Origin of the sequence: Rahnella victoriana (assembly GCF_004330295.1) — a bacterium.
In the GTDB taxonomy this organism is placed as follows: Bacteria; Pseudomonadota; Gammaproteobacteria; order Enterobacterales; family Enterobacteriaceae; genus Rahnella; species Rahnella victoriana.
Window position 1 is genome coordinate 1 of the sequence record NZ_SJOJ01000033.1, and the last position, 57,671, is coordinate 57,671.

55 protein-coding genes (1 of these 55 running past the window's edge) are annotated in these 57,671 nt (G+C 54.1%); 33 read left to right on the forward strand and 22 right to left on the reverse strand.

Translation table 11 applies throughout. The features are described 5' to 3' along the window. The 11 genes from fliP to fliF all read right to left on the reverse strand — a co-directional run. A partial coding sequence (fliP, locus tag EYY67_RS21615) for a flagellar type III secretion system pore protein FliP (protein ID WP_242675627.1) occupies positions 1-758 on the reverse strand: 758 nt, incomplete at its 3' end. Further along, the gene (gene fliO / locus EYY67_RS21620) at positions 755-1,192 is read right to left on the reverse strand and encodes a flagellar biosynthetic protein FliO (RefSeq protein WP_095922243.1); all 438 of its coding nucleotides are present in this window, start codon (positions 1,190-1,192) and stop codon (positions 755-757) included. The genes fliP and fliO, both read right to left, overlap by 4 nt. Further along, entirely contained in the window at positions 1,192-1,608 is a 417-nt protein-coding gene (fliN, locus tag EYY67_RS21625) for a flagellar motor switch protein FliN (protein WP_095922242.1), read from the reverse strand. Before fliN ends, fliO begins: the two co-directional genes overlap by 1 nt. Next, positions 1,601-2,617: a flagellar motor switch protein FliM gene (gene fliM, locus EYY67_RS21630; RefSeq protein ID WP_095922241.1), complete on the reverse strand. Its 1,017-nt coding sequence runs from the start codon at positions 2,615-2,617 to the stop codon at positions 1,601-1,603. Before fliM ends, fliN begins: the two co-directional genes overlap by 8 nt. Before the next feature lie 7 nt (positions 2,618-2,624). Beyond that, entirely contained in the window at positions 2,625-3,125 is a 501-nt protein-coding gene (fliL, locus tag EYY67_RS21635; RefSeq protein ID WP_095922240.1) for a flagellar basal body-associated protein FliL, read from the reverse strand. 220 nt (positions 3,126-3,345) lie between these two features. After that, the gene (locus EYY67_RS21640) at positions 3,346-4,749 is read right to left on the reverse strand and encodes a flagellar hook-length control protein FliK (RefSeq protein ID WP_131694369.1); all 1,404 of its coding nucleotides are present in this window, start codon (positions 4,747-4,749) and stop codon (positions 3,346-3,348) included. Continuing rightward, complete coding sequence (gene fliJ, locus EYY67_RS21645; protein ID WP_095922238.1) at positions 4,746-5,192, reverse strand: flagellar export protein FliJ; 447 nt, start codon at positions 5,190-5,192, stop codon at positions 4,746-4,748. The genes EYY67_RS21640 and fliJ overlap by 4 nt, the downstream gene beginning before the upstream one ends. Before the next feature lie 18 nt (positions 5,193-5,210). Beyond that, positions 5,211-6,575 (reverse strand): flagellar protein export ATPase FliI, encoded by a 1,365-nt coding sequence (gene fliI / locus EYY67_RS21650; protein WP_095922237.1) that lies wholly within the window; start codon positions 6,573-6,575, stop codon positions 5,211-5,213. Continuing rightward, positions 6,575-7,336, reverse strand: a complete 762-nt coding sequence (fliH, locus tag EYY67_RS21655; RefSeq protein WP_119825005.1) for a flagellar assembly protein FliH — start codon at positions 7,334-7,336, stop codon at positions 6,575-6,577. Before fliH ends, fliI begins: the two co-directional genes overlap by 1 nt. Continuing rightward, positions 7,329-8,321 (reverse strand): flagellar motor switch protein FliG, encoded by a 993-nt coding sequence (fliG, locus tag EYY67_RS21660; protein WP_095922235.1) that lies wholly within the window; start codon positions 8,319-8,321, stop codon positions 7,329-7,331. The genes fliH and fliG overlap by 8 nt, the downstream gene beginning before the upstream one ends. Next, positions 8,318-10,036: a flagellar basal-body MS-ring/collar protein FliF gene (fliF, locus tag EYY67_RS21665; protein WP_095922234.1), complete on the reverse strand. Its 1,719-nt coding sequence runs from the start codon at positions 10,034-10,036 to the stop codon at positions 8,318-8,320. Before fliF ends, fliG begins: the two co-directional genes overlap by 4 nt. A gap of 283 nt (positions 10,037-10,319) precedes the next feature. Here fliF and fliE point away from each other — a divergent pair, with 283 nt between their 5' ends. From fliE to EYY67_RS21680, 3 genes are all read left to right on the forward strand, one after another. Next, the gene (fliE, locus tag EYY67_RS21670) at positions 10,320-10,634 is read left to right on the forward strand and encodes a flagellar hook-basal body complex protein FliE (protein ID WP_095922233.1); all 315 of its coding nucleotides are present in this window, start codon (positions 10,320-10,322) and stop codon (positions 10,632-10,634) included. 122 nt (positions 10,635-10,756) lie between these two features. Further along, positions 10,757-11,662, forward strand: coding sequence for a bestrophin family protein (locus EYY67_RS21675; protein ID WP_095922232.1), 906 nt, complete (start codon positions 10,757-10,759; stop codon positions 11,660-11,662). A 145-nt stretch (positions 11,663-11,807) separates the two neighbouring features. Then, a complete protein-coding gene (locus EYY67_RS21680; protein ID WP_095922231.1) occupies positions 11,808-12,047 on the forward strand; it encodes a hypothetical protein in 240 nt (79 codons plus the stop codon). 82 nt (positions 12,048-12,129) lie between these two features. Here the strand turns inward: EYY67_RS21680 and EYY67_RS21685 are convergent, their stop codons facing one another. After that, positions 12,130-12,594, reverse strand: coding sequence for a GNAT family N-acetyltransferase (locus EYY67_RS21685; RefSeq protein ID WP_095922230.1), 465 nt, complete (start codon positions 12,592-12,594; stop codon positions 12,130-12,132). Positions 12,595-12,924: 330 nt separating this feature from the next. Here EYY67_RS21685 and EYY67_RS24550 point away from each other — a divergent pair, with 330 nt between their 5' ends. Then, positions 12,925-13,098, forward strand: a complete 174-nt coding sequence (locus EYY67_RS24550; protein WP_162928640.1) for a hypothetical protein — start codon at positions 12,925-12,927, stop codon at positions 13,096-13,098. Between the two features lie 73 nt (positions 13,099-13,171). Here the strand turns inward: EYY67_RS24550 and EYY67_RS21690 are convergent, their stop codons facing one another. Beyond that, the gene (locus tag EYY67_RS21690) at positions 13,172-13,372 is read right to left on the reverse strand and encodes a DUF7736 domain-containing protein (protein WP_095922229.1); all 201 of its coding nucleotides are present in this window, start codon (positions 13,370-13,372) and stop codon (positions 13,172-13,174) included. 130 nt (positions 13,373-13,502) lie between these two features. Here EYY67_RS21690 and EYY67_RS21695 point away from each other — a divergent pair, with 130 nt between their 5' ends. After that, positions 13,503-13,772 (forward strand): hypothetical protein, encoded by a 270-nt coding sequence (locus EYY67_RS21695; RefSeq protein WP_095922228.1) that lies wholly within the window; start codon positions 13,503-13,505, stop codon positions 13,770-13,772. A 73-nt stretch (positions 13,773-13,845) separates the two neighbouring features. Here EYY67_RS21695 and EYY67_RS21700 read toward each other — a convergent pair whose 3' ends face one another. Both EYY67_RS21700 and EYY67_RS21705 read right to left on the reverse strand, forming a co-directional pair. Further along, a complete protein-coding gene (locus EYY67_RS21700; RefSeq protein ID WP_095922227.1) occupies positions 13,846-14,121 on the reverse strand; it encodes a hypothetical protein in 276 nt (91 codons plus the stop codon). Between the two features lie 237 nt (positions 14,122-14,358). Continuing rightward, the gene (locus tag EYY67_RS21705; protein WP_095922226.1) at positions 14,359-14,814 is read right to left on the reverse strand and encodes a DUF4186 domain-containing protein; all 456 of its coding nucleotides are present in this window, start codon (positions 14,812-14,814) and stop codon (positions 14,359-14,361) included. 129 nt (positions 14,815-14,943) lie between these two features. Between EYY67_RS21705 and EYY67_RS21710 the strand changes: the two genes are divergently transcribed. Both EYY67_RS21710 and EYY67_RS21715 read left to right on the forward strand, forming a co-directional pair. Next, complete coding sequence (locus tag EYY67_RS21710; RefSeq protein WP_095922225.1) at positions 14,944-15,198, forward strand: hypothetical protein; 255 nt, start codon at positions 14,944-14,946, stop codon at positions 15,196-15,198. Positions 15,199-15,269: 71 nt separating this feature from the next. Beyond that, positions 15,270-15,428 (forward strand): YqaE/Pmp3 family membrane protein, encoded by a 159-nt coding sequence (locus EYY67_RS21715; protein ID WP_015690040.1) that lies wholly within the window; start codon positions 15,270-15,272, stop codon positions 15,426-15,428. A gap of 65 nt (positions 15,429-15,493) precedes the next feature. Here EYY67_RS21715 and EYY67_RS21720 read toward each other — a convergent pair whose 3' ends face one another. From EYY67_RS21720 to fliD, 5 genes are all read right to left on the reverse strand, one after another. Further along, the gene (locus EYY67_RS21720) at positions 15,494-15,670 is read right to left on the reverse strand and encodes a GhoT/OrtT family toxin (RefSeq protein WP_095922224.1); all 177 of its coding nucleotides are present in this window, start codon (positions 15,668-15,670) and stop codon (positions 15,494-15,496) included. A gap of 119 nt (positions 15,671-15,789) precedes the next feature. Beyond that, positions 15,790-16,470, reverse strand: a complete 681-nt coding sequence (locus EYY67_RS21725) for a helix-turn-helix transcriptional regulator (RefSeq protein ID WP_229921048.1) — start codon at positions 16,468-16,470, stop codon at positions 15,790-15,792. A gap of 392 nt (positions 16,471-16,862) precedes the next feature. Next, the gene (gene fliT / locus EYY67_RS21730) at positions 16,863-17,225 is read right to left on the reverse strand and encodes a flagella biosynthesis regulatory protein FliT (RefSeq protein ID WP_095922223.1); all 363 of its coding nucleotides are present in this window, start codon (positions 17,223-17,225) and stop codon (positions 16,863-16,865) included. After that, complete coding sequence (fliS, locus tag EYY67_RS21735) at positions 17,200-17,637, reverse strand: flagellar export chaperone FliS (protein WP_131694371.1); 438 nt, start codon at positions 17,635-17,637, stop codon at positions 17,200-17,202. Before fliS ends, fliT begins: the two co-directional genes overlap by 26 nt. Before the next feature lie 13 nt (positions 17,638-17,650). After that, on the reverse strand, positions 17,651-19,078 hold the full coding sequence (gene fliD, locus EYY67_RS21740; protein ID WP_131694372.1) for a flagellar filament capping protein FliD: 1,428 nt from the start codon (positions 19,076-19,078) through the stop codon (positions 17,651-17,653). Between the two features lie 253 nt (positions 19,079-19,331). Between fliD and EYY67_RS21745 the strand changes: the two genes are divergently transcribed. The 7 genes from EYY67_RS21745 (at position 19,332) to tcyN (ending at position 26,142) form a co-directional block, all read left to right on the forward strand. Then, positions 19,332-20,834, forward strand: coding sequence for a flagellin N-terminal helical domain-containing protein (locus EYY67_RS21745; RefSeq protein WP_131694373.1), 1,503 nt, complete (start codon positions 19,332-19,334; stop codon positions 20,832-20,834). Positions 20,835-21,141: 307 nt separating this feature from the next. Then, positions 21,142-21,864 carry an RNA polymerase sigma factor FliA gene (locus EYY67_RS21750; RefSeq protein WP_095922219.1) on the forward strand — a complete coding sequence of 241 codons (723 nt, stop codon included), beginning with the start codon at positions 21,142-21,144 and terminating at the stop codon, positions 21,862-21,864. A gap of 54 nt (positions 21,865-21,918) precedes the next feature. Next, a complete protein-coding gene (gene fliZ / locus EYY67_RS21755; protein ID WP_095922218.1) occupies positions 21,919-22,425 on the forward strand; it encodes a flagella biosynthesis regulatory protein FliZ in 507 nt (168 codons plus the stop codon). 187 nt (positions 22,426-22,612) lie between these two features. Next, on the forward strand, positions 22,613-23,623 hold the full coding sequence (locus EYY67_RS21760) for a D-cysteine desulfhydrase (protein ID WP_131694374.1): 1,011 nt from the start codon (positions 22,613-22,615) through the stop codon (positions 23,621-23,623). Between the two features lie 135 nt (positions 23,624-23,758). After that, on the forward strand, positions 23,759-24,559 hold the full coding sequence (tcyJ, locus tag EYY67_RS21765) for a cystine ABC transporter substrate-binding protein (RefSeq protein ID WP_095922216.1): 801 nt from the start codon (positions 23,759-23,761) through the stop codon (positions 24,557-24,559). A 165-nt stretch (positions 24,560-24,724) separates the two neighbouring features. Next, positions 24,725-25,393 carry a cystine ABC transporter permease gene (gene tcyL, locus EYY67_RS21770; protein ID WP_095922215.1) on the forward strand — a complete coding sequence of 223 codons (669 nt, stop codon included), beginning with the start codon at positions 24,725-24,727 and terminating at the stop codon, positions 25,391-25,393. Then, positions 25,390-26,142: an L-cystine ABC transporter ATP-binding protein TcyN gene (tcyN, locus tag EYY67_RS21775; RefSeq protein ID WP_015697534.1), complete on the forward strand. Its 753-nt coding sequence runs from the start codon at positions 25,390-25,392 to the stop codon at positions 26,140-26,142. The genes tcyL and tcyN overlap by 4 nt, the downstream gene beginning before the upstream one ends. Positions 26,143-26,386: 244 nt before the next feature. Here tcyN and putA read toward each other — a convergent pair whose 3' ends face one another. Beyond that, positions 26,387-30,361, reverse strand: coding sequence for a trifunctional transcriptional regulator/proline dehydrogenase/L-glutamate gamma-semialdehyde dehydrogenase (gene putA / locus EYY67_RS21780; RefSeq protein ID WP_131694375.1), 3,975 nt, complete (start codon positions 30,359-30,361; stop codon positions 26,387-26,389). Positions 30,362-30,877: 516 nt separating this feature from the next. On the opposite strand from putA, the gene putP reads away from it, so the two are divergent. The 7 genes from putP (at position 30,878) to phoH (ending at position 38,847) form a co-directional block, all read left to right on the forward strand. Further along, positions 30,878-32,362, forward strand: a complete 1,485-nt coding sequence (gene putP, locus EYY67_RS21785) for a sodium/proline symporter PutP (protein ID WP_095922212.1) — start codon at positions 30,878-30,880, stop codon at positions 32,360-32,362. A 247-nt stretch (positions 32,363-32,609) separates the two neighbouring features. Continuing rightward, positions 32,610-33,461 carry an iron uptake transporter permease EfeU gene (efeU, locus tag EYY67_RS21790; protein WP_095922211.1) on the forward strand — a complete coding sequence of 284 codons (852 nt, stop codon included), beginning with the start codon at positions 32,610-32,612 and terminating at the stop codon, positions 33,459-33,461. A 44-nt stretch (positions 33,462-33,505) separates the two neighbouring features. Next, a complete protein-coding gene (gene efeO, locus EYY67_RS21795) occupies positions 33,506-34,633 on the forward strand; it encodes an iron uptake system protein EfeO (RefSeq protein WP_095922210.1) in 1,128 nt (375 codons plus the stop codon). A 156-nt stretch (positions 34,634-34,789) separates the two neighbouring features. Beyond that, complete coding sequence (gene efeB / locus EYY67_RS21800; RefSeq protein ID WP_095922209.1) at positions 34,790-36,085, forward strand: iron uptake transporter deferrochelatase/peroxidase subunit; 1,296 nt, start codon at positions 34,790-34,792, stop codon at positions 36,083-36,085. Between the two features lie 167 nt (positions 36,086-36,252). Further along, on the forward strand, positions 36,253-37,398 hold the full coding sequence (locus EYY67_RS21805; RefSeq protein WP_131694376.1) for an N-acetylmuramoyl-L-alanine amidase: 1,146 nt from the start codon (positions 36,253-36,255) through the stop codon (positions 37,396-37,398). Positions 37,399-37,581: 183 nt separating this feature from the next. Then, positions 37,582-37,998: a hypothetical protein gene (locus EYY67_RS21810; protein WP_095922207.1), complete on the forward strand. Its 417-nt coding sequence runs from the start codon at positions 37,582-37,584 to the stop codon at positions 37,996-37,998. Positions 37,999-38,058: 60 nt separating this feature from the next. Next, complete coding sequence (gene phoH / locus EYY67_RS21815; protein WP_095922206.1) at positions 38,059-38,847, forward strand: phosphate starvation-inducible protein PhoH; 789 nt, start codon at positions 38,059-38,061, stop codon at positions 38,845-38,847. Between the two features lie 77 nt (positions 38,848-38,924). Here phoH and chaA read toward each other — a convergent pair whose 3' ends face one another. Then, a complete protein-coding gene (chaA, locus tag EYY67_RS21820) occupies positions 38,925-40,025 on the reverse strand; it encodes a sodium-potassium/proton antiporter ChaA (protein WP_095922205.1) in 1,101 nt (366 codons plus the stop codon). Between the two features lie 471 nt (positions 40,026-40,496). Here chaA and chaB point away from each other — a divergent pair, with 471 nt between their 5' ends. From chaB to EYY67_RS21885, 12 genes are all read left to right on the forward strand, one after another. Continuing rightward, on the forward strand, positions 40,497-40,730 hold the full coding sequence (gene chaB, locus EYY67_RS21825) for a putative cation transport regulator ChaB (protein ID WP_095922204.1): 234 nt from the start codon (positions 40,497-40,499) through the stop codon (positions 40,728-40,730). A 351-nt stretch (positions 40,731-41,081) separates the two neighbouring features. Beyond that, positions 41,082-41,771 carry a gamma-glutamylcyclotransferase gene (locus EYY67_RS21830; RefSeq protein WP_095922203.1) on the forward strand — a complete coding sequence of 230 codons (690 nt, stop codon included), beginning with the start codon at positions 41,082-41,084 and terminating at the stop codon, positions 41,769-41,771. A gap of 265 nt (positions 41,772-42,036) precedes the next feature. Further along, a complete protein-coding gene (locus EYY67_RS21835; protein WP_131694377.1) occupies positions 42,037-44,274 on the forward strand; it encodes a TonB-dependent receptor in 2,238 nt (745 codons plus the stop codon). A 333-nt stretch (positions 44,275-44,607) separates the two neighbouring features. Further along, complete coding sequence (locus tag EYY67_RS21840) at positions 44,608-46,176, forward strand: ABC transporter substrate-binding protein (RefSeq protein WP_119824980.1); 1,569 nt, start codon at positions 44,608-44,610, stop codon at positions 46,174-46,176. Further along, positions 46,176-47,228, forward strand: coding sequence for an ABC transporter permease (locus EYY67_RS21845; protein ID WP_131694378.1), 1,053 nt, complete (start codon positions 46,176-46,178; stop codon positions 47,226-47,228). Before EYY67_RS21840 ends, EYY67_RS21845 begins: the two co-directional genes overlap by 1 nt. Before the next feature lie 5 nt (positions 47,229-47,233). Continuing rightward, positions 47,234-48,112 carry an ABC transporter permease gene (locus tag EYY67_RS21850; RefSeq protein WP_095922199.1) on the forward strand — a complete coding sequence of 293 codons (879 nt, stop codon included), beginning with the start codon at positions 47,234-47,236 and terminating at the stop codon, positions 48,110-48,112. Beyond that, the gene (locus tag EYY67_RS21855; RefSeq protein WP_095922198.1) at positions 48,102-48,971 is read left to right on the forward strand and encodes an ABC transporter ATP-binding protein; all 870 of its coding nucleotides are present in this window, start codon (positions 48,102-48,104) and stop codon (positions 48,969-48,971) included. Before EYY67_RS21850 ends, EYY67_RS21855 begins: the two co-directional genes overlap by 11 nt. Next, the gene (locus EYY67_RS21860; RefSeq protein WP_131694379.1) at positions 48,964-49,641 is read left to right on the forward strand and encodes an ABC transporter ATP-binding protein; all 678 of its coding nucleotides are present in this window, start codon (positions 48,964-48,966) and stop codon (positions 49,639-49,641) included. The genes EYY67_RS21855 and EYY67_RS21860 overlap by 8 nt, the downstream gene beginning before the upstream one ends. Before the next feature lie 137 nt (positions 49,642-49,778). Further along, a complete protein-coding gene (locus EYY67_RS21865; RefSeq protein ID WP_095922196.1) occupies positions 49,779-51,356 on the forward strand; it encodes an ABC transporter substrate-binding protein in 1,578 nt (525 codons plus the stop codon). Between the two features lie 403 nt (positions 51,357-51,759). Continuing rightward, a complete protein-coding gene (locus tag EYY67_RS21875) occupies positions 51,760-52,281 on the forward strand; it encodes a GNAT family N-acetyltransferase (protein ID WP_165497993.1) in 522 nt (173 codons plus the stop codon). A gap of 41 nt (positions 52,282-52,322) precedes the next feature. Next, complete coding sequence (locus EYY67_RS21880) at positions 52,323-54,026, forward strand: chloride channel protein (protein ID WP_095922194.1); 1,704 nt, start codon at positions 52,323-52,325, stop codon at positions 54,024-54,026. A gap of 445 nt (positions 54,027-54,471) precedes the next feature. After that, positions 54,472-57,671, forward strand: the 5' portion of a protein-coding gene (locus tag EYY67_RS21885; protein WP_131694381.1) for a nitrate reductase subunit alpha. The gene runs 565 nt beyond the window's last position; the window shows 3,200 of its 3,765 coding nt (coding positions 1-3,200); its start codon is at positions 54,472-54,474; its stop codon lies off the right edge, out of view.

Here is a 57,671-nt window from a genome sequence, read left to right on the forward strand (position 1 = left end):
TTATTCAGCACGCCGTTGTCTTTGAGAATGCCAATCCAGGCATAGACGCGGATCAGGAACGATGTCCACGACGGCAGTGAGATGGTCGCCGGTGGCACCATCATCATCCCCAGTGCCATCAGGACGCTGGCGACCACCAGGTCGATAATCATGAACGGGATGAATACGGTGAAGCCAATCTGGAACGCGGTTTTCAGCTCGCTGGTGACGTAAGCGGGCAGCAAAATACGCATCGGTACGGCTTCCGGCCCGGCCAGTGGCGGGATGTTGGCCAGCCGCGCATACAGTGCAAGGTCGCTTTCACGGGTCTGACGCAGCATAAACTGGCGTAACGGCTGCGCGCCTTTGTCCATCGCTTCCTGCATGGTGATTTTGTTTTCAGAAAACGGCTGGTAGGCATCGCTGTAAATCTTGTCGAAAACCGGTGCCATCACGAAGAAGGTCAGAAACAGCCCCAGGCCGAGCAGCACCTGGTTTGGCGGCGCGGAAGGCGTTCCCAGCGCGTTTCGCAGCAAACCCAGTACGATAATGATGCGGGTAAAACTGGTACACATCAGCAGCATCGCCGGTAACAGCGTCAGCGTGGTGATAAACACCAGCGTCTGGATCGGCAGTGACCAGTTTTGTGCCCCGTTAGACATCTGCTGGCTGATGATCCCCGGCAGTTGTGCTAACGCCGAAGGGCTGATGAACAGCAGCAGCGGCAGGCAAACGGTAAGGGCGGAGTTGATTACTTTCTTCACGACGGACTGAGTCATGCCTGCTTTCCCGGACGTTTCAACATTTTCTGCATCAGCTGACGGAAATCAGCGGGCGCGTGATTCGGATGGCCTGATTCAGGCGGTTGTTCAGCCGGAGGTGCGCTCAGGGTGTGCAGCGGGGTGATGTTGTGTGCCGTCACGCCCAGCACCAGCCAGGTATTTTCGACTTCCACGATCACCACTTTTTCGCTGCGACCGACCTGAACACTGGCGGACACTTTCAGCAGTTTGTTATGTTTCGATTGCGGTGCGAAACCGGCGCGCTTCACGATCCAGCCGATAAACAGGATCAGCAGCAGAATGCCGCCCAGCACGGTACTGACCTGCGTCAGCACGGAACCGGCAGGCATGGCCTGAGGCGCAGCCTGCGTGGTGGCATGGTTTGCCGGGCCGGAAATGTACGGAGAATCCGTCGCGGCATTCTGGCTCATCAGCGGCTCAGACGACGCATACGTTCGGACGGCGTGATGATGTCAGTGATGCGCACGCCGTATTTATCGGCGACCACCACCACTTCACCCTGAGCAATCAGGTAACCGTTGATCAGGATATCCAGCGGCTCACCGGCCAGACCGTCCAGCGCCACCACGGAACCCTGCGAAAGACGCAGCAGTTCTTTGATGGTCATTTTCGTGCGGCCTAATTCCACGGTCAGTTTCACCGGAATATCGAGGATCATGTCGATATCCTGCAAACTGCCGGTTCCGTCCTGGGCACCCAGCGCGGCGAACACACCGTCGGTGGACGTCTTGGCGCCGCCCGCAGATTGTTGTTCGTTAAACGCATCAGCCCATAAATCGTCAACGTTATCCGATCCGGCGTCAGACGGTTTATTAGTGTCACTCATGGGGCTGTTCCTCATCTAGAGAATTTAAAATTGGGTTGATCAAATGTTCAACGCGCAGGGCGTATTGTTCGTTTAGGGTGCCGTACTGACTGGTCAGTACCGGAACGCCATCGACGTGGGCAATCAGACGATCCGGCTTTTCAATCGGCAGGACATCGCCCGGTTGCAGTTTCAGGATCTGAGACAAACGCAGCGGGATTTCGACGAAATTCGCCACCAGTTCCAGCTCTGACTGCTGAACCTGACTGACCAGGTTTTCGCGCCACTGACTTTCTTCATGACGGGAGTTCTCGACCGGCGGATTGGTCAGTAACTCGCGTAACGGTTCAATCATGCTGAACGGAATACAGATGTTGAAGTCACCGCTCAGCGCACCGATTTCCACGTGGAACGGCGTGGTGACCACGATATCGTTCGGCGAAGAGGTGATGTTGGTGAACTTGATCTGTAATTCCGCACGCACATATTCCACGCTCAGCTTGTAAACGCCGCTCCAGGCATCTTCGTAGGCATCGAGTGCCAGCGTGAGCATGCGTTTAATCACCCGCTGTTCGGTATGGGTAAATTCGCGTCCTTCGACTTTGGTCGGGAAACGGCCATCGCCGCCGAACAGGTTATCCACGGCGATGAAGACCAGGCTCGGTGCGAACACAAACAGCGCCGTACCGCGCAAAGGCTTCAGGTGGATTAGGTTCAGGTTGGTTGGCACCGGCAGGTTACGGGCAAACTCATGGTAAGGCTGGATTTTAATCGGCCCTACGGTGATGTCGGGGCTGCGGCGCAACAGGTTGAACAGCCCCATGCGGAAATGACGGGCAAAACGCTCGTTAATGATTTCAAGCGCCTGCAACCGCTCACGAACAACGCGACGTTGCGTCGTGGGGTCAAAAGGTTTTACACCGTCATCAGACGCGGCGGTCTTTGCAGCAGCGTCAGTGTCGCTTGCACTGTCACTGTCGCCATTGAGCAGCGCGTCGATCTCGGCCTGTGAAAGTATGCTGTCGCCCATAATTTGTTTATCGCAGTATGAAAGCAGTGAAAAGCACGTCGTTGATCACCTGTGGGGGCTGACCTTTGACCAGTGGCGCGTCCAGAACCTGTTTGATGTCCTGCACCAGTTGTTGTTTACCGGCTTCGCTGGCGAGATCCGTCGTTTTCTGACGGGACAGCAGCAACAGCAGACGGCTGCGAACTTCTGGCAGGTATTCTGTCAGCGTAGCCCGGTTTGTTTCATCCGGCAGGCGCAGGGTCAGGCCGATGTACAGCACGCGGTCCGGATCGTTATCCGGCGTTTGCAGGTTAACGGTGAAGGTATCCAGCGCCAGGAAAATCGGCGCGGCAGGCGGTTCATTCTTTTTCACTTCTGCTGTTTGTGTTCCATTTCCGGATTGTTGCTTGTGCAACATCCACCAGGCGTAACCGGCCGCACCACAGGCTCCGATGGCAATGAGTAACAGCAGAATCATCATTAACGGCCGCTTTTTCTTACGCGACGCCGAGAGAGCAGAGTCAGACATGGATGAGGCGATTTCCTGTAAGTATGCGCAGAGTGGCGTGAGGAGCACCCTTCTGCTGAGTCAATTCTGAGAATGATTATCCCGCTTATCCCGTTGTTCAATAGTCAGAATAGGCGGGGTAAATAAGGTCAGCTCTGCCGTTTGAATTAAGGGAGAACTGACCGTCTGCAATTATCTGAAACAATTTAGCCAGCGTTGATGCACATTTGTTCACCCGTGGTCAGGCGAAAATATCCACGCTGTTGTTGCCGCTGACCCGAGAAGCGAGAGAGGCCGGTACCGGCAGGGCGTCACTGGCGGAGACGTTGTTACCGGAATTAAAGGCTGCCCAGCTTGCTGCGCTGCCTTGCTGCGAACCGGACTGTCCGCTTTGCTGCTGCGCCTGTTGCCACTGCGAACTGTCGCTGCCGACGCTGCTCTGACCCAGACTGATGCCGTTATCGGCCAGTGCGGTTTTAAGCTCCGGCATGGCGGCTTCAATCGCGGAACGCACGCCGCTGTGACCGGACACAAAGTGCAGCTGCGCCTGGTTGTTTTCGATTTTCATGCTGATCTGGATGGAACCCAGATCTTCAGGGTGCAGACGCAGCTGAGCGGTCTGTTGTCCCTGACGGTTGAACATTAATACCTGCTGACCGAGCTGTTGCTGCCATTCCGGCGTGCCCAGCTGCGCATTCAGTAACGGCGTTGATGGCGCAGTCACGGCGCTGGTGGTGGTCGGTGTGGTGGACACCGGCGCAGAAGACACGGCGACCGCTGCGGTATTCAGCTGACTGAGTGCCTGTGTGCTGTTATCCAGCGTGCGGCTGTCGGTTTGCTGCAACGCGGCGGCATTCCCCGTCGCGGCACTCATTGATGCCAGCGCACTGCTGAAATCAGGGGTGTCGGTGGCGGCGGCTTTACTGGCGGCGTGCTGCGCGGAATTCGCGGCGGCATTGCCGGAGGCCGCAGCGGCGGCTTTCGGATCGGTATCCGTCACCGCTGCCGTTTTATCATCACCGGTCAGCAACGAGGAGGCCGTCAGTCCGGCCAGCAGTGTGCTTTTCTTATCACTGCCGGTCGCGCCGTCAGAGGTCGTTTGTGTCGCCACGGCAGAGGCAGTCTGGATCTGCTGTGCCGGTTGCTGCTGAGCGGCCAGTTGCGCGAACAACGCCTGGATCGGCAGGGCACTGGTATCGTCAGTTTTGCTGTCTTTGTCTTTATCACTCAGCGCGGTATTTTTTACCGCCGCCGCGTCAGCGCCTTTCAGGCTGCCGTTGGGCAGGATCTGAATGGCGGCGATCATTTTGCTCAGGTCTGAGTCATCGAGCATCAGACTGCCGTCTTTTTCACCGACTTCCACCGCCTGCGTCAGCGTGGCTTTATCCACGGTTTCGCCTTTGGCGGTGATCTGCTGGCCGAGTTTGGCTAATGTGCTGGTCAGTTTCGGATCCAGTTTTGCGCCGAGCTGGGCTTCTAACTGGCTGGCGAAATCTGAGGTCGCGGGAGTGGTGGCCGATGCCGTCGTTGATTCACCGATTGTCGACAGGTCGGTGGCTGACGTGGCAGAAGACGTCGTGCCCGTCGCCGCGCTGGCGGTGGTTTTTGCCGTGGTCACGGCAGCAGGCAAAATGTTCAGATTCATGGTTGTTTCTTCCTGTGTGCGCTGCGCTGGGCGAACTCATCGTTCTGTTTTTGATCAAGCTTGTTTTCCAGAGAACGTTGCTGCTCGCTGGCACGGGTTTGCAGCGTCTGATACGCATTCAGCCGCTGCTGCTTGTCCTGCCACTGGTTGACGGCCGCATTCAGCCGCTGATCCCACTGTTGTAACTGTTTACGGTGCTGGTCAATGGCCACTTCCAGCGTGCCGATAAACTGCTGATAGTTCTGCCAGGTATTGGCTGCAATTCCGTCAGTCATGGTGGAATTGAGTTTTTCCCGGTACTCGCGCTGATAATTGAGCAGCATGGTCAGCTGTTCCTGCGCCTGATGGTGCGACTGCCTGATCTGGCCCAGATGACTGGTGGCCTGATCCAGCGCTTTTTGCGCCAGAGAACAAAGGGTGATCAATGGTGACGAGCTTTCCATTCGACTTTCCTTCAGTTATTAGCCCGGGAGCAACATGTTCAGTTCCAGACAGGCGTCTTCGTAAGTGCTGCGTTCCATGATGTCCTGCTGCAGGAAGTTCTCCATCTGCGGATACAGCTTAATGGCGCGATCCAGCATCGGGTCACTGCCTGCGGCGTAAGCGCCGACGCTCACCAGATCACGGTTGCGCTGGTAGCTGGACAACAGTTGTTTAAATTGACGTACGCGCCCGTACTGCGCGTCGTCGATAAGCGAGGTCATGGCACGGCTGATCGACGCTTCAATATCGATGGCCGGATAATGCCCTGATTCGGCTAACCGGCGGGACAACACCACGTGACCGTCAAGGATGGCGCGGGCGGAGTCAGCAATCGGATCCTGCTGGTCATCGCCTTCGGTCAGCACGGTATAAAACGCGGTGATCGAGCCGCCGCCGCTGATGCCGTTACCCGCGCGTTCAACCAGCGCAGGCAGTTTGGCAAAGACGGAAGGCGGATAGCCTTTGGTGGCCGGTGGCTCACCGATCGCCAGGGCGATTTCACGCTGTGCCATGGCGTAACGGGTCAGGGAATCCATGATCAGCAACACGTGCTGACCGCGATCGCGGAAATCTTCGGCGATACGCGTGGCGTAAGCCGCACCCTGCATACGCAAAAGGGGCGACACGTCAGCCGGTGCCGCGATGACCACGGAACGGGCGCGACCTTCGTCACCTAAAATGTTCTCGATAAAATCTTTCACTTCACGGCCACGTTCGCCAATCAGCCCGACCACGATCACGTCGGCTTTGGTGTAACGCGCCATCATGCCGAGCAGGACGGATTTACCCACGCCGGAACCGGCGAACAGGCCCATACGCTGGCCGCGACCGACGGTGAGCAGGGCGTTAATGGCGCGCACGCCGACATCCAGCACATCGGTGATCGGGGTCCGTTGCAGCGGGTTAAACGGCGGCGTAATAAGCGCGGCGCGGTAACCGGTGTCCGGGGGCGGTAAACCATCGAGCGGTTTGGCGCTGCCGTCGAGCACACGGCCGAGCAACTGCGGGCCGAGCGGCAATTGTTTACCGGCGGTCTGGCCATCGGCGGCGATACGGGCATACACCCGCGCGCCCGGCAAAATCCCTTCCACTTCTTCCAGTGGCATCAGGAACAGGCTCTGGCCGTTGAAACCGACCACTTCACTTTCGACTTCCTGCACTACCGGCCCGTCATGGCGCTCGATGAGACAGGTCGCGCCCAGCGGAAGCTGCAAACCGGTGGCTTCCAGCACCAGACCTGTCGCACGGGTCAGACGGCCGTAACGGCGCACGGACGGCGTGCGCAACATCCGCTTTTCCGCATCATCCAGCGTTTTCAGCAGGCGGCTCAGGCGGGCGGTCATCAGAGATCTCCCGGTGCCGCGAGACGGCACAGCTCATGCCAGCGGGTGGCCAGCGACGCATCCATGTCGCCGTCTTCGGCGCTGACTTTACAACCGCCGCTGTGGATCTGGCTGTCAGCCAGCAGACGCCAGCCGTTCATGCTCAGGCTGGCACCGAGTTGTTGTTCTACACGCTCGAAATCCGCCGGGTTAACGCGCAGTTGCGGTTTGCCTTTGAACATCGGCTCCTGCTGGATCAGCTGTTGGATCTGGTTGAGCAGGGCTGAACCGTCACAAATCGGCGCCTGACCAATAATCTGTTTGGCCGCCGTCAGCGCCATCTGCATCAGACGTGAGGCGATCACGCTGTCCAGCGCGTCCAGCGTTTGCTGGAAATCGGTCACCATGTTCTGCCAGTGTTCTGTCAGTACAGCCTGCTGATGCTGGCCTTCCTGCAAACCCTGTTGCTGACCGGCTTCCAGCCCCTGCTGAAAACCGGCGGCATAACCTTGTTTCTGACCGGCTTCCTGACCCTGCTGGAAACCCTGCTGTTCCGCACGGCGTTGCAGGTTCAGTAATTCATTCTGATCGACCTGAAGTTTGGGCTGCCCGTCGTCCTGCTCTTCCTCACCTTCGGCCAGCAAAGGTTCGTCGGGGGTGGCGAAGACCGGCACCGTCAGATCGCCCGGTCTCCAGGGTTGCCACGGCAGGGCGTTAATACGCTCCGCATGGCGTTCTTCAGCGGTTTTCTTTTCCGGTGCCGGGTGTTCAGAATCAGACATAAGAATCCTCGCCGCCGCCAACCATCATTTCGCCAGACTCTGCCAGACGGCGAACCGTCTGCAGGATTGCTTTTTGTTCGTTCTCGACCAGAGACATACGCATCGGCCCGCGGTTTGCCAGGTCGTCGCGCAGGATATCGGCTGCACGCTGGGACATGTTGCGCAGGAACTTGTCGCGCAGCGGTTGTTCCGCCCCTTTCAATGCCACCAGTAACGATTCGCCTTCGATTTCCTGCAACAGGCGCTGGATACTGCGGTCGTCCACATCCACCAGGTTTTCGAACAGGAACATCTCGTCGATAATTTTTTGGGCCAGTTCGCCGTCGTAACCACGCACCGCTTCGATAACCGCTTCTTCCTGCTGGGTTTTCATCAGGTTGATGATTTCCGCCGCAGTACGAACACCGCCCATCTTCGCGCGCTTGAGGTTCTGACCGTCGAGCAGGTTGTTCAGCACTTCGGTCAGTTCCGCCAGCGCCGCTGGCTGAACACCGCCGAAGGTGGCGATACGCAGCATGACATCGTTGCGCAGACGCTCGTCGAACAGCGCCAGAATATCTGCCGCCTGACCGCGTTTGAGGTGCACCAGGATGGTGGCGATAATCTGCGGATGCTCGTCGCGGATAAGATCGGCCGCCATCTGCGGTTCCATAAAGTTGAGCGTTTCCATCCCGCTGGTGGTTTCGCGAGATTCCAGAATGTCTTCCAGCAGGCTTGACGCACGCTCCTCGCCGAGGGCTTTGGTCAGAACCGCACGCAGATATTCGCTGGTGTTGACGCTCAGTGCGGCGTACTGCTCCGATTCGTCTTCGAACTCGTTCAGCACGTCGGCCAGTTGCTTGTTGGAAATCTGATGGATATTCGCCATCGCGCCACTGATTTGCTGTACCTCGCGCGGGGAGAGGTGCTTGAACACCTCTACTGCGCGGTCTTCACCCAGCGTGATCATCAAAATGGCGCTTTTCTCGGTTCCGGTCATAGTCATGATTGTTCGTTACTCATCCATTGGCGGATAACCAGGGCGACGATACGCGGATCCTTATCGGCCAGCTCCTGAACACGTTGGGTCTGAACTTCAACACTGACGCGCTGTTGTGAACGTTTACGTTTTTCCAGCTCGTCATTGCTGAGTTTGACCGGCTTGCTGCCTTCAGGCTGTGGCATGGACGCAGCGAGGGCGGCAGCGGCGGCGGCATCTTTCTCCGCCTGCTGTTTGCGCAGCATCGGACGAACCATCTTGCGCCACAGCAGCCAGGCCACAATCAGCACCAGTAACCAGCGACCTGCATTGAGTAACTGATCGAAGAACGCCTGTTGTTTCCAGAATGGCAGTTCACCGGAATCTTCAGCCGCGTCGTTGAACGGTGTATTCACCACGTTCAGCGTATCGCCACGTTCCTGTGAGAAGCCCATCGCTTCGCGTACCAGATCATCAATTTTCTTCAACTGCTCATCGGTCAGCGGCTTGGCTTTACCGTCAGTCCCGACCTGATAGTTAACCACCACCGCCGCAGACAGACGCTGTACCGCGCCCGCACTGTGCTGGGTATGGGTGATCGTACGGTCAACTTCATAGTTGGTGGTTTCATCACGGCGGCGGTTGGACGGCACGTTTGAATTCGCGCTGGTGGCGCTGTTCTGTGCGGTGTTACCGGCCTGGTTCTGCGCACCGTTGGCGTTATTCGCATTATTGGCGGCTGGCGGATTGGTCACCGGTGCCGTCGCGGCCGGCGCCGGCTGGTTGCTCAGCGCACCCGGAACACCGCCGACGGCTGAACCGCCAATCTGATCGCTGGTGCTCAGCTGACGGGAACGCACCGCGGCTTTATCCGGCGAACCGTTTGGCTGGTAGTTCTCATCGGTCTGTTCGCGGCTGGCGTAATCAATCTGCGCGGTGATTTGGGCGTGAACGTTCCCGTTACCCACTACCGGTTGCAGAATGGATTCGATACGGCGTTGCAGACGGCCTTCCACTTCGTTGGCGTATTTCAGCTGAGACGCGTTAAGGTCACGGCCATTGTTATCAGACTGGGTCAGCAGATGTCCGCTCTGATCGACCACGGTCACGTTAGCGGGCGGTAAGCCGGATACGCTGCTCGACACCATATAAACGATGGCGTTGATCTGACCGTCATCCAGCGCGCGACCCGGTTGCAGATTCAGGGTCACAGACGCGGAAGGATTTTTCTGTTCGCGGACAAATAAAGAAGGTTTTGGAATGGCTAAATGCACACGGGCGCTGGACACCGGTCCCAGCGTTTCGATGGTGCGGGAAAGTTCGCCTTCCAGCGCGCGCTGATAGTTAATCTGCTCGCTGAACTGGCTGATGCCGAATTTTTCCTGATCCATCAGCTCAAAGCCCACCGCGCCACCTTTCGGCAAACCGGCCGCCGCCAGCTTCAGACGGGTTTCATAGACTTTATCCGCCGGGATCAGTAAAGCACCGCCGTTATCAGAAAACTGATAAGGGATGTTCATCTGGGTAAGCTGCGTGACGATGGCGCCGCCATCCTGGTCACCGAGGTTGCTAAACAACACCTTATAGGTAGGCTGCTTTGCCCACAGCATCATGACAACAACAATAGCCACGGCGGCCGCAGCGGCGATGGCGATAGGAATTTTTGGGTTGGCGCGCAGGCGATTAAGCAACGCAGTAAAACCGCTTCGAGGGCTTTCTGCGCCGGCTATTGCGGAACTCATACAAGATCCCTATTTAGCTGTTGAATGGTGGTGTTCATGTTGTCTCTTAACAAAACAGACTCCCAGGTGGCGCAATCGTTGAAGCGTGACATTTTTCAGTCCTCCATACAGGCAGGCCTATTTTCTAGGTGAGCCATTATTTGCCGCGTAACGCAAAGTTAATGGCCCGATAAGCCATGGTTTTTAGGTTCAATTACCGCGTTTAGGAAAAAACTGATGTGATAGGGTGTCATTCCATGAAAGAAGCCCTTTGTTAACCGACACCCCGAAACACGGAGAAAGCATGTCAATTCAAGGCATTGAGAGCGTTTTACAGCAGATGCAGGCCACAGCCATCCAGGCTGGCGCTGCACCCAAGACCGATACCGCCTCTGAAGCCGGTTTTGCCAGCGAATTAAAAGCGGCATTAGGTAAGATCAGTGAGACGCAAAACAACGCAAAACTGGAATCTGAAAAACTGGAGATGGGCGTTCCCGGCGTCAGCCTGAACGATGTGATGGTCGATCTGCAAAAATCCTCAATTTCACTGCAACTCGGTGTGCAGGTCCGCAACAAGCTGGTGACGGCGTATCAGGATGTGATGAACATGTCCGTGTAACGAAGAACGACGGATTTCAAAATAAATGTTACCGGTGTCACAAAATTGTCCTTTGCATGTGCAGGTTTATTTGCCAGAATCGCAAAAAAAATCGCTTCACCTGCATAAAGCACCTGCACAAAATGATAATCCGTCCTCCACGTCACTGGTTCTTGCGTTTGTTCGCCTGGCATGGCTCTGTGCTGCCCAGCATTCTGTTCCGTCTCAGCCTCAATTTACTGATGTCACTTGCCGCCATTCTCAGCCTTCCCTGGTATGAGACGCTGGGCGTTAAGCTGACGCTCGCGCCTTTCAGCCTGCTCGGTGTGTCTATCGCGATCTTCCTTGGCTTTCGTAACAGTGTGGCCTATTCGCGCTACACCGAAGCGCGGCAGTTGTGGGGCGGGTTGCTGATTGCCTGCCGTACCTTGCAAAGTCAGGTGATGGCCGTGTGTCCGGGCGAAGCGCAGCGGGTGACGACCTTACTGCTGGCGTTTTGTTACAGCCTTAAACATCAGTTGCGGCACAGCGATCCGCGTCCGGATCTGGAGCGTCTGCTGGGCGAAGATGCGGAAGATATTCTTTCGCGCCGCGCACCGACCAACATGGTGCAGTTGCGGCTGTCACAATGGCTGGCGGAAAAACGCCGGACGGGGGAGTTGTCGGATATCGTTTATACCCATATGGACACGACGTTATTGCAGCTTTCGCAGGTGGTGGGCGGTTGCGAGCGAATTGTCAGTATGCCGATCCCGTTTGCCTACGGGCTGTTGCTGCACCGCACGGTATACCTGTTTTGCAGCCTGCTGCCGTTTGCGCTGGTGGTGGATTTGCATTACATGACATTGCTGGTGTCCGGCTTTATTTCCTATAGTTTTCTGTCACTTGATACGCTGGCGGAAGAACTGGAAATGCCGTTCGGTTATGCCAATAACCATTTGCCCATGGATGCCATGTGCACCAATATCGAAATCAATCTGCGCGAGATGAACAACCAGACACACCTGCCGGATACGCCGATGCCGGATCCGTATTTCCGTCTGACGTAAGTGTGATCCTCTGCACGGTTTGAGGAATTTTTGCGCGCACTGATGGCAATATTCCTAAGCTTCACGAGACTGTCATAATATCGAAACAAAAGTGAAATAACCTGTTCGGGCAAAGACAACTTCCGTCCGTTATCACGAGGTATGTATGTCAGTCATTCAGGCCAAATCCTTGCACGAAGCCGAAGACCTGCTGAATTCCGGTATGGTAAAAAAAGTAGAACTGGCTTTTAGTATTAACAGTGATGAGTTTTTTAAGCTTGCGCTGGAGTGTGGTGACCGGGGTGCGAAAATCACCAAGGGGAAAGAGTTCTTTATGATCACACTGAAAAAATGGGTTATTCCGTCGAATGACCTCTCTGCTACAAAAAGTAACGTACTGATGTAACGGCTTTTTGCATCTCCATAACCCTGTCACAGGGCAGCGTTATGGAGATATCCGCCTCACGCCTCCGGGCGCTTTTCTCCGGTTATTTCACCGATTTCATCATATAGACACTCAGGGGATCCGGCGACTGCTGGTAATCACCGAACGCCTGCGTGCGGGAATAGCCCAGCTTTTCGTACAGCGTGATGGCTTTTTCCTGAAAAACGCCGGTTTCCAGAAACAGCTCGTTGTGTCCTAAGGCTTTCAGTTTCTTTTCCATTGCCTCGATCAGCAGGGATGCGATACCTTGCCCGCGAAACACCGGGTTCACGTAAACCCGTTTCATTTCAGCTATTCCCTGCCGGGTAATATACAGACAGGCGCAACCGGCCCAGTCGTCATCCACCCTTGCCATAAAACAGGTGATCTCCCCTTCATCCAGTTCAGTGATATTAATCCCCTGAAACGATTCCGGCGGATAAAGAGGGTATTGATAAGCATCCAGCTCTGCAATAAGTCGGGTTAAATGCGGGTGGGTGGCATCGGTTTCAAAAATCTGGGCACTCACAGCGTGGGCTCTCAATGCAACAAAATGGACATGTATTCTTAACCGAAATTGGGCCGAAAACAAGGCATTGCGGCGTGACGGAAGCCCCGGAAAGCCTTGCAGAGGTAAGAAGAGTGTAAAAATTAATTATGTTCGCCGAACGTCTGTCAGAGTTGTCTGAATTTTACCTTGTTGCAGCAATTTATACGTTATCCCTCTTTCTTTTCTTTAACATTCATTCAAAGTGGTGAAGGATACAATGAAGTCACTTACCGTGATTAATGAAAAAGTTAGGATCGTGAATGAGGTAAAGGAAGTTAATTATAAGATCATGATTGAAAGGATAAAATTATGGCAGTCTATCCTGTTGGCGTTTTTGTCACGCTTACTTTTACACCAGGTTTGTTCGAAGTTATCGCTGTACTGGATGAGGTTAAACCAGTGCAATATCAGGTCATTAATGTGGAAACGGGAAATGTGATCAGGGTGAACGAGCATTTTATCCGTGGCATTGTGAAACCCTGATGCTCTGCGTATCAATGTAAATGGCTTGCGCATCGGGCCGGGTAAACACGGGGTGTTTGCCCGGCCTTCTTGTTTAGTCCGGCATCAGGCTGTTGAAGTCTTCTTCATACAAATCGCGACACGCTTGCATAAATTCCGGGTACCCCAGCTCTGAGGTCTGGACTTCACGGCCCAGCCGCTTTTCTAAATCCTCGTGAAACCACTCAAATTCACCATGCAGAATGCCGGTAAATCCGGTCAGGATGATGCACTGTTGTGGCGTTAATTTTTTCACGGCGGGTCCTCGTTAATCTGTTTTTGAAAAATAATGCGCAAAGAGAGAAGTGCTTCACGCCGGTATGCGGCAGGACGCGACAACTTATTCTATCCTCTAATGAATCTCACTGGAAAACAAGGAGTCACATATGGATCAGGATCTGTTCGAACAGGCACCTCTGCCGTTGCTCACCCGCTTTCAGGTCGGCGACCGTGTCAAATTGCTGACGTTTCCGGTGGGTGTGCATCCGGCCAGTTACCAGCTTGATGTGGCCATCACCCGGATCCAGGACGGCGAGTTTGAAGGGGAAATCGTGCGCATCGCGCCGCTGGGAAGACTGGGCCATCACGAGGCGCATTTCACGATAGGGGGAACGGTGGCGTTCTTCGCCCGCAATATTCAGGGCATGGCCGCCTGAACCATTTGCCGGTGACAGAAAGCAAAAACCCCGCAACAAGGGCGGGGTTAAATGGCTTTGAAACACCATCTGGTTACATCAGGGGTTTAACATGTTTCGTCAGCGCCTGGGTGGTCAGTTCGTCGGCTTTTATTTTGGAACAATTTCCACAATAGCCCACGAGATACCAGTTACCGTCTGCGCCTTTTTCCGGATTCACTTTGTAACGTTCGTTACGCTTACCATAAAACTCGCGTTCTGCGTTCTGTGCTGCCTCTTCCCAAAAGCACAACGAAAACTGATGTTGCTGATCAACATGCCGTTGTCCGTTGCGACTTCCACCTACCAGTAAATAATGATACTCAGACATGCATCCTCCTTTTCCCAATACGGGCAATGTTCCTGACAACAAGTGTAAAACTCGTTTCACCTGGAAAGCACATTCGAAAGACTGCAAAAGAAAGACAACAAAGGCCGGGCTGAATGATGCCCATGGCAAAATTCTTATTTCTCTAAAATTATAGAGTACGATCGGTTCTGGGTATGTATATTCGGAAAATTTGTGATAACTGTCACTCTTTATTTTTTGGCGACTGTGATGTGCGTCTTATAACAGATTGAGCTGTTGTGCGTCATCCGGTTCTGTACCGGTTTTTTTCTTAGGTTTTCGCACTTTAGCCGCCGGTGCCGGGCGTTGCATTTCCTGATGCAGCCAGTGCAAAATCACTTCTGCCACGTAGTCCTGCTGCACCTGTGTCATGGCGGTGTGCGCCGCAATCTTGTGCCATTTTTCCAGACAGCCACGGCAACAGGTGGCGGTCGCGTGCTGGGCGATAAACACCGGATGGCCGCGCATCGGCGTCTGTTTGCCGTCATTTGCTGGTTCAGCCGGGGCGAGGCGGGCGGCAATAAAATCAGCGGCATGCTGAGTCACCGCATCCGGCCCTTTATCCTGACAATAGGCATATTCTTTTGCGCCGAGATGAAAACGCTGGCGAAAGGGTGACGCGGCCAGACGCTGAAAAACGGTATCGATAGAATTTGGGGCAGGGCTGGAAGGCATAGTGGTCGTGTCCGTTCACATTCTAGACGCAGAAATAGCGGCTTTACTCTCGTCAATTGTCGGCTTTAACGCCCGTCAGCCCGTGCTAGTCTGGCTTTACTGACGCTCTTACCCCAACAGGGATCCGCAATGGCAGAAAAACATGTTATAGATTTGGTTATGTCGGTCAACAAGCACGCCGAAGAAACTGCCATGCAACAGATGATGCTGCGCAATTTTATCATCGTGATGTGCCGCAGTATGACGGAAGAACAGAAGAATCAGGTGAGATGGCAGATGCGGCAGATCCACCAGCTGACGGACGCCGAATACCGCAGCGGCGATATTGAAATACTGGAAAAAGCCCGGCGTGACGTTGAGGTGATGCTGGAACTGATCAATTAAGGTTCATCTGATGTCCGCCGTCGTTGCGCCGTACTATCATTAACACAATGATAACCAAAGGGAGAATGACGATGGGATTCTGGAGAGTATTGATTACCATTCTGGTACCACCATTAGGCGTACTGATCGGCAACGGTTTCGGTGGCGCATTTTTACTGAATATTATTCTGACACTTTGTGGGTATCTGCCTGGCCTGATCCACGGCTTCTGGGTGCAGACGCGCAAATAAGCACAGCCCGAACGCAAAACCCGGTGATAGCCGGGTTTTTTTATGCCCGGAAAGGGCGGTGTTGTTCAGAAAAGCGAGAAGAGCAGAACCACGGGCAGGCTCATCGGCCAGGTAAATCCGATAATGCCGGAGGTTAACAGTCTTATTTTAATCGTATCGCGGCTCACTAACAGGGTAACCAGCGCCGCGATGCCCAGCCCACCCCAATAAATCGTCTTAATTACTTCCCACCAAACGTGCACAACCAACCCCTGACCATCAGATTATTCTTTGGCGCGTATGATATTCCGTTAACATCTGGTAATCAATTATTGTGTGATGTTACTCAAAGTTTTGTATTGTGGCATTTCGGCGGGAATTGTTATATCTCATCGCTTGTGCTGGGTGCCGGCGCAGAAAGCGGGCGCAAATGCCCGCGGATGGCGGTCGGGGCGAATCCAAAACGTTTCCGGAAACGCTCGGCAAAACGTGAGCCACTTTCATAACCCACCTGATGCGCGATATGTGAAATCGCCAGATCGGTGCATTGCAACAACCGCAGGGCATGGGTCATCCGCACGTCAATCATCAGGTTTCGCAGTACACAATCTTCGGACGCCAGCCGTCTGCGCAGCATCACTTCATTCATCATCAGCTGTTCGGCGACTTCTGCGGCGGTAAAAGATTTATGCAAATTATTGATTAATAATTCACGCACGCGCTGGGTGACGCTCTCGCTGTGCTGCAGGGAATAGCGCACGCCAAGCTGGGATAACCAGAGTAATTGTTCAAGCATGCGATGGCGGGTAATGGGCGCGGGCAGGCCGTGATGCCAGAGGATGGCGCTGTGGGTATCGGTAAAACTTTGCTTAAATGCGCCGGGAATATGCGGGATGACCTGAAAGTTATCAACGGTGATCAGCGGCGGGCTAAAGCCGGTGGCATGCAGCCCGGCGTCGCTCAGCAACTGGTGATCCCAGGCCATGATGGCGCAACTGAAAGGGCCGTTTTCAGACAAATGGTGCGTCAGGCTCAGCGTTTGTCCGCTATTAAGCACGAGCATTTCGCCAGCCTGCAGGGTGACCTGCTGTTCCTGGAAAGTAATTGAAAGGCTTCCATTCTGGACGAGAACCAATTGTGGCTTATCGATATAAACATCATGAATAAAAAGTTCACTATGCTGAATAAGCAGTGAAATGGTTCCTATCCCTGGCGTCACTTTTATTTTACGAACCATGTTGATGATGCCCGAAAAAGACGACTGCAACGTGTTGTTTGCTGCCTGATATAAAATTTCCCGCTTATGCTATTACAAACAGGTTGCCTGATAATACGCGTAAGTCACGGAAGAAGACAGAGAGAACCAGCCCTGGTAGCCAGATGCTCTCTGCCCCTGAAACCTTATATATGCACAAGAAATATTGAAAAAAAGTCTAACAAACAGAGTTTTAATAATTATTGGCGATCACCAAAGGCAATCGAACGGAGGTCAATTTTTCCGTAAGTCGTATTCACTTGTTGTTGTCGGGACGACTGACCAATCAGCTCGGTGAGTTTATTCATCCGCGTCTGTAATAACGTTTTAATGGTGTTCTCATTCTCCAGAATAATACGCAAATAGCGGCGGACATCATTCTGAATCATTATCGATGTCTGTTCTGACATCGGTAAACGGGTGGTAGCTTCTACTGCTTTCACGTAACTGACTTCGAGCTCAACCAGCTCATCCCATTTTTCTTCTTTCGCCAGCCGCAACATCTGCTCGCTTAAAGACAGGATCAGTTGATATTCATTAACCAGAAACTGATGTTGATCCATTATTTTGGTCCTGCGACGGGTGGTAGTTTGGGCCGATTTGCCGCCAGGCATCGGCGATGTTTTCAAGCAAGGCCAGCACCTCAGTGATGGCCTCTTGATCGTTGTGTAAATTGGCATGCAATAAACGACGGACCATATAGGCGTAGAGCGCCTCGAGGTTATCCACTAATTCAGGATCGCCTTTCTCACGGCTCAGGCCCGCTTTTAATCCGCTGTCGATAATGTTGATCGCCATAGACAGGGATTTGCCTTTCTCAGCAATACTGCCCTGTTGGATAAAAATACGTGCGCGGATCAGGGCGCTGCGCGCCCCGTCAAATAACATGGTCACCAGCTGATACGGAGAGGCGCTCATCACGCCACTCTCCAGGCCTACCTGTGCGTAGGCGTCGGTTCCTTTAGGGTTATACATGGGCTTGCTATCCTTACGAACTAGAACTTGAAGTTGTCATTGCATCGAACTGCTGCGTCAGATAATCCGCGGTGCTGTTGAGCTTTTGTATAGCCACATCAAGTGCTGTGAACTGCGTTTTATAACGGGCAATAGTGGTGTTAATACTGTCGTTGACCTTGTTGTATTGCTCGGTCAGGCTTTTCAGTGTGGTATTAACGGCTGTTTTTGCTGTCGCAATGGTGCCGCTATCGGTATCGAGGAAAGTGACGTTGAGATTATTAATTCCTGTGATAACCCCGGTTGTTTTACCATCACCCAACAGCATGGTTTTAACATCGCTGGTGCTATTACTCAGCGCTGTATCGAGTTTATCGCTGTCGACTTCAAGATTACCCGTATCAGGATCCGTTGTGATCCCAATGCTTGCGAGTGAGCTAATTCCATTGGAATTAAATGCTGAGGTTACAGCAGTCTTAAGCTTTGACTGAATCGTGCGTAAGGCACTGTCACCTAACAGAGCGCCATTACTGGTGTCTTGTGTGTCGGTGTTACTGTCTACCGCGGTATATTTGGTAAGATTTGTGAAGGTGGTTTGCAATGCATTATACGCGGTCACAAATGCCTGGATCTTGGTGCTGGCATCGCTGGTGTCTTTCTTCACAGTCAGCGTCGCGGCGCTGTCAGTGGTTGCCAGCAGATTTAGCGTCACCCCTTCTGGAGCATCGGTCACTTCATTGCTCTGACGTTCAAGAGCAATGCCATTTACGCTGAGTTCAGCATTTTTCGCCTCAGCGTTCTGCGTCATGCCGCCTGTGTTGGTTGCAGAATCATAACCAATGAACGCGTTCAGCGTGTCATCGCCGGTGACGCTCAGGGTCATTTGCGAATCTGTTCCGGTATCGTCAGCAGACACGATCAGCTGATAGCTGCCGTCGGACACTTTTAAAATGCTGGCGGTTACACCGGCGTCTGCGCCATTAATAGCATCGCGCATCCCGGCTAATGACGTCTGGGCATCGGTCAGAGAAATCGTGACCGGCTTGCCATCGCCCTGAGTGATGGAAAGGGTGCGAGTCCCTGACGTCGATGTTTCGCCCAGCGCGCTACTGCTATCAGTCGCTGTTCCGGAAACCAAAACTTGCGCCTGCGCCAGTTGCGTAACGTTTACCGTATATTTGCCTGATGCCGCGCCAGCCGCCGTCGTTGCAGTAAATGCGGACGTGTTGCTGGAGGTTGCTGTTGTTGATGCGTAAACATCTGCGCTATTTAGGGCGGAAGTGGCGTCAGCAAATGTCTGCAGTGAACTTTGCAAAGTTCCATAAGCAGTCAGCTTCGCGCTGTAGCTGGTTTGCGCTGTAGTGATCGGGGTTAAACGCGCTTTTTCTGCGGTGGTCAGGTTATCCAGCAAGGTGGATAAATCTAAGCCTGAGCCGATACCTAATGAAGAGACAGTGGCCATATGTATCCTTTACAAGTTGTATAAGAGTCTTTAAGCCCTATCGGCACGACGGAGAAAAAGTTTAATAGATCGCAACAAAAAGTAATGGGCTGAATAGGCGGTATAAGGAAGGGTAATTCTCAAAGTAAGAAATCGATCTTTTTTGAGAAATAATTCTAAAGGTTGCGGGTGTAGCGCCGATACAAGTTTGGACGGTGATGAACGCCGTGGGCAATAAGCCCGAACCCTTAACCAGATTTGAAGGAATACACTCATGGCTCAAGTTATCAATACCAACACGCTGTCTCTGATGACTCAGAACAACCTGAACAAATCCCAGTCCGCACTGAGCACCGCTATCGAGCGTCTGTCCTCCGGTCTGCGTATCAACAGCGCAAAAGATGACGCTGCTGGTCAGGCGATTGCTAACCGCTTCACTTCAAACATCAATGGTCTGACTCAGGCTTCACGTAACGCCAACGACGGTATCTCCGTTGCGCAGACCACTGAAGGTTCACTGAGCGAAATCAACAACAACTTACAGCGTGTTCGTGAGCTGTCTGTTCAGGCTGCTAACGGCACCAACTCTGATTCCGACCTGAAATCAATCCAGGACGAAATCACCTCCCGTCTGTCTGAAATCGACCGTGTATCGGGTCAGACTCAGTTCAACGGCGTGAAAGTACTGGCTTCCAACCAGACTATGTCTATCCAGGTTGGCGCAAACGACGGCCAGACTATCGATATCGACCTGCAGAAAATTGACTCATCAACTTTAGGCCTGAGCGGCTTCAGCGTCCAAAGTCCAACCACTTTGACTACCGGTACAGCTATTACTACATTGGGTACCGCTGGCTCTACAGTGGCAATTAATGATGCTGCAATTGCCACGAGTGTTGCTGCTTTTGCAACCACTGGCACCAATTCTTACACCTTGTCTAAAGACGACGCTGGGAATGTTTTTGCCACAGTAACGGGTACTACCTCAGATGATGGTGTTTATTCAGTAGCCCTAGCCGCAAACGCCACGGCAGGTACAGCTCGTGTTGCAACACTTGGAACAATTGGTGCGACTCCAGGTGCAGGTAATACAACGATTACCGCTGCTACTGCAGCAGTTGAAGACAGCACAGCTCCTGCTACTGGTGCTACCGTTTCTATCGGTACAGACACTAACACCGCTTCTATTACCGGGGCGGCACTTTACAAACTTCAGGACGCAGACGGTAAAGATACCGGCGTTTATGCTCTGAAAGGTACCGATGGTAAGTTGTATGCAGCAAATGTAGACGCAACTACTGGTGACGTATCTGTTAAAACCGCAACTTATAAAGATTCTACTGGCACTTCTCAGACTGCTAAAGTTGAATTAGGTGGTTTAGACGGTAAAACTGAAGTTGTTACTGTTGGTACTGGTTCGGATGCAAAAGTGTATAAAAGCGCAGATTTGTCAGGTGCTGATTTGTCTAAAGACACTCTGACAGCTGTTCCAACGGCAAAGACTACTGATCCGCTGGAAGCTATCGACGCAGCAATCAGCAAGGTTGATGATTTCCGTTCTTCACTGGGTGCGATTCAGAACCGTTTCGATTCTGCTATCACTAACCTGGCGAACACCACCACCAACCTGCAGTCTGCACAGAGCCGTATTCAGGATGCTGACTACGCAACTGAAGTTTCTGCCATGTCTAAAGCACAGATCCTGCAGCAGGCGGGTACTTCTGTACTCTCCAAAGCAAACCAGGTTCCTCAGTCTGTTCTGTCCCTGCTGCAATAATTGTCTTTGCCGACAATATAAGCAATCAGGTTACATACAGCTCAAACCCCGCTCCGGCGGGGTTTTTTTTAACCAAAATTTACCTTTCTCTGCAATTAATGAAACGCATTCGCTGGTATAATTTAGGATAATCTTTATGTTGTGATGGTTTTTTGTGCAATCGTTTTCGCGTTGTCCGCAGGTGTCCCGGAACAGAATGTGCGAGACATAATCAAAATAACCGCGCTTTTCTGGCCTTATTCAGCCGATTGAACAGGGCTTAACGCTGGCAAAATGATACTGACCCTCAATTTGCCAGGTTACGACAGTGAGCGATCTGTATACCGCCGACGGCGTGATAGACAAAAATTCTTTGTGGCAGCGCTATGTTCCGCTCGTGCGCCATGAAGCCCTGCGTTTGCAGGTGCGGCTTCCCGCCAGCGTAGAGCTTGATGATCTACTGCAAGCGGGCGGGATCGGCCTGTTAAATGCGGTTGAGCGTTTTGATGCGATGCAGGGGACGGCGTTTACGACCTATGCCGTTCAGCGCATTCGTGGCGCAATGCTCGATGAGTTGCGTAGCCGCGACTGGGTGCCGCGCAGCGTCAGACGCAATGCGCGTGAAGTGTCCCAGGCGATGCATAACGCAGAACAGAAATTAGGGCGACCGCCGAGTGAAGGAGAGGTGGCGCAGGCGCTGGATATTCCCATCGAGGAATACCGGCAGATATTAATGGATACGAACAGCAGCCAGTTGTTTTCTTATGACGAATGGCGCGAAGAGCACGGCGATACTGCCGAGGCATTGATGGAAGGGCACGAAGAGGCCAACCCGTTACATCATCTGTTGGAGGGCAATCTGCGCCACCGGGTGATGGAAGCTATCGATGCGTTACCAGAACGGGAAAAGATGGTACTTACGCTTTACTACCAGGAAGAGTTGAATTTAAAAGAGATCGGGGCGGTGCTGGATGTCGGGGAATCCCGGGTAAGCCAGCTCCACAGTCAGGCGATTAAGCGTTTGCGAACACGCCTGGCAAACGACCACTGATCCGCTTTTTCCTGGCCGGTTATACATTTTATATCCCTTATCAGGAATAAATTTATGCCAGCGGGAATCAAAACAAGGCCTTTAAGCCGTTATCTTAAAGATTTTAAACACAGTCAGACTCATTGCTCACAGTGTGCGAAAGAACTCGACAGGATGGCACTGGTGTTTCGCGGGCAAATCATCAATAAAGAGGCCATCGCCAAGATGGATCAGCCTATTGATGATGACGTGTGGCACAACCTGTCGCAGGAACTGACCGCACTGTGTCGTTTTTGCAGTGAGATAAGCTGTAACAGCCATTCGTCATATTTTGACATCATGGCGTTTAAGCAATACCTGTTTGAGCAGACGGAAATGAATCACAGCACGGTGCGCGAGTACGTTGTCCGCCTCCGCCGTCTGGATGAAATTCTCTCTGCCAATAACTATCCTCTGGATAAGCTTTCCGGGGACAGTATCCACCAGCGGATCATCAGTGATTTGCCGGTGGCGGGCCACGACAACTACCGTATTGCCTTGCGCAAATACGATCAGTATCTGGCCTGGCAGAAATCCGCGTAAGCGGCGCTCTTACAGACTGACACACAAAACGCAAACAGGCTCCTCCGGGGGCCTGTTTTTTGTCTTGAATCTCTCCGCAGTTTCTATAAATTCTTTATATACTTACTTAATAACCCGTCTCTGAAATTATACCTACTTTAACGATAACGACTTCGTACGGCCCTGTGCTGTGCGTCAGGGGAACATTGTGCCTGCTAAAATTTCTTTGCTTAAAACCCGGCTGGAAGCCTTTGATCGTCTCGATTTATTAGGCAGCGCCACGCCATTAGAAAAACTGCACCGTCTTTCGGAAACCGTCGGACGGGATATCTACATCAAACGCGATGACATCACGCCGCTGGCGATGGGCGGCAATAAGCTGCGCAAACTGGAATATCTCGCCGCTGCCGCGCTGGCAGAAGGGGCCGATACGCTGGTGACGGCGGGCGCTATCCAGTCAAACCATGTTCGCCAGACCGCTGCCGTGGCGGCCAAACTGGGCCTGAAATGTGTGGCGCTGCTGGAAAACCCGATCGGCACCACCGAGGCTAATTACCTGACCAACGGTAACCGCCTGCTGCTGGATTTATTTAATGTGGAAGTGGTGATGTGCGATGCCCTTCATGATCCGATGGCGCAGCTGGCAGAGCAGGCCGAACGTCTGGAAGCACAGGGTTTCCGTCCGTACGTGGTGCCGGTGGGCGGCTCCAATGCCCTGGGCGCACTGGGTTACGTGCAGTGCGCGCTGGAAATTGCCGAGCAATCTTCCGCCAGTTTTGTCGATTTCAGCGCCGTGGTGGTGGCATCGGGCAGTGCCGGTACTCACGCCGGTCTTGCGGTCGCCTTACGTCACTTAATGCCGGACACGCAACTGATCGGCGTGACAGTGTCACGCAGCGCAGGCGATCAGCGTCCGAAAGTGGAGGCCATTGCGAAAGAAGTGGCCAGCGCACTCCAGCTCGATGAGAAAGTGCCGCCGGTGATTTTATGGGATGACTATTTTGCGCCGCGCTACGGTGAACCGAATGACGCGGGCATGGCGGCGGTGAAACTGCTGGCGGAACAGGAAGCGATGTTGCTGGATCCGGTGTACACCGGCAAGGCGATGGCGGGGTTGCTGGATGGCATCGAACGCGGATTATTCCCGGATGAAGGCCCGATCCTGTTCATTCATACCGGCGGTGCCCCGGCACTGTTTGCGTATCATCCGCACGTTTAATGGCTCACACTATGCTTATGCTTTTTTGAGCTAAGATTATAGAATTATATTCCTGATAACTGGCGCGGCGGGTGCTACTGTGCGCAAATTCGTAGGGGATATAACGTTCTATAACTAACAATAACTGAGGTGAATATGGGTTTTTCTACACTGCGTCGTCGTTTACTTCTGGGTGCTGTTGCGGTCACGCTGACGGCAGGCATGGTCAGCAATACGTTTGCTGATGAAGGGTTACTGAAAAAAGTTAAAGATCGCGGCACGCTGATCGTCGGGCTGGAAGGGACGTATCCTCCGTTCAGTTTCCAGGGTGAAGACGGCAAGCTGACCGGTTTCGAAGTGGAATTCGCTGATGCGCTGGCGCAGCACATGGGCGTGAAAGCGAAACTGCAACCGACCAAATGGGACGGCATGCTGGCGTCGCTGGAATCCAAACGCATTGATGTGGTGATCAATCAGGTGACCATCTCCCCTGAGCGTGCGAAAAAATACGATTTCTCCACCCCGTACACCGTTTCCGGTATTCAGGCGCTGACCAAAAAAGGTCAGGAAGGCACCATCACCAAACCTGAAGATCTGAAAGGCAAAAAAGTCGGTGTGGGTCTGGGCAGTAACTACGAGCAATGGCTGCGTGAAAACGTGCAGGGCGTCGACATCCGTACTTATGATGATGACCCGACTAAATATCAGGATCTGCGCGTAGGCCGTATCAACGCGATTCTGGTTGACCGTCTGGCGGCGCTGGATCTGGTGAAGAAAACCGGTGATACCTTAGCCGTGGCGGGTGCACCGTTCTCCCGTCTGGAATCTGGCGTGGCAATTCGTAAAGACAACCCGGAACTGCTGGCCGCGATCAACAAAGCGATTGCTGAAATGCAGAAAGATGGCTCGCTCGCCAAAATCTCTGAAAAGTGGTTTGGTGCTGACGTCACAAAATAATGCTCGTCATAACTGAACTTGCCCCGGCGTTAGCTGCGCTTGCTCGCCCGAATCACTTACCTGTGTAAGCTCATCGGGACTCGCGCACTTGCTGCCTTGATGCAAGTTCATTTATTTAGAGCATATGTGAATATCTTAAAGATCCAGAAAATCTAAAGGTCTTAGATGCAAGAAAGTATTCAACTGGTGCTGGATTCAGCACCATTTTTATTGAAAGGGACACTGTTTACGCTCCAGCTCAGTCTGGGCGGGATGGTGTTCGGTCTGATCCTGGGCTTTGTGCTGGCGCTGATGCGCCTTTCGCATTTCTGGCCGCTGTCATGGATATCGCGTTTTTACGTCTCCGTTTTCCGTGGCACGCCGCTGATTGCTCAGCTGTTTATGATCTACTACGGTTTGCCACAGTTTGGCATCGAGCTGGATCCTATCCCCGCAGCGATGATTGGTCTTTCGCTGAACACCGCGGCCTACACCTCTGAAACCCTGCGTGCGGCGATTTCGTCCATCGAAAAAGGGCAGTGGGAAGCCGCCGCCAGTATCGGCATGAACCCGTGGCAGACCCTGCGTCGCGTGATTTTACCGCAGGCAGCCCGCACCGCGCTGCCTCCGCTGGGTAACAGTTTCATCGGGCTGGTGAAAGATACCTCGCTGGCGGCCACCATTCAGGTGCCGGAACTGTTCCGTCAGGCACAGCTTGTGACATCGCGTACGCTGGAAGTGTTCACCATGTATCTCGCGGCCTCTATTATCTACTGGGTGCTGGCGACCGTTTTATCCTTCCTGCAAAACCGTCTGGAAGACCGCGTTAACCGTCAGGATCAGGAGCCTTCATGAGTACCATTGACGTTAAGCAACTGACAAAAAAATTCCACGGACAGACGGTGCTGCACGGTATAGATTTGCAGGTCAATTCCGGCGAAGTGGTGGCGATCATTGGGCCGAGCGGCTCGGGTAAAACCACCTTACTGCGCAGCATCAACCTGCTGGAAGAGCCGGACGGCGGCACCATCAAAGTCGGCAACATCGAAATTGACGCCAGCAAACCGATCAGCAAGCAGAAGAACAACGTCCGCGAACTGCGCAAGCAGGTGGGTTTCGTTTTCCAGAACTTCAACCTGTTCCCGCACCGTTCCGTGCTGGAAAATATCATTGAAGGACCGGTGATTGTGAAGGGCGAACCGAAAGAAAAGGCCATCGCCACGGCGCGTCAGTTACTGGAAAAGGTCGGATTAAATGGCAAGGAAAATGCCTATCCGCGCCGTCTTTCCGGCGGTCAGCAACAGCGTGTCGCCATCGCCCGCGCACTGGCAATGAACCCTGAAGTGATTTTGTTTGATGAACCTACGTCCGCGCTGGATCCCGAACTGGTCGGCGAAGTGCTCAACACTATCCGCGCACTGGCACTTGAGCACCGCACGATGGTGATTGTGACCCACGAAATGAGTTTCGCCCGTGACGTGGCAGATCGCGCGATCTTTATGGATCAGGGCAAAATTGTCGAGCAGGGACCGGCGAAAGAGCTGTTTTCAAATCCGCAACATGCGAGGACGAAACAGTTTCTGGAGAAGTTTTTAGCGCATTGATTTCTGTCCCTTTCTGCGAAGGGAAACAAAAAAATCTGCAAGCGATCCGGTCTGCTCCCTCCCCTGCGAAGGGGAGGGTTGGGGTGGGGTATTAATGCAAAATCAATAAGTTGAAGTATGCTTTGACCGGGTGTTAGCCCTTAAAACCCCCTCCCAACCTCCCCCTTCGCAGGGGGAGGAGCAAAAAGCAAAACCTAAGAATGCCACGGACAGTTCCCTTTCGCAGGGGTGGAGCAAAGCACCTTTACCCGATCGTCATCAGACTCGCATTCCCACCTGCGGCAGCCGTGTTCACACTCAGTGAACGTTCGTGCAGCAGGCGTTCCAGCAGGATATTATCCTCGCCGCGCGCAAAGCCCTGTACGGAAATAATGGCGCCCGGTCGCTGTGCAATGGTCTGACAAAGCTCGCGCAACTGATCGGCATCACCGTGATAAATCACTGCATCGAATACCTGCGCATCGTTCTGCCAGTCTTTGGCGAAATCAACCCGCGCCTGCACCGCTTTGGGTAACAGGTTGAACAGGTCACGCTGCAACGGCGCTTCCGGCCACAGAATACGGCAACCGGTGGCGGTGACGGCGGCGAGCTGAGTCAGGGCATCTTCCTGATTATCGGCCAGTGCCAGCACACGTTCGCGCGGTAACAGCGCGTAAGTGTTGCGTTCACCGGTTGGCCCCGGCAGGGTGCGTAACGTGCCGCCCTGGCTGGTCTGCGCAAAGCGTTCGCAAACTGCGACTAACTCCTCACGATGTTTTTGTTCGGCGGCCCATTGCTGCAATGCGCGGTGCGGTGCCAGTAAGGCTTCGCGGACAGACACGTCCAGCGGCAGCTCTCTGTCCTGACGCAACAGGGTTTGCTGCACGGCGTCCTGCGGACGGCTGCTCAGCAGGCGATACAGATACAGCGGGCCGCCGGCTTTCGGACCGGTGCCTGATAAGCCTTCGCCGCCGAACGGTTGCACACCCACCACCGCGCCGACCATATTGCGGTTCACGTACATATTGCCGACGTGTGCCTGCTGGGTGACGCGGTGGATGGTTTCGTCGATGCGGGTATGAATACCCAGCGTCAGACCATACCCGGCGGCATTAATCTGACCGATCAGCGTATCCAGATCCTGACGGGCATAGCGCACCACGTGCAGCACCGGGCCGAAGATTTCTTTCTTCATCTCATCAAAGCTTTCCAGCTCGATCAGTGTCGGTTTCACGAAGGTGCCACGGCTCCATTCCTGCTGGTCGGCAGTGAATTCCTGCGTGGCCTGATACACGGTGCGGCCTTTGGTGCGCATCGCATCGATGTGTTTCTCGATACCGGCTTTGGCATCGGCGTCGATCACCGGCCCGATATCGGTACACAAACGCTCCGGATTACCCATGCGGCATTCCGCCATCGCACCGCGCAGCATTTGCAGGGTGTGGTCGGCGACGTCGTCCTGAATACACAACACGCGCAGGGCAGAGCAACGCTGACCGGCGCTGTCAAAGGCCGAGGCCACCACATCCATCACCACCTGTTCGGTCAGCGCGGAGGAATCCACAATCATGGCGTTCAGGCCGCCGGTTTCGGCGATCAACGGCGTCGGACGCCCCTGCGGATCCAGACGACCGGCGATGTTGCGTTGCAGAATGCCTGCAACATCGGTTGAACCGGTAAACAGCACGCCGCGCACACGTTCGTCATTCACCAGCTGCGAGCCGACGGTTTCACCCTGACCCGGCAACAACTGCAATACGCCTGCCGGTACGCCTGCTTCATGCAGAATGCCGACGGCTAATGCGGCGATCAGCGGCGTCTGTTCTGCCGGTTTGGCCAGCACGCTGTTACCGGCGGCCAGTGCGGCAGCAATCTGACCGGTAAAGATCGCCAGCGGGAAGTTCCACGGGCTGATACACACCACCGGCCCCAGCGGACGGTGCGTGTCGTTGGCGAAATCTTCGCGGATCTGACCGGCGTAGTAATGCAGGAAATCCACCGCTTCACGCACTTCGGCGATGGCGTTATTAAAGGTTTTTCCGGCCTCACGCACCAGCACGCCGAGCAGGTTTTGCAACTGCGCTTCCATCAGTTCTGCAGCGCGTTGCAGGATGGCGGCGCGTTCTTCGGGAGGTGTCGCAAACCAGATCGCGCCTGCGGCAGTGGAGGCATCCAGCGCACGGCTGATTTCGGCTTCGGTCGCTTCACGCACATAACCGACGATATCGGTATTTTCCGACGGATTGATCACCGGCAGGAATTCGCCGTCATCGGTTTGCGCATCAATCATCGGCTGCGCTTTTACCGGATGGCTGGCGCTTTGCAGCAGGGCGCTGGACAGGGAAGCCAGACGGTGTTCGCTGGACATATCCAGACCCGCAGAGTTCACCCGTTTGTCGCCATACAAATTACGCGGCAGGGCGATACGCGGATGCGGTAATCCGACCTGTCCTTCGCTGGCAGCCAGCGCCTCGACGGCCAGCACCGGATCGGCAACCAGTTCGTCAATCGGCAAGGTGGCATCGGCGATACGGTTGACGAAGGACGTGTTCGCGCCGTTTTCCAGCAGGCGGCGCACCAGATACGCCAGCAGCGTTTCGTGCGTGCCGACCGGGGCATAAATACGGCAGGGACGGTTCAGTTTGCCGTCGGAAATTTTCCCCACGACCTGTTCGTACAGCGGTTCACCCATGCCGTGCAGGCACTGGAACTCATACTGTCCCGGATAATAGTTGTTACCCGCCAGCTGATAAATCGCCGCCACGGTGTGGGCATTATGGGTGGCGAACTGCGGATAAATCAGGTTCGGCACCGCCAGCAGTTTACGGGCGCACGCCAGATAGGACACGTCGGTGTACACCTTGCGGGTGTAGACCGGATAATCTTCCAGTCCGTCCATTTGCGCGCGCTTGATTTCGCTGTCCCAGTACGCCCCTTTCACCAGACGGATCATCAGGCGGCGGCGGCTGCGTTGCGCCAGATTCGTCAGGTAATCAATCACCATCGGGCAGCGTTTCTGATACGCCTGAATCACGAAACCGATGCCGTTCCAGCCCGCCAGTTCCGGCTCGAAACACAGTTTTTCCAGCAAATCGAGGGAGATTTCCAGACGGTCTGCTTCTTCGGCGTCAATGTTAATGCCGATATCGTAGCTGCGCGCCAGCAAGGTCAGCGACAGCAGGCGCGGATACAACTCTTCCATCACACGTTCGTATTGCGCACGGCTGTAGCGCGGATGCAGGGCAGAAAGTTTGATGGAAATTCCGGGGCCTTCATAAATGCCGCGACCGTTGGAAGCTTTACCGATGGCATTGATCGCCTGCTGGTAAGACTGCAAATAGGCCTGCGCATCTTTTTCGGTCAGCGCCGCTTCGCCCAGCATATCGTAGGAATAGCGGAAGCCTTTTTCTTCATGTTTGCGCGCATTCGCCAGCGCTTCGGCGATGGTTTCACCGGTCACGAACTGTTCGCCCATCAGGCGCATCGCCATGTCCACGCCTTTGCGGATCAGCGGCTCACCGCTTTTCCCGATAATGCGGTTCAGGGATTTCGACAGGCTGGCTTCGTTATGGGTGGCCACCAGTTTACCGGTGAACAGCAGGCCCCAGGTGGCAGCGTTGACAAACAGAGACGGACTGCGCCCGAGGTGCGAGTGCCAGTTACCGTTGCTGATTTTGTCGCGGATTAAGGCATCGCGCGTAGGTTTGTCGGGAATACGCAGCAACGCTTCGGCCAGACACATCAGCGCCACGCCTTCCTGAGAAGACAGCGAGAACTCCTGCAACAGACTTTGCACCATGCCGGCGCGTCCGTTTGCACTCTTTTGGTTCCTCAGCTTCGTGGCGATATCTGCCGCCAGTTTCAGCGCAGCCTCATTGAGCGGTGCTGGTAAACGGGCCTGTTCAAGCAGCATGGACACCGCTTCAGGCTCAGGGCGACGATAGGCGGCTGTGATGGCGGAACGGCTGACGGACTGCGGCTGGATCTGCTCGGCGAAATCAAGGAACGGCTGATGGACGTCCTGAACCGCATGGGCGGTCAACTCATCGGCACCCTCAGACGCCGCGCCGTTCAGCGCCGGGATCTCAGGTAACGCGTCGCCATTTTCCAGACGTTCCAGATAGGAAAAAATCGCCTGCTTGATGAGCCAGTGCGGCGTGCGGTCAATCTTATGTGCCGCTTCTTTAAGCCTGTCGCGTGTGCCTTCGTCCAGCTTCACGCCCATCGTTGTCATACCCATGCGCAACCACTCCATATGAAAAGGTTCAGGTGAATTCATTATCTTTATGCTGAGCAATATCTTCTATGTTGCAACCTTGTGCAACCCCCGTTAATGCAGGAAGTATGCCTGTTGTGATTTGTCTGGCATTTTTAACAATAAAATAACGGCATGGATCTTGCCTGCATGAACGGTAAGTGAAATTTCAAAGGCGGTATCGGGTGCAACCTTTGTCACTGCAAAGTACAACCGGCATTCAGAATAACTGTGATGGAGGGTGAATTTTGTGTATTTGAAATGTTAAAAATCTTGAAAAGTGGAGGAGGCTAAACCAGTATCCGGCCCGACAGTAATTTTGAATAAAAACCACACAAAGACTGTAACGACGTAAAAAATATGGAGAGTCTTGCTGCAACCTTAGCGGGTTTCAGCCATCATCTCGCCCCGGCATGATTTTGCACGCTTTTCTCAGGAACAAGGCGTCAGGACAGACAGGTGCCGGACAACATCGCAAATAAGAAGAAAGTGGAGACAGGAATGACAATGAACACACCGATGCTGGTGACGTTTTGTGTTTATATTTTCGGGATGATTTTGATTGGTCTCATCGCGTATTTACGAACCAAAAACTTTGATGATTATATTCTGGGTGGACGCAGTTTAGGCAGTGTGGTGACGGCACTTTCGGCCGGTGCCTCTGACATGAGCGGCTGGTTGCTGATGGGTTTACCGGGGGCGATTTTCCTTTCCGGGATTTCTGAAAGCTGGATCGCCATCGGCCTGACCATCGGCGCATACCTGAACTGGAAACTGGTGGCGGGGCGGTTACGTGTGCACACCGAAGCCAACAACAACGCGCTGACCTTGCCGGATTACTTTACCCACCGCTTTGAAGATTCCAGCAAAATGCTGCGCATTATCTCGGCGATCGTAATTTTGGTATTTTTCACTATTTACTGTGCTTCCGGCATTGTGGCCGGTGCCCGTCTGTTTGAAAGCACCTTCGGCATGACTTACCAGACAGCGCTGTGGGCAGGCGCGGCGGCGACCATCATCTATACCTTCATCGGCGGTTTTCTGGCGGTCAGCTGGACCGACACCGTGCAGGCAACCCTGATGATTTTCGCGCTGATCCTGACGCCGGTGATCGTTATTCTCGCGGTCGGCGGTATTGATACCTCGATGATGGTGATCCACGCGAAAAACCCTGAATACACGGACATGTTCAAAGGCATGAATCTGGTGGCGATTCTGTCACTGCTGGGCTGGGGACTGGGCTACTTCGGCCAGCCACATATTCTGGCGCGTTTCATGGCGGCCGACTCCCATCACACCATCCGCAGCGCACGCCGTATCAGCATGACCTGGATGATTTTGTGTCTGGCGGGCACCATTGCGGTCGGTTTCTTCGGTATTGCTTACTTCAGCAATAATCCGGGCGAAGCGGGCAACGTGACGCAAAACGGTGAGCGTGTGTTCATCGAGCTGGCAAAAATTCTGTTCAACCCGTGGATTGCCGGTATCTTGCTGTCGGCGATTCTGGCGGCGGTGATGAGCACCCTGAGCTGTCAGCTGCTGGTATGTTCAAGCGCGATTACCGAAGATTTGTATAAAGCTTTCCTGCGCAAAGGTGCCAGCCAGCGCGAGCTGGTGTGGATTGGTCGTCTGATGGTACTGGTGGTCGCTCTGGTGGCCATTGCGCTGGCGGCGAACCCGGAAAACCGCGTACTCGGTCTGGTCAGCTATGCCTGGGCCGGTTTCGGTGCGGCATTCGGGCCGGTGATCCTGATTTCCGTCATGTGGAAACGCATGACGCGTAACGGCGCGCTGGCAGGCATGCTGGTGGGCGCAGTGACGGTGATTGTCTGGAAGAATTTCGCCTGGTTTGATCTCTACGAAATCATCCCCGGCTTTATCTTCGCCTCACTGGCGATCTGGATTGTCAGCCTGATGGGCCGTCAGCCTTCCGCCGCAGTGGAAGAACGCTTCACGGCAGCCGAAGCGGAATATAATACTATTTAACCACTCCTCAGTTTTGAGGTGACGAAGATCGGGGTCGTCCTGACCCCGGTTTTCAGCATTTTGTTTCAGAGAACACTTCTATCCTGATTTTTCCTGCGCATTTGCCATCAGCCCTTCAAAAATCGATCTGTTCCCTCTTGTATTTCTTTTTCTAAGAATGATAATCACTATCGTTTCTTTTTACTTTTCTTTACAGAGAGCTTACAGATTCTGTGATTCGCCAGAATTAGGGGCCGGGAGTTCCAACATGTTCGTTCCGTTTCTCATTATGTTTCGCGAAGGGCTGGAAGCTGCACTGATCGTCAGCCTGATTGCCAGCTATCTCAAACGGACGCAACGCGGGCAGTGGCTCGGTGTGGTCTGGATTGGCGTTTTCATCGCCGCCGCACTTTGTCTGGCGCTCGGTCTTTTTATCAACGCCACCACCGGCGAGTTTCCGCAAAAACAGCAGGAGCTGTTCGAAGGCATCGTGGCCGTGGTCGCCGTGTGCATTCTGACGTATATGGTGTTCTGGATGCGCAAAGTGTCGCGCTCCATCAAAGTGCATCTGGAAGGCGCGATTGATAATGCGCTGAATTCCGGCCGCGGGCAGGGCTGGGCGCTGGTCGCCATGGTGTTTTTTGCCGTCGCGCGTGAAGGGCTGGAATCGGTGTTTTTCCTGCTCGCCGCATTCCAGCAGGATGTGGGTATCGAAGCACCGATCGGCGCGCTGCTGGGACTGGCTGCCGCCATTGTGCTCGGCTTCCTGATTTATTACGGCGGCGTGAAACTGCATCTGGCGAAATTTTTCAAATGGACCAGCCTGTTTATTTTGTTTGTCGCCGCCGGTCTGGCCGCTGGCGCGATCCGGGCTTTCCACGAAGCCGGTTTGTGGAATCAGATGCAGGACATCGCCTTTGATCTCAGCGGCACGTTATCCACGCACTCATTATTTGGCACCTTGCTGGAAGGCATGTTTGGCTATCAGGAAGCGCCGACCGTCAGTGAAGTCGCCGTGTATTTCCTGTATCTGATCCCTGCGCTGTTTCTGTTCTTTATGCCACAGGGCAAAAATCCTGTCGCCGCTCCGGCCTCTGCCGGGCAAAAAACACCACGTTGATTTCATAAACTTTTCATCACTTTGCGTTAGCCACGGAGTTGTACATGCCACATTTTCGCCGTAAAGCTTTACAGATCGCACTGTTGTCCCTGCCGGCCTTTGCGCTGAGCACCCACGTGCTGGCTGCCGATGTTCGTCAGGTTAAAATTGCCGTTAACGACAAACAATGTGAACCGATGGCGCTGACCGTACCCGCCGGTAAAACTCAGTTTGTTATCCATAACAACAGTCAGAAAAACCTGGAATGGGAAATTCTGAAAGGCGTGATGGTGGTGGAAGAACGTGAAAACGTGGCGCCGGGCTTCACGCAGAAAATGACGGCTAACCTTGAGCCGGGCGAATACGACATGACCTGCGGCCTGCTGAGCAATCCAAAAGGTAAACTGACCGTGACGGCAGAAGGCGCGCAAGCCTCCGGTAAGCCTGACGCCATGGCGCTGGTCGGCCCGATTGCGGAATACAAAGTGTATGTCACGCAGCAGGTGGCTGAACTGGTTGCCCACACCAAAGCCTTTACCGACGCGGTGAAGCAGGGCGATCTGGCGAAAGCTCAGGCGCTGTATGCCTCAACCCGTGTTTACTACGAGCGCATCGAACCGATTGCCGAACTGTTCTCTGATCTGGACGGCAGCATCGATGCCCGTGAAGATGATTTCGAGAAAAAAGCCGAAGATCCTAACTTCACCGGTTTCCACCGTCTGGAGAAAATCCTCTTTGCGGATAAAACCACCAAGGGCGCGGAGCCTTTTGCTGACAAGCTGTACACCGACACGGTTGATCTGCAAAAACGCATCACTGACCTGACTTTCCCGCCGAGCAAAGTGGTTGGCGGCGCAGCAGGGCTTATCGAAGAAGTGGCGGCCAGCAAAATCAGCGGTGAAGAAGACCGTTACAGCCGCACTGACCTGTGGGATTTCCGTGCCAACCTCGACGGCGCACAGAAAATCGTTAACCTGCTGCGTCCGTTGCTGGAAAAAGCTGACAAACCGCTGCTGGATAAAATCGACGCCAACTTTAAAACCGTCGATGCGCTGCTGGATAAATACAAAACCAAAGACGGTTATGAGAATTACGAAAAACTGTCCGATGCAGACCGTAACGCAATGAAAGGGCCAATCACCACGCTGGCAGAAGATCTGGCTAAACTGCGCGGTGTTTTAGGTCTGGATTAATATCTTAAGCTCCCTCCCCTGCGAAGGGGAGGGTTGGGGTGGGGTATTAAAGTAAAATTCAGTGGCCAAAGTGTGCATAACCCCCTGTTTTGCCATTAATACCCCCTCCCCGCCTCCCCCTTCGCAGGGGGAGGAGCGTTACACCGAGGCATAGCAATGAGTCACAAAAACAATAATCAGGATGACGTTTCCTCTTCCCGCCGCAGTTTGTTGAAAGGCGTGGGATTGTTAGGCGGGGCATTTGCCCTGGGCGGCGCCACCACGGTGCAAGCTGAGAAAACACCCGGAGCAAAAAAAGAGTACACGCCGGGCACGGTGTCCCCGGATGAACGCTGGGGCAAACAGCCTTATTACGGCGAACATCAGGCAGGCATTTTAACGCCGCAGCAGGCGTCCATGATGCTGGTTTCTTTCGACGTGCTGGCGACCAGCAAAGCCGAGCTGGAACGCCTGTTCCGCCTGCTCGACAGCCGGTTTGTTTTTCTCACGAAAGGCGGCACCGCGCCGTCAATGGATCCGAAATTCCCGCCGATGGATTCCGGCGTAATGGGCGCTGAAATCTACCCGGATAACCTGACCATGACGCTGTCTGTCGGGGATTCGCTGTTCGATGAACGTTTCGGCTTAGCGCCACATAAGCCGCTGAAATTACAGCGCATGACGCGGTTTCCGAATGACTCCCTCGACGCCAAACTGTGTCACGGCGATCTGTCCCTGCAAATCTGCGCCAACAACAGCGATACTGTGGTGCATGCGCTGCGTGACATCATCAAGTACACGCCGGATTTACTCAGCGTGCGCTGGCGTCGTGACGGCTTTATTTCCTCCCATGCCGCCCGCAGTCAGGGTAAAGAAACCCCGATCAATCTGCTGGGCTTCAAAGACGGCACCGCCAATCCGGATGCCAAAGATAAGCCGCTGATGGATAAAGCCATCTGGGTGACAGACGGTCAGGGCGAACCGGCCTGGACGCTCGGCGGCAGTTATCAGGTCACCCGTCTGATCCCGTTCAGGGTGGAATCCTGGGATCGTACGCCGTTGCAGGAGCAGCAATCGATCTTCGGGCGCGACAAGGCTACCGGCGCGCCGCTGGGGATGGAAAAAGAGCACGACGTGCCGGATTACAGTAAAGATCCGGAAGGTAAAGTCATCCACCTCGACTCGCATATCCGGCTGGCGAACCCGCGCACTAAAGAAACCGAAGACAGCCTGATGATGCGCCGTGGCTACAGCTATTCGCTGGGTGTGACCAATGCCGGGCAACTGGAAATGGGACTGATTTTTGTCTGCTATCAGCATGATCTGGAGAAAGGCTTCCTGACCGTGCAGAAACGCCTGAACGGCGAAGCACTGGAAGAATACATCCGTCCCAACGGCGGCGGTTTCTTCTTCACGCTGCCGGGAAATAAAGACGAAAATCATTATCTCGGACAATCTTTGATCGAAGCCTGATACTGCGCCTCCCCCTGCGAAGGGGGAACCTGACACCAGACATCCTTTTTACGCCTGGTTACGCAATTCACTTTCTGTTAATACTCCGCTTCATTCCAAAAAACCTCAGCAATGTCATGATGATAAATCGTCGTCCTGATTTATCATCTTGCCTGCCTGAGACTGTTATGAGCATCAATCAATCCCGCAGAAAATTACTGATTTTCGGCATCGGACTTTCCCTGACGGCACCGCGCCTGTATGCGGCGCAAAAAGCCGTGCGCATCACCATGACGTCGGACGCCAGCCAGATCCGTCTCGCGCTACCGGCGGGCGATAAACGTTGCCGGGTGTTTATGCTCAGTGCGCCGGAACGGGCGGTGATTGATATGCCGATGGTGTCATTTCCACCGGAACTGGAACATGCGCTGACCGTGGTCCGGCAGAAATTTTCATGGGTAAAGGAGGGGAGGATTGCTCACTTCAGCCCGGACGTGGCGCGCATTGTATTGCAGGTGGACGGTAAACCTGAGATTACGCGCAGTACGGAAAACGGCGTACTGAACGTGGCGATACGCGAAGCGAATGCCGCGCAGGTGCTGCCCGTCACGACCACCACACCGCGGGCGGAGAAACCGCTGCTGGTGATGATCGATCCCGGCCACGGCGGTAAGGATCCGGGGGCGATCGGCAATGAAGGCACTTATGAAAAACATGTGGTGCTGCATATCGCCAAAAGGCTGCAAACCTTGCTTGACGAGCAACACGGCATTCACGCGGTACTGACGCGGCAGGATGACGTATTTATCCCGTTGTATCATCGTGTCAGTCTGGCGCATCAGCATGAAGCGGATCTGTTTATCTCGATACATGCGGACGGGTTTACCAATGATCAGGTCTCCGGCGCGTCAGTGTTTGCGCTGTCAGAACACGGCGCGGGCAGTGCGATGGCACGCTATTTATCGCAAAGTGAAAACAGTGTCGATGTGCTGTACGACAACGATTTTAAGACTGATGATCAATACCTTAAAGAAACGCTGTTTGATCTCGACCAGCACGAAACCATTCACCGCAGTCTGGATTTTGGCCGCCATCTGGCCGCCAATATTATCAGGGTGCATCACATGCACAGCCCCCATCCGGAGCAGGCCGGTTTCGCGGTGCTGAAATCGCCACGCATCCCGTCGGTGCTGGTGGAGACGTCGTTTATTACCAATAAGCAGGAAGAAAAATTGCTGGGCGAGCCTGTTTTTCAGGAGAAAATGGCACGCGCGCTGGCGGAAGGGATTAACAGTTACTTCATCAATGAAAAGAAAAACAATCTGCTGAGCTGAGAGAAATTCAGCGCGATTTAAGAGGATCTGAAAAAGATCTTCACGATCCGGTTGACGACGGCTACAAACTTTTTTACATTTTGGTAACGCAAATGTTTCAGCTGTCATTATACTGACATTTATAAGCGGTAGTTTTCACGAGGTGTACGGCAGGTGCCGTTAATAACACTGCGGGGAGCGCGAATGGTAAAGTCCTTGTTTGGGCTGTTGACAGAAAATAACATGCTTCACGCATTTACTCGTTGTCGTCGCTTAAATGCAAACGAGGATAAGGCCTCCGACTCTCTGTTATATCCACTTTTACTTTCAGCATTTCCCTGCCGCTTTTTACAACATTTCTCATCCACGCAACCTCTACCCTGTTCTTTAACTGACCCCTTAAATGTTTATGAAAATGATGTGAATATCATTGGCTTTTATTCTGGAAATTTCATTATATGGGTCAGCGGTTTGTCATTATTGACGATATTGGCAATGCCTCCTCGTGAACAGAAAACAGCCAAAAAATTACCGGTTAATCTTTTTGGTTTCTTTTCCTCTTCACGTTATTCATTGGCTTCACTTGGTCTAAAAGGAGACCAAAACCTCATTTGTGAGTGAAACATAACCGTGCGGGCATTATGCCTTAGCGTTAAGTGAATCAAACTGTAAGGTGCCACTATGGGAAGACAGAAAGCAGTGATCAAAGCTCGTCGTGAAGCAAAACGTGTTATTCGTAATGATTCACGCAGTCACCGCCAGCGCGAGGAAGAATCTGTGACGTCATTAGTACAGATGGGCGGTTTGGAATCGATCGGCATGGCTCGCGACAGTCGCGATACGTCCGTCATCGAAGCGCGTACTGAAGCTCAAGGTCATTACTTATCAGCCATAGAGAATAAGCAGTTAATTTTTGCTACCGGCGAAGCAGGCTGCGGCAAAACATTTATCAGCGCTGCGAAAGCGGCAGAGGCATTAATTCACAAAGAAATCGACAGAATTATTGTGACACGCCCGGTGTTGCAAGCCGATGAAGATCTCGGTTTCCTGCCCGGTGATATTTCTGAGAAGTTCGCGCCTTATTTCCGACCGGTCTACGACATTTTATTACGTCGTCTGGGTTCATCATTCCTGCAATATTGCTTACGACCGGAAATAGGGAAAGTTGAAATTGCGCCATTCGCCTATATGCGCGGACGCACTTTCGAAAATGCGGTGGTGATTCTGGACGAAGCCCAGAACGTCACGGCCAGCCAGATGAAAATGTTCCTGACCCGTCTCGGTGAAAATGTGACGGTCATTGTTAACGGTGATATTACCCAGTGCGATTTACCACGCGGCGTAGTATCGGGGCTCAGCGATGCACTTTCCCGCTTCGAAGAAGACGAGATGGTCGGCATCATTAAGTTTGATAAGCAGGATTGCGTCCGTTCCGAGCTGTGCCAGAGAACGTTGAACGCGTATTCATAAACCGTCATCACAATGCAAAAGGCCGCTCAAATGAGCGGCCTTTATTGTTTGTTCCTCCCACGGGGAAGGCGAGGGTGTTACAACATAATTAACATCATATACGCGCAGAACAACGCCAGATGCGCAGTCCCGTTCAGTACATTGGTACGGCCGGTCGAGAACGAAATCTGACACAAAATCAGTACCGCGAGCATCACCACAATGTTTGCCGGATCCAGGCTGAAAATCAGGTTCTGACCGGTCAGGGTGGCAATCACGGTCACGGCCGGAACGGTCAGTGAAATAGTCGCCAGCACGGAGCCGAAGAATAAATTCATCGCACGCTGTACCTGATTCTTCAGTACTGCTTTCAGGGCGCCCAGACCTTCCGGTGAAAGAATAAGTAACGCGACCAGGAAGCCGGTGAATTGTGCAGGCGCGTTCAGTTCCGTCAGCAGGCTTTCCAGCGGATTGGCGTTGAACTTGGTCACCGCGATCACCAGCACCAGGTGGACGATCAGCCACAAGGTATGTGTCAGATTGCTTTTTGACGAGGGCTTACCGTGGCCGTCTTCTTCGCCTTCATCTTCATGCTCGTAGATAAACAGGCTCTGATGGGTTTTAGTCTGGATCAGCAGGAATACGCCGTACATGGCGGCTGAGATCATTGCGACAAACAGCGCCTGCGTCGTCGAGAAATTGCCGGCAGGCAATGCGGCAGGCAGTACCAGCACGATCACCGCCAGCGGGAAAATCGCCATCAGATACTGTTTGATGCCGCCGAGATTGACATACTGCGTCGCAAATTTGCGCCCGCCAAGCAGCAGGGCGACGCCCACCAGACCGGCCGTCACAATCATAATGATCGAAAATAACGTGTCACGCATCAGCGCTGGTGCGGCATCACCCGTCGCCATCAGGGCGGAAATCAGGCTGACTTCGAGGATTACCACGGAAAGGCTGAGAATAAGTGACCCGTAGGGTTCGCCCAAACGGTGTGCCAGTACGTCTGCATGACGGACTACGCTGAACGCGCTGGCGAGGATACCGACCAGCGCGATTAAATTGATGCCGACAACAGCGCCAAAATTACTGCTGTTGCCCCAAAGGACGAGAACGATAAGTGCTGCGATGGGAAAAATCAGGGAATATTCCTGATGGCGGGTTTTGATTTTTGGATGTTCCTGTGAAGACACCATGATGATTATTCTCCTTATAAACGCTCACGTAATAACAACCGCCTGTCTGTCAGTTGTCAGCAAAATGCATAGCAGCATAAAAGTCTAACCCGTTAAGTATAGTAGATAAATTAATCTATTAACAGAATAAAATCAGGGTTAGGAACAAAATCGTCACATAGTCATCATTTAACGATACATAATTTGCTTTAAACCATGATAAGTGGCGTACTAATTTTTCATGTTAAGAAAATAAGTCATTTAAAAACAATGCACTGATAATTCATGATGAGTTTATGGCGGCTATGCGTCAATTTATGTAAATACCCCCTATACCCGCACAATCTCAGGGCGAAAAAGGGCGTTCAGGTACCTGATAACAAGAATAATCTGGCAGGATCCTCTGAGGGTAGCAGCTAGACTTAATGTTGTGCTCAGACTCAGCACATAAAGAATGTAACGATCATGAACGTCATGAAAAAGGAGATCACTATGCCTTATCAGAATCGCTCAGCGTTGCCTGATTCCGTCCGCAATGTGCTGCCCGCTCATGCGCAGGACATCTATAAGGAAGCGTTCAACAGTGCGTGGGATGAATACGCCAAATCCAAAGACCGTCAGGGTGACAGTTCCCGTGAAGAAACCGCCCACAAAGTGGCCTGGGCGGCGGTGAAGCATGGGTACAAAAAAGGGGATGATGACAAGTGGCATCCTAAAAAATCCTGATGTTGACGGCAGGTGAGGGAAAATCCCGGCCTGCCGATATTTCTCACGCCGCACGCTTTGGTTTCCTGTTTTTTGTCTTATCCCCCTTCAAAATCTCAACATTCATACAATGTTCATAAAATAATCACTTTATTTTCGTTTTGTGATCCCTCTCAACCTTGATTGCAACGAAAGAAACGAATAAGGTTTCAGCAAGCAGGGTGATACTAAATTTCTTAATAAACCTGCGCGCCCCCTCAAGCAGAGGCGAAAATTGTCCGATATATCTCAAAACCACGACCCACGATAACGGAGAACACAGCGTTAACAGCATGGCATGTTCAAAAGTACGTCGTACCGAAGGGGGAATGAATGTTAACTCGAGATTTCCTGCGTAACGCAGATTGCAAAACAGCATTCGGCAGCATTGATGAATCGATGCTACTGACCCCTGAACAACGCGCGGCTTCATTAGGTTGTACGCTGGCGCGTCGCCCGGATAACAGTCCGGTGTGGATTTTTGGTTACGGTTCACTGATGTGGAACCCGGTTTTTGATTCTGAAGAGGCGCGTCCCGCCACGCTTCATGGTTATCACCGTGCTTTCTGTTTACGTCTGACGTCCGGGCGCGGTACCCACGCGCAACCGGGGCGTATGCTGGCGCTGCGCGATGGCGGACAGACCACCGGGCTGGCATTCCGCCTGCCGGAAGACAAACTCCTCGAAGAACTCGAACTGCTGTGGAAGCGCGAAATGCTGACCGGCTGTTACCGGCCGACCTGGTGCGAACTGGATCTTGATGATGGCCGCAAAGTCACGGCGCTGGTATTTATCATGGATGCGTCCCATCCGCAGTATGAGGCGGATACCGATTATCAGGTCATTGCGCCTCTGATTGCGCAGGCCAGCGGCCCGCTTGGCACCAACGCGCAGTACCTGTTTGCGCTGGAAAAAGAGCTGAACAGCTACGGCATGCGTGACGACTGCATGAGTGAGCTGGTGAAGCAGGTAAGAATGCTGCTTTCTGTTTCTCCGGGCTTTGATGTGCCGGGTCTGAGTTAAAAAAACTGAACCGCTATTTCAGGCTGAGCGTCACTGGCGCGCAGCCTGCTGATTCATCCTCCCGCGTGATATTTCTCTGAATTCAATTAATTAGAATCCCTTCCAATAATAAAATTCCTAATCCTTATAAAATATCCGCATTAACATCCTGTTTACCCTGACGTTATCCCTGAAAAGTTGATTGCATTTGCTCTGTCAATCAGCATAATTCGAATCGTTATGATAATTATTACCATTCACGATTGAACTTTTTCAGGGAATTACCATGCGCACCAAAAGTGAAATCCTTCACACTCCAGCCTTTGCCCGTAAAGTCTTGCCGGTGGTGATTTCTGCCGCGCTGAGCGGGTTAGCGTTACCGGCCATCGCGGCAACCCCCACACCACAAACCACCGCGTCCACTGCTAAAACCGGCGACACCATCACCATTGAAGCCGCGCCACAGACTTTTAAATCTGGCGGCAACGACACGGTACCGGCGTATCTGGACGGACAAATCGCCAACGGCGGACGTCTGGGGATCCTCGGTGAACAGGACGCGATGAATGTGCCGTTCAGCGTCGTGAGTTTCACCGACAAACTGATGCAGGATCAGCAAACACGTACGCTGGGCGACGTGCTGAATAATGACGCCTCGGTGCAGACCGGTTACGGCTACGGCAACTATTCAGAAACGTTTGTGGTGCGCGGCTTTGAGCTGTCCGGCGACGATATCTCTTACGGCGGATTGTACGGTGTGCTGCCGCGTCAGCTGTTACCGACCGAATTCGCTGATCGTGTTGAATTACTGAAAGGTTCAAGCGCCTTCCTCAACGGTGTACCGCCAGGCGGCACCGGCGTGGGCGGCAACGTCAATATCGAGCCAAAACGTGCCACCGATACCCCGATTAACCGCGTGAGCGTGGATTACACCTCTTCTTCACAGGTCGGCGGCGCGGTGGATGTGGGGCGTCGTTTTGGTGACAACAACCAGTGGGGCGTGCGCGTCAATGCTGTTCACCGCGAAGGTGAAACGGCGATTGATGATGAAAAACGCCGTCTGACGCTGGGATCCATCGGCCTTGACTACCGTGGCGATCGCTTCCGTTCATCTCTGGATTTCGGGATGAGCAAAACGACGGTGCACGGTGGCCGTCCGGTGGTGTATCTGGGTAACGCGACCAAAATTCCTGATGTGCCTTCTGCGACCGGCAACTACGGTCAGAAATACGCATCGACCGATATGGAAAACGAGTTCGGCATGCTGAAAGGCGAATACGATGTGGCCGACAACTGGACGGTATATGCCGCCGCCGGTGCTAACCATACGCATGAATTTGGTAAATACAGCTCGCCGACCCTGCAGGACAACGACGGTAACGCCACAATGAGCCGCATGACCGTGCCTTATTTTGCGGACAGCTTCTCCTCTCAGGCGGGTGTACGCGGCAAATTTGATACCGGTTTTGTTAACCACAGTGTCAACCTCGGCATGTCGACGCTTTACCGTAAATACAAAACCGCGTACACCATGACCGCGGCTTCCATTAATACCAATATTTACGATCCTTCCCATGTGGATGAACCGCTGACCAATCTCTACAGCGGCGGCGATATGAGCGATCCTGCGGTGCGCAACCGTACCCGTAGCTATGGCGTTTCACTTTCCGACACCATGTCCGTGCTCGACGACCGTCTGCAATTTATCGCTGGTCTGCGTCGTCAGAATGTTGTGGTCAAAAACTACAACTACGACGGCTCTGAAAACACCTCGTTCGACGAAATGAAAGTCACTCCGGCGTTTGGTCTGGTCGTGAAACCGTGGGAACACTACTCCTTCTACGCCAACCACATTGAAGCGTTGCAGGCAGGTGAAACGGCCGGTACGACTTACAACGGTCTGGTGGTCAGTAACGGCGGACAGGTCACCGGTATCGAAACCTCCAAACAAAACGAAGTGGGCGTGAAAGCGGATTTCGGTCGCGTTGCCGGTTCACTGGCGCTGTATGAGATCAAAAAGCCGATCGGCATGTACCGCGCCACGGGCGACGGTTATACCTACGGTAACTATGGCGAAGTGCGTAACCGCGGGATTGAGCTGAATGTCTTCGGCGAACCGGTCACCGGCGTGCGCCTTAACAGCAGCATCACCTGGATGAACCCGGAAATGACCAAAACGCAGGGCGGAGCCTATGACGGCAACGACGCCGTTGGCGTACCGGATTACCAGTGGGTAGTGGGCGGCGAATGGGATATTCCCGGCGGCAGCGGTGTCACCGCCACCGGTAAAGTGATCCGCTCCGGCTCGCAGTATGCGGACGCAGCGAACAAGCTGAAAGTGGACGGCTGGACACGTCTGGATCTCGGCCTGCGCTACGCGATGCCGGTAGGGCAGAACACCCTGACCTGGCGTGCAAATCTGGAAAACGTCACCAACGAGAAATACTGGGCATCGGCCACCGGGGGTTATCTGACCCAGGGCGATCCGCGTGAATTTAAACTTTCCGCCACCTACGATTTCTGATGATTTACGCCTCCTCCTCACCGGGGAGGCGCTCACATTTGTACAGTAACAATTCCCCGCCAGCCCGCATTCCGACGCTTTAATAACCAATCAGATAACGTTATGCAAAATTTGCATAACGATAGTATTTATCAGACTTTCTGGTAGGTTGAAGAAACTTTACACTCACTCACCCGACATACTTCGAGCCGCAGATGCGTTGGCTGCGCTCAGTCACCCGAATCACTTACTCATGTAAGCTCATCGGGATCCCTTCGTTTGCCGCGTTACTGCAACTCGAATTATGTGGGCTAACTTGAATAGCAATTTCGCTACCCTGGAGAGTCTGTCTTGATGAAAGCTTTATTACCGTCCGTCCTGTTCACGGCTATTGCGGCTACTTTCTCTGTGCAGGCTGCCACGCCGCCGGATACCCTGGTTATCGCGCAATCCATCGATGACACCTCCAGTTTTGACCCGGCGCAGGGCTTCGAACTGACCACGGTTCAGGCTTTCAATAACATTTATCAGCGTCTGGTGCAGTCTGACCCGAATAATCCGATCGATTTAAAACCGACACTGGCCGCCTCCTGGGAAGCGGGTAAAGATAACCGCAGTCTGACGTTTGCGCTGTCGCCGAAAGCCACTTTTGCCAGCGGCAATCCGCTGACCGCCGATGACGTGATTTTCTCACTGTCGCGCGTGGTGAAGCTGAATCTTGAGCCTTCCTTCATTCTGACGCAGCTGGGCTGGACCGATAAAAACGTCGATACATTCCTGACCAAAGTCGATGACCAGCATGTGAAAATCAGCTGGACCGCCGATGTCAGCCCGTCATTCGTGCTGAGCCTGCTGTCTGCGCCGGTATCCTCGATTGTCGACAGCAAACTGGTGAAAGCTAATGCCACCGCTGACGATTTGGGGCATCAGTGGCTGAGCAACCATTCTGCCGGTTCCGGTCCGTACCAGATCCGTAACTACATTCCGCATGAAGTGGTGATCCTGTCTGCCAATCCGACCTCACCGGAAGGCGCACCGAAACTGAAAACCATTCTGATCAAAAACGTACCGGATCCTGCGGCACGCCGTTTGCTGATCGAGCAGGGCGATGCCGATATGGCGCGTAACCTCGGTTCCGACCAGATGGCGGCGCTCGAAGGCAAGAAAGGTGTGAAACCGCTGGCGGTGCCGTATGCGTCCCTGTACTTCATGCAGTTCAACGCCAAAGCCTCTCCGGCGCTGGGAAATCCGGCCTTCTGGGAAGCCGCGCGTTACCTGTTTGATTACAATCACATCGCGCACGACCTGATGAAAAATCAGTTCCAGGTGCATCAGGCTTTCCTGCCTGAAGGTTACCTCGGCGCACTGAATGACACGCCTTACACCTACGATCCGGCCAAGGCTAAAGCGATTCTGGCGAAAGCCGGACTGACCAACGTCAGCTTCACGCTGTCCACGGCTAACCAGCCGCCGTATCTGGACATCGCTCAGGCATTGCAGGCCAGCTTCGCGCAGGGCGGCGTGACCGTGAAACTGGATCCGGGTTTAAGCTCGCAGATTTCCACCAAAGTGAAGGCGCATGAATACGATGCTTACATGTCTTCATGGGGCCCGGATTACTTTGATCCGAACACCAACGCCTCGGCGTTTGCCTTCAACCCGGAAGACGGCAGCAAAACGCTGGCATGGCGTGCTAACTGGTCCATTCCGGCGCTCAACAAACTGACACTGGCCGCGATTGCGGAGCCGGATCAGGCTAAACGCGTGGCGGATTACCGTCAGCTGCAACTGGAAGTGCAGAAAAACTCGCCGTTCGTGATCGGCCTGCAAGCGAAAAGCCTGATTGCCGTTCGCGACAACATCAAAGGTTACGTGCAGGGCATCAACCCTGACATGGTCTTCTACAGCAAGGTCACCAAGTAATGACAGACAGTTCAACGCCCGCCGGATTCGTCCGGCAGGGTTGGCGCTGGTCAGGCCGTTTGCTGACCGGCGTGATTTCGCTGGCGCTGACATTGCTCGGTCTGCTGGCGTTCACCTTTACACTTTCCCATCTCGCACCGATTGACCCGACACTTCAGGTGGCGGGCGATCACGCCAGTGAAGCCACCTATGCGCAGGTGCGTCGCGATTTAGGGCTGGATCAGTCGGTGCCGGTGCAGTTCGCCCGTTATCTGGATCATCTGGCGCACGGCGATATGGGGATCTCGCGTATCACCGCGCAGCCGGTCGCCAGTGACTTAATGCGCACCTTCCCGGCGACGGTCGAACTGGCAACCTGTGCGATCCTGCTTGGCGGGTCGCTCGGCATCCTGCTGGCATTGCTGGCGGTGTGGAAACCGGGAAGCTGGCTGGATAACATCGCGCGGCTGGTGTCGCTGCTCGGCTACTCCGTGCCGATTTTCTGGCTGAGTCTGCTCGGCCTGTTGCTGTTTTACGCCGTGCTGCACTGGGCGGGCGGCCCGGGGCGGCTTGACGACCTGTATATGTACACCATGACGCCGCGCACCGGTTTTGTGCTGATTGATACCTGGCTGTCCGGTGACCGCGAAATGTTCTACAACGCCATCAGCCATTTATGGCTGCCGGTGACGGTGCTGGCGATGCTGTCGATGGCGGGCATCACGCGCCTGCTGCGGGCATCCATGCTCGGCGAAATGAACAAAGAATATGTGATTCTGGCGCGCTCCAAAGGCGCGGGCAGGGTGCGGGTATTGCTGTGCCACGTGTTCCCGAATGTGCTCGGCACATTGATCACCGTGCTGACGCTTTCCTACGCCAGCCTGCTGGAAGGCGCGGTACTGACGGAAACCGTCTTTGCCTGGCCGGGCGTCGGACGTTACCTGACCACTGCGCTGTTCGCCGCGGATACCCCGGCAATTCTTGGCGCTACGCTGCTGATCGGCACCTGTTTTGTGCTGCTTAATGCGCTGGCTGACGCCCTTACTTACCTGCTCGATCCGCGAACCCGGTAGTTTTTATGACACAAATGATCCCTGAACAACCGACGCAGGTGGAAGCGGAAGCCGAAACCTCCGTCTGGAAACCGACCCGGCGCATCACCGCGTTTTCTGTCGGGCTGGTGCTGGTCGCCATTCTGGTGTTGACCGCGCTGCTCGCGCCGTGGCTGGCGCCTTTCGATCCGAACATCCAGCATATCGAACTGCGTCTGTTGCCGCCGTCCGACACCCACTGGCTGGGCACTGACGGTTTTGGCCGTGATTTGCTTTCGCGCGTGGTGTACGGTGCGCGCCCGACGCTGCTGCTGGTCTCGCTGATCCTGGTGCTGACCATTCCGGTTGGCCTGCTGATTGGCATCAGCGCCGGTTACATTGGTGGCTGGTACGAGCGCATTGTGATGCGTCTGACCGATATTGTGATGTCGTTGCCGAGTCTGGTGATGGCGCTGGCGCTGGTGGCTATTCTCGGCCCCGGCCTGATGAACGGCGCACTGGCGCTGGCTTTCACCAGCTGGCCGCCGTTTGCGCGACAGGCGAGGGCGGAAACGCTGGCGCTGCGCCGCAGTGATTATCTGGCTGCGGCACGGATGCAGGGCATTGGCGGATTGCGTCTGATGTTCGGCCATATTCTGCCGTTGTGTCTGCCGAGCGCCGTGGTGCGTGCGGCACTCAGCCTCGGTGGCATCATTCTGGCTTCTGCCGGTCTCGGCTTCCTCGGCATGGGGATCCAGCCACCGACCGCTGAATGGGGCTCGATGGTTGCCGAAGGCAGCAAAGTTATTTTCGATCAGTGGTGGGTCGCCGCTGCACCGGGCGGGGCGATCCTTTTCGCCAGCCTGGCTTTCAACCTGCTGGGCGATGGCCTGCGTGACAAAATGGATCCACGACATGGCAACTGACTTTTCACATCACGACAAACTGGTCGCAGACGATCTGACCATTTATCTGCCGGGCGAGCGTCCGCTGGAGCTGGTGAAATCCCTCTCCTTCAGCGTCGGGCAGGAACGCGTGGCGCTGGTCGGTGAATCCGGTTCCGGAAAATCCCTGACCGCCCGTGCGCTGATGGGCTTGCTACCGCATCCGTGCAAATTGCGTGCTTCGCAGCTCACACTCGGCGATCACGATCTGACCCGGCTTAAAGAGCGCGAATGGAGCCAGCTGCGCGGTAACCGCGTATCAATGGTGATGCAGGATCCGAAACACGCGCTCAATCCGACGCAAAAAATCGGCAAACAGGTGGAAGAGCCGCTGCGTCTGCACACCCGTCTTGGCCGCAAAGAGCGTCAGGAAAAGGTGACCGACATGCTGAATGCGGTCGGCCTGCCGAATCCGGCTTTCCTGCAACAGCAATATCCGCACCAGCTTTCCGGCGGGATGGGGCAGCGCGTGATGCTGGCGATTGCGCTGATTAACGATCCGCAATGGCTGATTGCCGATGAACCGACTTCCGCACTGGATTTCGACATGCGCGAGCAGGTGCTGGGACTGATTGAGCGTTTGGTTGAGCAGCGCAATATGGGGCTGATCCTGATCAGCCATGACCTGCAACAGGTCGCACATTATTGCGAGCGGGTGCTGGTGATGTACAAAGGCGAACTGCTGGATGAACTGCCGGCCGATCAGCTGGCGAACGCCACACATCCGTACACCCATACGCTGTGGTCGTGCCGTCCGAGTAAATTTACCCACGGTGAACGCCTGCCGGTGCTGGATCGCGCGCTGCTGGCCTCTTTAACACAGGAGCCGCGCCATGAGTGACATTGTCGCAGATCTGCACCAACTGAGCGTGTCGCACCGTCAGGGCTATGAAACCCGCACGGTGGTGCACAACGTCAATCTGACCATCAACAAAGGCGAATGCTTCGGTCTGGTCGGGCCGTCCGGTTGCGGAAAATCGTCCCTGCTGTGGGTGCTGGCGGGTCTGAACGGTCACTGGGACGGCAGCCTGACACTGCTCGACCATCAGGTGAAACCCGGCAAGCCTTTTACCGGCAGCCTGCGCCGCGATGTGCAGATGGTTTTTCAGGATCCGTATGCCTCGCTGCATCCGAAACACAAGCTGGTGCGCACGCTGGCAGAGCCGCTGAAAATCCTCAAAGAGCAGGACATCGAACAGAAGATTGCAGAGGGGTTCCGTCAGGTCGGGCTGGATCCGGCGCTGATGAACCGCTATCCACATCAGCTTTCCGGCGGACAGCGTCAGCGCGTGGCGATTGTCCGCGCGTTATTGCTCAAACCGAAACTGCTGTTGCTCGATGAGCCGACGTCGGCCCTCGACATGTCCGTACAGGCGGAAATTCTCAATCTTCTCAACGACCTGAAAGCCAGCAGCGACCTGACCATGATACTGGTCAGTCACGATGCCGATGTGATCGATCATATGTGTGATCGTGCCGTGCATATGGCGAAGGGTTACGTGCTGACTTAGCTCCTTCGCAGGGGAGGGAGCCGGAAAATCCTTAATCTAATTTATTAAATAACAAAGCTTTATTTCATTGTTCTGGCCTTGCCGCTGCACCTCTACACTCGGAAAAACTGTCTTTTCACCTGTGGAGATCGACCTCAATGAAAGTACGTGTTCCTTCCCTGTTATTCCTGCTTATGATGGCGGCAACCCGTGTGGATGCGGCGACACCGGCCGATACGCTGGTCGTTGCCGGTTCGCTTGAAGGCATTATCAGCCTGGATCCGGCTGAAAGCTTTGAAACCGTCAGTTCCGGTAATCTGGTTAACCTGTATCAGCAGCTTGTTGTTTCTGACCGCCAGCATCCTGATCAACTCGATCCGGACGCTGCCGCCAGCTGGCAGCCGGGGCCGGACGCGCACAGCCTGATCTTCACCCTCAAGCCGGGGCAGAAATTTGCCAGCGGCAATCCGCTGACTGCCGACGATGTCATCTACTCCTTTACCCGTGTGGTCAAACTCAATAAAAGCCCGTCGTTTATTTTGGGTGAACTGGGCTGGACGCCGGAAAACGTCGACGGCAATCTGAAAAAACTGGCGGATGATAAAGTCCAGCTGAGCTGGCCTGCGGACATCGGCAGCGGTCTGGTGCTGAGCATTTTATCCGCGCCGGTGGCGGGCATTGTCGACAGCAAGTTGCTGAAAGAACACGTCGATCAGAACGATTTCGGCAACAGTTGGCTGCGTTCGCGCTCGGCGGGCAGCGGCGCATTTGAAGTCCGTAACTATGTGCCTCACGAAGCGTTGATTTTCAAACGAAATCCGAATGCGAAGCCGCTGGCGAAACTCGAAAATGTGCTGTTTAAAAATGTCGGCGATCCGTCCACCCGCCGTCTGCTGGTACTCAACGGTGATGCGGATGTGGCCTACGATTTAGGGGCAGACCAGTTCAGTTCGCTGGAAAAAGAGAAGGGGGTGCACGTCGCCCAATTCCCGGCCGCGAAAGTCTTCTATCTGGCGTTTAACGTCGGCGATACCACCCAACCGGCGCTGGCCAATCCGGCTCTCTGGGAAGCCGCCCGCTGGCTGGTGGATTATCAGGGCATTTCTACCGATCTGCTAAAAGGCCAGTACGGCATTCATCAGACTTTCCTGCCCGACGGATTAGCCGGAGCCATCGATGATCAGCCGTTCAAATATGACGTCGCGAAAGCCAAAGCCATTCTCAGCAAAGGCGGCATCGCACCGGGCACCAAAATCGATTTGATTGTGATTAACCAGCCGCCTTATTCAGATATCGCGCAGGCATTGCAGGCCAGTTTCGCTAAAGCCGATATCAATTTAGTGGTGCATCCGCTGGTCGAAAGCGACGTGCTGACCCGTATGCGTGCACATAAATTCCAGTCGATTTTCACGTACTGGGGCGCGGATTATCTGGATCCAAACACGAACGCCAGCACCTTTGCCTATAACGTGCCGAACGGCCCGAAAACACTGGCGCAGCGTATTCAGTGGGTGATCCCGGAAATCAGTAAGCAAACCCGTGCGGCGGCGGCAGAATCGGATCCAACCAAACGCAAGGCGCTGTATGCTGATTTACAGCGCGAACTGCAGAAAAACTCGCCGTTCGTGGTGGCGCTGCAAAGTAAGTTGCTGGTGGCAATCCGCGATAACGTGAAAGGCGCAAGTCAGAATGTGGCAGGCAGCCAGTTGTATCTGGATACGGTGAGTAAGGAATAAGGGAAGCCTTATCATCCGTTGTTCTCAGGTAATGACCCCGGGGCACAGGTCCCGGGGTTACACCGTTCAGCCAGATGTTGAGCGCGCCATTGACGAGGCGACCCCTGTTGTTTCATGACTTTTTCAGAAAATCTTTCAGATGGACGACTTTGCTGATGTCATCCGTCAGGCGCGGGTTATTGCGTACTTCCCAGATATCGACATTGGTTGTTACGAGGTGCTGTCCAGAGAATCTGCTTATGTGGCAGTGAAAGGTAAGAAAAATGCGGGAAGGCGCGCAGTAATGGCGCTGACCGCAGCCGGCGCGGAGAGTGAAAATTTTTGGATTTTACATTCAATCCTTAATAGGATGAGTTTTGGGCAGGTGATAACCGATATAACATTGATTTTAAGAAAGGATTTGATGATGGAACTCAATACGCCGCGCTTAACCCTGACGCCGGTGACGTCAGATGACTGGCCGTTTTTTCTCCAGCTTCGTCAGGATGAGACACTGATGAAATTCATGTCAGCGATGATGACGGAAGAAGAAAACCGGGCGGTATTTGCGCGACGTCTTCAGGGCTTTGTTCCCGGCGTCCGCCATCAGGCTGAGTTCATTATCAGAGACCGCGAAACCGGCAAGCCACAGGGAAATATCGGTTTTCGTGCCGAAGATGACGATATGGCGAAAGTGGAAATTGGCTACACGCTGGCACCCTACGCGCAAGGAAAAGGCTACGCGGGTGAAGCGCTGCAAGCCTTATGTGATTTCGCATTAAGCAGCGGCGTTATTCACCGGCTTAAAGCCGCTGTGCTGGCGGGGAATGTCAGTTCTGCCCGGTTGCTGGAAAAGAACGGTTTCATCCTGCACGAAACGCTGAAAGGCGGCTACCTGCTGAACGGAGAACATCACGACGACTGCATTTATTATTTAGAAAAATGATACTGTTGCCTTTGCGAATCCGTTTCCATTACTGAGATCTTATGACGCTGAAAGCCCTCAATACTGAATCCCTGCAAAAGAGCGATCTGATTAACCTGCTGATTGCCATTCCTGCGGGGATTGTCGCCGCGCTGGTGACGATTGCTTTTCGCGGCGCGATTTCGGGTGTCAACGGCCTGATGTTCGCGGACGGCAGTGACATCACCAACGCTTTCAATGAATATCCCAAAATCGTCTGGCCGCTGATCACCACGACAGGCGGGGTGATTGCCGGTTTCATTCTGCTGTGGGCGCTGCGCCACGAAAGCAAATACGGCAAGATGCCGGATTACCTCGATGTTATCGATCAGCGTTTGCCGGGCATTCCGGTGGTGAGCACCGTGTTGCGCGGATTGTCCTCGCTGGCCAGTATTGCCAGCGGCGGTTCAATTGGTCGGGAAGGGGCGATGGTGCAGCTTTCGGCGCTGAGCGGCAGTCTGCTCGGGCGGTTTTCGCGGTTTAAGGGCGTTCATCAGTCCGATATTATCGCGATGGCGGCGGCGGGCGGGCTGGCGGCGGTGTATCACGCCCCGTTTGCCGGTGCGCTGTTTGTGGCGGAAATCGCCTTCGGCGTGACCGCCGTTCAGCGACTGATCCCGCTGTTTATCTCAGCATCGGTGGCGGTGCTGACCGTCCGGTCGCTGACCGATTACGCGCCGCTTTACCTTTATTCCTCCGTGTCTTTCAGTCCGTCTCCCGGCGCTATATTAACCGTGCTGATTATCGGTGTGGCGACGGGGATCCTCGGGCCGTTATTCATCTCGTCTATCGATAAGGTGCGTCAGTGGATGAAACCCATTTCGCACCCGGCGCTGCGTCTTGGTCTCGGCGGGCTGGGTGTCGGGCTGGTGGCGATGATTTCGCCGCTGGTGCTGGGTAACGGTTTTGAAGTGATCGATTTAATCCTCAACAACGGCAATTTACAGACGTCACTGCTGGTGCTGCTGATCCTGAAAATTGTCGCCACGGCGATCACCATCGGTTCCGGTGCCGTCGGCGGGCTGTTTACGCCTTCATTACTGATTGGTGCGGCGGGCGGGGCGCTGGTGTGTACTTTCCTGCAATGGCTGGGGTTCGATCCCGGTCCGGTCGGTTTATACGCGGCGATCGGCATGAGTGCGCTGCTGGCGGCGACCAGCCATGCGCCGCTGATGTCGATCATGATGGCGTTCGAAATGACCCTCAACAGTTCGCTGTTGTTCCCGCTGATGCTGGCGACGGCAATTTCTTACGTCGTGGCATCACGGCTGAAAGTCGGCGGCACCTATCCGGTACTGACGCGGCATAACGCGCGGTTTGCGGCGAAAAATGCCTTTGAATACAGCACGGTGGCGTCGCTGATTTCGCCCTGTTCGAAAATGTATGTCGATGCTTCGCTGTCGGAAGTGGTCAGCGAAGGGCTGAAACAACGCACGCGTTATGTCTATGTGGTCGACCGGGAAGAACGTTTTCTCGGCGTGGTGCCGACCAACGTGGTGGCTGCCGGTCTTATTGATGGCAGCGTGAAATCAGACAGCCCGATCGACCCGTTTATCGAGCAGGAATTCACCACCATTTTCCAGCAGGCCAGTTATGAGCAGGCGTGGGCAATGTTCAGTCATTCGCCGCTCGAACGTTTGCCGGTGCTGGAAAACGCTGAATCACGCCGGTTACTGGGTGTGATCACCAAAGCGGCGCTGCTGAACAAAGCCAAAGACTTCCTCTGATTACCCGCCGGTTTGCTCAATGGAAACCGGCTGCTTTCTGAAATACCCCTCATTTTCCATATCCTCCCGTCCTGCATAAAAGGGCTTGCCTGTTTTTAAATTACATCCTGTAAATCAATAAGATGACGACTCCCTTGCGGATACCTCTTTGGGGGTATCTTGCGTTATGTAAATAAATACACGACGAGGCGGCCTTGATCGCAATCAAGTAGGGCGGTCCCGCGCGTGCATACCCTGAGGCCAATTTCCCCTTTGTACTTGAAATAGCAGCAGCGTTAGCAGCACTCAGTCACCCGAATCACTGACTTGTGTCAGCTCATCGGGATTCCTTCGTTTGCTGCCTTGCTGCAATTCCAATTACTTCGGGCACGAGCAATGAAGTTGTATTCCCCGCCATTCACATAATGACAAAGCGCAAATAAGCCTTTGCACAGGAGAGTCCCGGATGAGCAAGTTTCTTGACCGGTTTCGCTATTTCAAACAGCTAGCTGAACCCTTCGCTGACGGCCATGGCCAGACGCTGAATACCAATCGTGATTGGGAAGACGGCTATCGCAGCCGCTGGCAGCACGACAAAGTGGTCCGTTCCACGCACGGTGTGAACTGCACCGGTTCATGCAGCTGGAAGATTTACGTTAAAAACGGTCTGGTCACCTGGGAAACCCAGCAGACTGATTATCCGCGCACCCGTCCGGATTTGCCGAACCACGAGCCGCGCGGCTGCCCGCGGGGTGCCAGCTATTCCTGGTATCTCTACAGTGCAAACCGCCTGAAATATCCGCTGATGCGCAAAAAGCTGATCCAGTTATGGCGCGAGGCCAAACTGAAACACAGCGATCCGGTCGATGCCTGGGGCTCGATTGTCAGCCAGCCGGAAAAAGCCAAAGAATACAAAGCGGCACGCGGTCGCGGTGGTTTTGTGCGCTCAAGCTGGCAGGAAGTGAATGAACTGATTGCGGCATCCAACGTCTATACCGCCAAAACCTTCGGCCCGGATCGCATTATCGGCTTCTCGCCGATCCCGGCCATGTCGATGGTGTCTTATGCCTCCGGCGCACGTTATCTGTCGCTGATCGGCGGCGTGTGTCTGAGCTTCTACGACTGGTATTGCGATTTGCCACCGGCTTCTCCGCAAACCTGGGGCGAGCAGACCGACGTGCCGGAATCGGCTGACTGGTACAACTCTTCTTATATTATCGCCTGGGGTTCCAACGTTCCGCAGACCCGTACGCCGGACGCCCACTTCTTCACTGAAGTGCGTTACAAAGGCACCAAAACCGTCGCCATTACGCCGGATTACGCCGAAATCGCCAAGATTTGCGACCAGTGGCTGGCGCCGAAACAAGGCACCGACAGCGCGCTGGCGCTGGCCATGGGCCATGTGATCCTCAAATCCTTCCATATCGATAATCCGAGCCAGTACTTTACCGATTACGTGCGTCGCTATACCGACATGCCGATGCTGGTGATGCTCGAACCACGCGAAGACGGTTCGTATGCCGCAGGCCGTATGCTGCGTGCGTCTGATCTGGTGGACAATCTCGGTCAGGAAAATAACCCGCAGTGGAAAACCATCGCCTTTGACGAAAATACCGGTGAACTGGTGTCGCCGTTAGGCTCGATTGGTTACCGCTGGGGTGAAAAAGGCCAGTGGAATCTGGAATCCCGCGAGGGCAAAGACCACAAAGACGTCAGCCTGCAACTGAGCCTGCTGGATAATCACGATGAAGTGGTGAACGTCGGTTATCCGTACTTTGGCGGCGCGGTCAGCGAGCATTTCAACAGCGTGGCGCTGGATGAAATCCTGATGCACAAACTGCCGGTCAAACGCCTGCAACTGGCGGATGGCAGCACCGGTCTGGTCGCCAGCGTGTACGACCTGACGCTGGCAAACTACGGCATTGAGCGCGGTCTGAATGATGAAAACTGCGCGCAACGCTATGACGAAATCAAAGCGTATACGCCAGCCTGGGCCGAAAAAATCACCGGCGTGTCTCAGCAGAACATCGTGCGTATCGCTCATGAATTTGCCGATAACGCCAACAAAACCCATGGCCGTTCGATGATCATCGTCGGTGCCGGGATGAACCACTGGTATCACCTCGACATGAACTACCGGGGTCTGATCAACATGCTGATCTTCTGCGGTTGCGTGGGTCAGAGCGGTGGCGGCTGGGCACACTACGTCGGGCAGGAAAAACTGCGTCCGCAAACCGGCTGGCAGCCGCTGGCCTTTGGTCTTGACTGGCAGCGTCCGCCGCGCCAGATGAACAGCACCTCGTTCTTCTACAACCATTCCAGCCAGTGGCGTTACGAAACCGTCGCACCGCAGGAACTGTTGTCGCCGCTGGCGGATAAATCCAAATTCACCGGCAGCATGATTGACTACAACGTGCGCGCCGAGCGTATGGGCTGGCTGCCGTCTGCGCCGCAGCTCAACGTGAACCCGCTGCATATCGCGCAACAGGCGAAAGCCGCCGGTGTTTCTCCGGCAGATTTCACCGTGGCAGCGCTGAAAGAAGGCAGTGTGCGGTTCGCCGCTGAACAGCCGGATAATCCGCAGAACTTCCCGCGTAACCTGTTTGTCTGGCGCTCTAACCTGCTGGGTTCTTCCGGTAAAGGCCACGAGTACATGCTGAAATATCTGCTGGGTACCGAACACGGTATTCAGGGAGAGGATTTAGGCATTCAGGGCGGCGTGATGCCGGAAGAAGTCGAATGGCAGGCGCAGGGCGGTGAAGGCAAACTGGATCTGGTGGTGACGCTGGATTTCCGTATGTCCAGCACCTGTCTGTATTCCGACATCGTTCTGCCGACCGCGACCTGGTACGAAAAAGACGACATGAATACCTCGGACATGCATCCGTTTATTCATCCGCTGTCAGCGGCCGTTGATCCGGCCTGGGATTCGAAAAGCGACTGGGAAATCTACAAAGGCATCGCCAAAGAATTCTCCCGTGTTTGCGTCGGCCATCTGGGTGTGGAAACCGACATGGTGACCTTGCCGATCCAGCACGATTCCGCCGCTGAACTGGCGCAGCCGTTTGGCGTGGAAGACTGGAAAAAAGGCGAATGCGAGCTGATCCCGGGGCGTACCGCACCGCATCTGATGGCGGTTGAACGCGATTATCCGAATACTTACGAACGTTTCACCTCAGTCGGTCCGTTGCTGGAAAAACTCGGTAACGGCGGCAAAGGCATCAGCTGGAATACCGACAGCGAAGTCGGTTTGCTGAAAAAACTCAACTACACCAAACCGGACGGTACGGCGAAAGGCCAGCCGATGATCAACACCGCCATTGATGCGGCAGAAGTCATCCTGACACTGGCTCCGGAAACCAACGGTCAGGTGGCGGTGAAAGCCTGGGCGGCGCTGAGCCAGAATACCGGCCGCGACCACACGCATCTGGCGCTGAATAAAGAAGACGAGAAAATCCGCTTCCGCGATATTCAGGCCCAGCCGCGCAAAATCATCTCCAGCCCGACGTGGTCTGGCCTGGAAGATGAACACGTTTCTTACAACGCCTGTTACACCAACGTGCATGAGCTGATCCCGTGGCGCACGCTGTCCGGCCGTCAGCAGATTTATCAGGATCACGCGTGGATGCGTGCGTTCGGTGAAAGCCTGCTGGTGTACCGTCCGCC

Excerpts from the sequence above, each read along its gene's own strand:
- fliO (WP_095922243.1), bottom strand. The coding sequence starts at position 1,192 with ATGAGCCAGAATGCCGCGACGGATTCTCCGTACATTTCCGGCCCGGCA.
- fliN (WP_095922242.1), bottom strand. The coding sequence starts at position 1,608 with ATGAGTGACACTAATAAACCGTCTGACGCCGGATCGGATAACGTTGAC.
- fliM (WP_095922241.1), bottom strand. The coding sequence starts at position 2,617 with ATGGGCGACAGCATACTTTCACAGGCCGAGATCGACGCGCTGCTCAAT.
- fliL (WP_095922240.1), bottom strand. The coding sequence starts at position 3,125 with ATGTCTGACTCTGCTCTCTCGGCGTCGCGTAAGAAAAAGCGGCCGTTA.
- EYY67_RS21640 (WP_131694369.1), bottom strand. The coding sequence starts at position 4,749 with ATGAATCTGAACATTTTGCCTGCTGCCGTGACCACGGCAAAAACCACC.
- fliJ (WP_095922238.1), bottom strand. The coding sequence starts at position 5,192 with ATGGAAAGCTCGTCACCATTGATCACCCTTTGTTCTCTGGCGCAAAAA.
- fliI (WP_095922237.1), bottom strand. The coding sequence starts at position 6,575 with ATGACCGCCCGCCTGAGCCGCCTGCTGAAAACGCTGGATGATGCGGAA.
- fliH (WP_119825005.1), bottom strand. The coding sequence starts at position 7,336 with ATGTCTGATTCTGAACACCCGGCACCGGAAAAGAAAACCGCTGAAGAA.
- fliG (WP_095922235.1), bottom strand. The coding sequence starts at position 8,321 with ATGACTATGACCGGAACCGAGAAAAGCGCCATTTTGATGATCACGCTG.
- fliF (WP_095922234.1), bottom strand. The coding sequence starts at position 10,036 with ATGAGTTCCGCAATAGCCGGCGCAGAAAGCCCTCGAAGCGGTTTTACT.
- fliE (WP_095922233.1), top strand. The coding sequence starts at position 10,320 with ATGTCAATTCAAGGCATTGAGAGCGTTTTACAGCAGATGCAGGCCACA.
- EYY67_RS21675 (WP_095922232.1), top strand. The coding sequence starts at position 10,757 with ATGATAATCCGTCCTCCACGTCACTGGTTCTTGCGTTTGTTCGCCTGG.
- EYY67_RS21680 (WP_095922231.1), top strand. The coding sequence starts at position 11,808 with ATGTCAGTCATTCAGGCCAAATCCTTGCACGAAGCCGAAGACCTGCTG.
- EYY67_RS24550 (WP_162928640.1), top strand. The coding sequence starts at position 12,925 with ATGGCAGTCTATCCTGTTGGCGTTTTTGTCACGCTTACTTTTACACCA.
- EYY67_RS21695 (WP_095922228.1), top strand. The coding sequence starts at position 13,503 with ATGGATCAGGATCTGTTCGAACAGGCACCTCTGCCGTTGCTCACCCGC.
- EYY67_RS21700 (WP_095922227.1), bottom strand. The coding sequence starts at position 14,121 with ATGTCTGAGTATCATTATTTACTGGTAGGTGGAAGTCGCAACGGACAA.
- EYY67_RS21705 (WP_095922226.1), bottom strand. The coding sequence starts at position 14,814 with ATGCCTTCCAGCCCTGCCCCAAATTCTATCGATACCGTTTTTCAGCGT.
- EYY67_RS21710 (WP_095922225.1), top strand. The coding sequence starts at position 14,944 with ATGGCAGAAAAACATGTTATAGATTTGGTTATGTCGGTCAACAAGCAC.
- EYY67_RS21715 (WP_015690040.1), top strand. The coding sequence starts at position 15,270 with ATGGGATTCTGGAGAGTATTGATTACCATTCTGGTACCACCATTAGGC.
- EYY67_RS21725 (WP_229921048.1), bottom strand. The coding sequence starts at position 16,470 with ATGCTCGTGCTTAATAGCGGACAAACGCTGAGCCTGACGCACCATTTG.
- fliT (WP_095922223.1), bottom strand. The coding sequence starts at position 17,225 with ATGGATCAACATCAGTTTCTGGTTAATGAATATCAACTGATCCTGTCT.
- fliS (WP_131694371.1), bottom strand. The coding sequence starts at position 17,637 with ATGTATAACCCTAAAGGAACCGACGCCTACGCACAGGTAGGCCTGGAG.
- fliD (WP_131694372.1), bottom strand. The coding sequence starts at position 19,078 with ATGGCCACTGTCTCTTCATTAGGTATCGGCTCAGGCTTAGATTTATCC.
- EYY67_RS21745 (WP_131694373.1), top strand. The coding sequence starts at position 19,332 with ATGGCTCAAGTTATCAATACCAACACGCTGTCTCTGATGACTCAGAAC.
- fliZ (WP_095922218.1), top strand. The coding sequence starts at position 21,919 with ATGCCAGCGGGAATCAAAACAAGGCCTTTAAGCCGTTATCTTAAAGAT.
- tcyJ (WP_095922216.1), top strand. The coding sequence starts at position 23,759 with ATGGGTTTTTCTACACTGCGTCGTCGTTTACTTCTGGGTGCTGTTGCG.
- tcyL (WP_095922215.1), top strand. The coding sequence starts at position 24,725 with ATGCAAGAAAGTATTCAACTGGTGCTGGATTCAGCACCATTTTTATTG.
- tcyN (WP_015697534.1), top strand. The coding sequence starts at position 25,390 with ATGAGTACCATTGACGTTAAGCAACTGACAAAAAAATTCCACGGACAG.
- putA (WP_131694375.1), bottom strand. The coding sequence starts at position 30,361 with ATGGGTATGACAACGATGGGCGTGAAGCTGGACGAAGGCACACGCGAC.
- putP (WP_095922212.1), top strand. The coding sequence starts at position 30,878 with ATGACAATGAACACACCGATGCTGGTGACGTTTTGTGTTTATATTTTC.
- efeU (WP_095922211.1), top strand. The coding sequence starts at position 32,610 with ATGTTCGTTCCGTTTCTCATTATGTTTCGCGAAGGGCTGGAAGCTGCA.
- efeO (WP_095922210.1), top strand. The coding sequence starts at position 33,506 with ATGCCACATTTTCGCCGTAAAGCTTTACAGATCGCACTGTTGTCCCTG.
- efeB (WP_095922209.1), top strand. The coding sequence starts at position 34,790 with ATGAGTCACAAAAACAATAATCAGGATGACGTTTCCTCTTCCCGCCGC.
- EYY67_RS21805 (WP_131694376.1), top strand. The coding sequence starts at position 36,253 with ATGAGCATCAATCAATCCCGCAGAAAATTACTGATTTTCGGCATCGGA.
- EYY67_RS21810 (WP_095922207.1), top strand. The coding sequence starts at position 37,582 with ATGGTAAAGTCCTTGTTTGGGCTGTTGACAGAAAATAACATGCTTCAC.
- phoH (WP_095922206.1), top strand. The coding sequence starts at position 38,059 with ATGGGAAGACAGAAAGCAGTGATCAAAGCTCGTCGTGAAGCAAAACGT.
- chaA (WP_095922205.1), bottom strand. The coding sequence starts at position 40,025 with ATGGTGTCTTCACAGGAACATCCAAAAATCAAAACCCGCCATCAGGAA.
- chaB (WP_095922204.1), top strand. The coding sequence starts at position 40,497 with ATGCCTTATCAGAATCGCTCAGCGTTGCCTGATTCCGTCCGCAATGTG.
- EYY67_RS21830 (WP_095922203.1), top strand. The coding sequence starts at position 41,082 with ATGTTAACTCGAGATTTCCTGCGTAACGCAGATTGCAAAACAGCATTC.
- EYY67_RS21835 (WP_131694377.1), top strand. The coding sequence starts at position 42,037 with ATGCGCACCAAAAGTGAAATCCTTCACACTCCAGCCTTTGCCCGTAAA.
- EYY67_RS21840 (WP_119824980.1), top strand. The coding sequence starts at position 44,608 with ATGAAAGCTTTATTACCGTCCGTCCTGTTCACGGCTATTGCGGCTACT.
- EYY67_RS21845 (WP_131694378.1), top strand. The coding sequence starts at position 46,176 with ATGACAGACAGTTCAACGCCCGCCGGATTCGTCCGGCAGGGTTGGCGC.
- EYY67_RS21850 (WP_095922199.1), top strand. The coding sequence starts at position 47,234 with ATGACACAAATGATCCCTGAACAACCGACGCAGGTGGAAGCGGAAGCC.
- EYY67_RS21855 (WP_095922198.1), top strand. The coding sequence starts at position 48,102 with ATGGCAACTGACTTTTCACATCACGACAAACTGGTCGCAGACGATCTG.
- EYY67_RS21860 (WP_131694379.1), top strand. The coding sequence starts at position 48,964 with ATGAGTGACATTGTCGCAGATCTGCACCAACTGAGCGTGTCGCACCGT.
- EYY67_RS21865 (WP_095922196.1), top strand. The coding sequence starts at position 49,779 with ATGAAAGTACGTGTTCCTTCCCTGTTATTCCTGCTTATGATGGCGGCA.
- EYY67_RS21875 (WP_165497993.1), top strand. The coding sequence starts at position 51,760 with ATGATGGAACTCAATACGCCGCGCTTAACCCTGACGCCGGTGACGTCA.
- EYY67_RS21880 (WP_095922194.1), top strand. The coding sequence starts at position 52,323 with ATGACGCTGAAAGCCCTCAATACTGAATCCCTGCAAAAGAGCGATCTG.